Genomic DNA, 49,612 nt, shown 5'->3' with positions numbered 1-49,612 from the left:
CAGAACCGCACCCGCACATCCCGCCCCAACGGCACACGACCCGCCACCACAACCTCCGACCACAATCGGTGTTGCAACGACCCCGTGAACCCAAGGTCCCCATAGGACACTTTTCGTCCTATGGGGACCCCTCATGACATTCCCGCGCTCCCAGGTCAGCGACGGGCACCGAAGGCCGCGTAGGTCCCGAAGCCGGCCACGGCCAACACCACGGCGGCCCAGGTGGCCGCGGCCACGTCGGCGGGCTGGAAGAGCCAAGTCACCACCAGGCCCACGGTGTCCGTATCCGACGACGCGACCTTGACCACGAAGGCGACCACGAGCGCGACCAGCGGCAACGTCCACCCGAAAGCCCCGCCGAACAACACCGCGGCGATCCCGGCGAGACCGGCCAATCCGGCCGTGTTCCGCACGATGATCTCCACCGGAACCCGCTGTTCCTCCCATAGCCGCGGCAGGAGCACGGCACCGACGCCGAGGCCGCCGATCAGCAGCAAATGCAGGCCACGACGGGGCAGCCACCGGATCGCGGCGGACCGGTCGAGGTCGGCGTCCTGCCCGCTCAGGCCGATGGCCAGCACCGCGACCGCCACCGTGAGCGTCAAGGTGACCGGGACCTGCGACCAGCGGTCCCGCGCCAGGAACCACAGCGCGGCCATGCTCACCACCAGCGCCGCGAACGACGCGGGCATGGCGCGTGAGCGCGCGTACAGCACCGCCCACCTCATCGGGCGCCGCCGAGCAGGATGTCGAGCTGGTTGCCATGGCAGGTCAGGCCCGCCTGCCGCAGCGCGATGATCCGCGAGCGCTGCACGTCGGGCGGTAGTGCCCGGAAGGTCTCCCACTTCTGGACGACCCCGGCCTTCTTCTCCGCGCTCAGCAGACCCCCCTCCGGCATCTTCCACTCACCGAGGAACCAGCTCGCCGTGATCGACCGCGCGGCGAGGTCGTCCAAGTAGTCCACGTTGCCGCTATGGAGGGTGAAACAGCTCGGCGTGCCGGCCCCGGCGAGCAGTGCCCACGTCGCGTCGTTCGTTTTGATGGTCGAGCGGAGCGACCAATCCAGCAGGTCGACGAAGACGGTGTCGGCGGCACGCGGCGGCACCTCGTCATAGGACACCCGCCGATCCATCACCGCGACCTTGACCGGCGCGTCCGGCAGTGTTCCCAAGAGCCGCAACGCTTTCTTGCCGGGCGCGGCGACACGGGCGAGTTCGGACTCCAGCATGCGGGGGACGCAGACCGGGCCGTCACAGACCATCTCCGTCGCGCGCGGGTCGACGGCCTTGGCCTCGGCGAAGGTCGCGGGCAGGATCGGCACCGCGATCGCGGTCGCCACCAGCACGGGGACGACGGCGAGTGCCTTCGCTCGCAGGGAGCGGGCCGCCAGCAAGAGGAATCCGGTCGCGGCCAGCCCGGCGAGCCAGACCCCCTGCCCGAGATCCATCCGGCCCGCGGTGGTTTTGAACGGATCGTTCATCACGTCCATCGCGGGAGAGAGCAAAGAAACCCGGGAGGGGAGCGCGGCGATAAGCACGCTGCCCTCCGACCCGGCGATCTGGAACACGAGCACGGTCACGAGAGCGACGACGGCCACCGCGGGAGCGGTCAGCGGATGCGGAAGCAACCGGCCGATCCCCAGCCCGATCCAGGCACCCGCGAGCATCGCGAGCGCGCCGACCACGACGATCGGCAGCCAGCTGAAGGTGAAGAACGGGCCGTTGAAGAGCACTTGTATCGCACCGACGGCGAAGATCAGCAGATAGCCCAGCACCAGCAGGCCACCCAGCGCACCGGCGAGTTTCGCGGCCCGGTGCCTGCCGGGCCGCGGCATCGTGGTCAGGAGTTCGACCATGCCGGACCGGCTGTCCCGCATGCCTTGGATGGCACCGGCGCCGATCGCGATCGGCCACAGGAACACCAGCAGGAACCGGCTCCACTCCGCGGCGAGCACCCAGTTCTCGTCCCAGGCGAGTGGTTCCCTCGACCACGGCCCGCTGAACGAAAACAGGAACCCGAACGCGACGACGAGGATCGCGAGCGTGGCCCAAGGGGCGATGGAACGGCGGAGTTCGGTCCGCAGGACACGCGTGTTCACCAGTTCCCCCTTCCCGGCTCGTGCCCCAGCAGCGCCGAGTAGCCGCGCTCGATCGGGCTGTCGCCGACGTACTCCTCGCTCCCGGCCGCGGCCAGTTCGTCCGGCGCGCCCTGGAAGACGAGCTTCCCGTTCTCGAACAGGATGACGTCGGTGCAGGCTGTCGCGACGTCCTCGACGAGATGCGTCGAGACGACGACGCAGGCCTCCCGGCCCAGTTCCTGCATGAGGTCACGGAACCGTACGCGCTGCGCGGGGTCGAGTCCGGCGGTCGGCTCGTCCAGCAGGAGGACGTCCGGATCGTTCACGATCGCCTGCGCGATCCCGACCCGTCGCACCATTCCGCCCGACAACGTCTTCATCTTGTCGTCGGCGCGGTCGGCGAGGCCGACCCGCTCGATCGACCGCTGCACGGCGCCTGGAATGTCCTCTCTGGACATCTCCTTGAGCCAGGCGATGTATTCGACGAATTCGCGGACGGTGAACCGCTTGTAGAAACCGAAATTCTGCGGCAGATAGCCGATCCGGCGGCGCAGGCGGCGCTGATCGGTGAACCCCCCGACGGATTCACCGAGCAGCGCCAGCCCTCCTTCCGCCGGCCGGAGCACTGTCGCCAGTGCCCGGATCAGCGTGGTCTTCCCCGCCCCGTTCGGGCCGAGCAGACCGTGCACCCCCGCGCCCAGTTCCAGGTCGAGCCCGTTCACGGCGAACTTGCGTTTGCCGACCCGGACCTTCAGCCCCTCCGCCTTGATCTGCCACGCGTAGGTCGTCGGTGCGACCTCCGCGGCCCCGACAGCACGCATCATGTTCTCCCCTTCGTTTTATCGTTCGGATCCGGTGAACAGGCCGAAGACACTCCGCCGGAGCACCACAACGACCGTGGTGAGCGCGAAAATCGCGCCCCACACCGGAAGCAGCCGGGGTTCGAGCGCGGTGGCATGCCCTTCCGCGGCCACCGCGGGTGCCAAGATCACCGCCACCCAGACCCCGGTGAGGACGTAGGCCGCCCGCACCACCCCGATCAGCCCGCCGAGCGCGAGCGTCCCGGTGGTGAAGGCCAGGCTCGGCAGGAGACCGAGCCCGAATCCGTCACCGCCGAGCCAGCTTGAGAGGGCCTGTATCGGCAAGACGACGGCGAGGACCGCCGTCGTCCGGCGCAGCAGCAGGTAGAGCCCGGCCCTCGGCGTGGAAGTGACGAGTTCGTACGCGGGATCGAGACCCTTGGCCCACGACACCGCGACCCCGAGGACCGGCAGCACCGGTGAGAAGAGCTGGACGAACGAGTAGTCCTCGCTGCTGGTGAACCCGTACCAGTCCAGCAGCAAGCCGACTGCCGGGATCAGGACGATCATCACCAGCCACGGCAGCATCACCGGCGTCACCCAGGTGTGCAGCCGTCCCGCCCACCGGCTCCGCATCGGCCCCTGCCCCGCTTCGGCCAGTTTCGGGCCCAGTCCGGCCCAGACGTCGTCCACCAGCGTCGTCACCGAAGGCGCGCTGAGCACGGCCAGCCTCCCCCGGCATTCCGCGCACGACTCCAGGTGGGCTTCGACCGCCCAAATCGCGTCGCCCGCCAGTCCGTCATCACCGCGGACGTAGCCGGCGAGGAGCGGTTCGGACACGTGTTCCTTGTTCACGACAGCGCCTCCCGCATCGCGATCCGAGCCCGCCTGGCGCGGGTCTTGACGGTTCCTTCCGGCAGGCCGAGCAGGACCGCGGTCTCGCGGACGGTCAGCCCGTCGAGGACCATGGCCCGCAGGACCTGCTGTAGTTCGGGAGCGAGACGGCGCAGCGCGTCACCGACGTGGTCGCCGACGGTTCCAGCCAGCGCCTCCTCCTCGGCCGCCGGCACGACGACGGCTTCCGCGACCGGCAGCGGCCGCGCGTGGTGAGCCCGGCGGCGGAACGCGTCGACCAGCCGCCGCGCGGCGATCGTCCACAGCCAGCCCACCGCGCTGCCGCCGACGGCCGCACCGGCGAACGCGCCGGCCGCGCGCCATACCGCGAGATAGGTCTCCTGCATCACCTCGGCGATGATCTGCTCGTCGGCGCAGCGACGTCGCAGGCGTACGGCCAGCCACGGCGACGTGCGGCGATAGAGCTCCTCGAACGCCGCGCGGTCGCCTTTGGCCGTGCGGCGGACGAGCTGCTCTTCGTCCGGTTCCGTTCCCTTCACAACCGGCAAGACGCCCGGATCGTGCAAACGGTTCTCACCCGGCTGTGTGCCGCGTCACAGCTGCTTCGTCGTTTCGATGGCTTTCTCGTCGTAGGCGTCGCGCGCGGCGAAGATCTGGTCGACGTTCTCGACCGCCCATTCGGCTACCGCGTTCGTCAGCCACCCGACGTCGACGCCGAGCGGAGTGAGGCCGTACTCGACCTTCGGCGGAACGGTCGGGTAGACGTCCCGCCGGATCAGCCCGTCCCGTTCCAGTGAGCGCAACGTCTGTGTGAACATCTTCTGCGTGATTCCGTCGAGCAATCGGCGAAGTTCGCTGAACCGCATCGGCCGCTCATACCGCCGGATCGCGCCGAGGACATACAGCGCCCATTTGTTCGCAAGGACTTCGATGACCGTGCGAGACGGGCAGTCGCGCCCGTGCACAGCGACCCATTCTTCGAAATTCGCCGCTCAGCGAAGGTACCCATAAGGTACCTAGATACCATTCAAGTGCCTACTTCCCAACCGGTACCGCAGGTCAACATGCTCATTTCATGCGAATGATCAAGCAGTTCACCTTCGGCGGACCCGACGTTCTCGGCATCGTCGAAGCCGAGAAGCCCGTTCCCGGCCGGGTCAGGTCCTCGTGCGTGTCCACGCCGCGGGGGTGAACGTCCACGCGGCGACCCTCCCGATCGCGGCGCTGACCGCTTGGCAGCCCCTGACCCGGCTCTTCCCGGTCGGTCCAGGACACCGGGTGCTCGTTCACGCCGCGGCGGGCGGGGTCGGCCATCTCGCCGTCCAGATCCCGAAGGCACGCGGTGCGTACGTCATCGCGACCGCCCGCGAAGCGAAGCACGAGTTCCTGCGCGACCTCGGCGCGGACGGACTGATCGACTACACGACCAGCGATTTCGCGAAATCGCGGAACGTCGATCTCGTGCTGGATCCGATCTCGGGCGACTACGGCCCCCGGTCTCTGAACACGCTCAAACCGAGCGGTTCCCTGGTGGACATCGTCGGGCACGGTCCGGATCGGACGGAGGTCCGCCCGGAAAGCGGACGAACTCGGCCTGCGTTTCACCGAGTTCTACGTCACCGCGTCCGGAGCGGATCTGGCGGAAATCGCGAAATCGGCCGACGCGGGTTCACCGCGGGTTGCGGTCGCCGGCGTCCTGCCACTCGAAGAGGCGGCGACGGCCCACGAACTCAGCGAGTCCGGACGCGTTCGCGGCAAACTCGTACTGACGATTTAGCTGGGCCAGAGCTTGCGCCAGCCGTCGGCCTCGAGCGTCGTCGGTTCGAGTCCGGCGTCGCGGGCGGCCTGTTCGGCTTCGCGAATGTCGCGAGCGAACTGCTTCGCGACGGCGCGAAGCGCGTCTTCGGGATCGAGTCCGGCCCGGCGGGCGGTGGCGGCGACCCGGAACAGCTGGGCCGCCGCGTCGGAACCTTCGGGGAACAAGTCGAGCGGGATCCCGGCGCGGCCGCTGCGCTGCCCGAGTTTCCCGGCCAGCGCCACCGCGGGCTGACCGAGCGCGACGCCGTCCACAAGGGACTGACGGCGTTTCTCCGCCTGCTTCAGCTCTTCCCACTTGAGGTTCTGATGGTCGACGCTCTCCACACGTGGGGCGTCGGTGAATACGTGTGGGTGACGTCCGACGAGTTTCGCGACCAGTTCGGACGCGACCTCGTCGATCCCGAACGGGTCGGCCGGATCCTCGGCGGCGACGCGAGCGTGGAAAAGGACCTGTAGCAGGACGTCGCCGAGTTCCTCGCGCAGTGCGGCGCGGTCGTTCTCTTCGATCGCGTCGAGAAGTTCGTAGGTCTCCTCGACGAGGTACTGGCGCAGCGACTCGTGTGTCTGGACGGCGTCCCACGGGCATCCGCCCGGCGAGCGGAGCCGATCCATCACCTCGACGGCCTCCACCAGCGGCGGGACCGATGCTTCGAGCACCCGGGCGCCCGCCCTGATCAACGACGCGGCCTTCGGCTCATTCCGCGAACCCGCGATGAGCACGACGTCACGCACCTGCTCGTCACCGAACGCGGGCACGCCGAAAACGACGGGATCGATATCCGAAGCCGCGTAGACGGCTTCGCGGGCGCGCAAGATCGGGAGCGCCGCGGCGGGCAGTGTCGCCCCACGGGCGATCACGACGACGGCAGCGGTCACCTCTGCTGCGGGGTGGCACCGTGCACAGGCAGCACGATGCCCTTCTTCGAGGATTCGTTGGGCGCGAGGTCCATGCCCACAACATCCCACACGCCGTAGCGCGGATTCACCGTGAGGTCGATCTGGTCGAGGTACGGCTGCAGGAACCGGATACCGACCTTGCCCAGCTGCTGAGCAGTGGGCGGTGCCTCCTGGTCGACGGAGACCGGCTTCTCGGCTGCCCGCTCGCGCACGGCGACCACGAGCCACTCCGGCCGTTCCGGCGTCGGCTGGAAGGCCGTGACGGTGTTGACCGGGCTGCCGAACATGACGGTCGACGCGAACGCGGGCGACTGCGCGGCGGCCGCCTTGTCCCCGAGACCCGCCCGCTGGGAGTCGCCCTGCGCCTCCTGGGCCACGGCCTTCGCGGCGGCGTCCGGCGACGCGGCGATCTGACGGGCCTTCTCGAACGCCTGCTCACGCAGGTCCGCCGGGTTGGGCGTGGCGCCCTCGGGTGCGGACACCGCCAGGTGATCGACGGTGACGACGAGCTTGCCGATGTACTTCATCGCGAGCTGGGTCTGCACCGCGGCGTCGACGAGGGAGTCGCGGTGATCCCGCACGCGCGCCACCAGCTGCTGGACGTTGGCCCCGAGGTCTCCCTGCTGCACGGCCCCCATCGGCGCCGCCAGCGGATCCTTCTGCAACGCGGCCACGACGAGGGACTCGTCGACCTGGACACCCTCACGCTGGGCGGCGCGCTCCGTGAGCTCGTGGAGGACCTCCTGGCGCACGATCTCGCGGCCGACCAAGTCGAGCTTGTGTTCCTTGGCGAGCTGTTGCCCGTACGGATGCTCACGGACCGCCTTGTCGATCAGCTGCTGCACGCGATCCACCGAAACGGACTTGCCGTCGATGAGCACCGCCGCACCGACCTGCCCGGGTCCGGCGTTGCAGCCGGCGAGGAGGAGAGAACCGGCAAGAACCCCGACCAGCGCACGACGGCGCCCCATGATCCGCATCACAGCGCCTACCCTCTCATACCGGCTCCGGCGAGAGAACACATCGCCGCCTTGTCGCCGGGACAAACCCCGTGTCAACGAAGTGAAAGCCACCGGCTTGCCGTAGCGGCGCCGTCGCCGATATCCGGCAATCAGCGGTGCCCGGTCAGGAAACGCCGACGTGTCCCTGGCTCCAGGCCGGACAGAGACGCATTCGGAAAGCCCGTTCCAGCAGCGATTTCGTCTCGGTGAGACCGGTAGCCGCCCTTCGAGCTCCCGGGGTTGTCGGAGATCACCGAGTGGACGACGGCGACCAGCTCGGTGATCCCCCTGACTTCACGCGACGGGGGCCGGCGACTTCATCAGGTTCGTCAGCAGTTTCGCGCACCAGTCCAGCAGTTCCTCGTCCCGCAGCATCGGCGCGCCGATGCGGCCACCGGCCGCGCCCTCGGTCGGCTTCGGCACGGAAACCGTGTTCGTCACGGCCTTGTAGAGAGCTTTGGGGTACAGGCGCTTCAGCCGCACCATCTGCGAATCCGCCAGCGGCAACGGCGCGAACCGGATCGAGCTGCCCTGGACGGCGACCTCGGTGACGCCTGCCGCGCGGCAGGTGTGCCGGAAGGCGGCGACCGCGAGCAGACGCCGCACGGCCGCGGGCGGCTGGCCGTAGCGGTCGACGAGTTCTTCGCGCACCGCGTCGAGCCCGGCCTGGTCCGGCGCGGCCGCGATCTTGCGGTACGCCTCCAGCCGCAGCCGCTCGCCCGGGACATAGTCGTGCGGGATATGCGCGTCGACCGGGAGGTCGACCCGGACGTCGGCGAGTTCTTCGTCCTCCGCCGTGTCCGCGCCCGCGTGCCGCCGGAACGCGTCGACGGCCTCGCCGACGAGCCGCACGTACAAATCGAAACCGACACCCGCGATATGCCCGGACTGTTCCGCGCCGAGGATGTTGCCCGCGCCGCGGATCTCCAGGTCCTTCATCGCGACGGCCATTCCCGCGCCGAGTTCGGTGTTCTGCGCGATGGTCGCGAGCCGGTCGTGCGCGGTCTCGGTGAGCGGCGACTCCGGCGGATACAGGAAGTACGCGTACCCGCGCTCGCGACCACGCCCGACCCGGCCGCGCAACTGGTGCAGCTGCGCGAGCCCGAGCAGGTCACCACGTTCCACCAGCAGCGTGTTGGCGTTCGAGATGTCCAGCCCGGTCTCGACGATCGTGGTGCAGACGAGCACGTCGTACTCGTTCTCCCAGAAACCCTGGATGATCTTCTCGAGTTTGTCCTCGTTCATCTGCCCGTGCGCGGTGACGACACGTGCCTCCGGCACCAGCTCGCGAATGCGTTTCGCGGCCTTCTCGATCGAGGAAACCCTGTTGTGCACGTAAAAGACCTGGCCGTCGCGCAGCAGTTCGCGCCGGATGGCGGCGCCGACCTGTTTGTCGTCGTAGCCGCCGACGTAGGTCAGGATCGGATGCCTGTCCTCGGGCGGGGTCAGGATCGTGGACATCTCGCGGATCCCGGCGAGCGACATCTCCAGCGTCCGCGGGATCGGCGTCGCCGACATCGTCAGCACGTCGACGTGCGTCCGGAGCGCCTTGATGTGCTCCTTGTGCTCGACGCCGAACCGCTGCTCCTCGTCGACGATCACCAGGCCGAGGTCCTTGTACCGGATCCCGGTCTGCAACAGCCGGTGTGTGCCGATCACGATGTCGACGTCGCCGGAGGACAGCTGCTCCAGTACCGCGTCGGACTCGTTCTTGTTCGTGAACCGCGAAAGACCCCTGATCTTCACCGGGAACGAGCTCATCCGTTCGGTGAAGGTGTTGAGGTGCTGCTGCGCCAGCAGCGTCGTCGGCACCAGCACCGCGACCTGCTTGCCGTCCTGCACCGCCTTGAACGCCGCGCGCACCGCGATCTCGGTCTTGCCGTAACCGACGTCGCCGCAGATGACGCGGTCCATCGGGACGCCGCGTTCCATATCCGCCTTGACCTCGTCGATCGCGGCGAGCTGGTCGTTGGTCTCGGTGAACGGGAAGGCGTCTTCGAGTTCGCTCTGCCACGGGGTGTCCTGGCCGAACGCGTGCCCGGGGGCCGCCTGCCGCGCGGCGTAGAGCTGCACCAGCTCCGCGGCGATCTCCTTGACCGCCTTCTTCGCCTTGGCCTTGGTGTTCTTCCAGTCGGATCCGCCGAGTTTGTTCAGTGTCGGCAGCTCGCCGCCGACGTACCGGGAGACCTCGTCGAGCTGGTCGGTCGGCACGAACAGCCTGTCCCCCGGATGCCCGCGTTTGGAGGAGGCGTACTCCAGCAACAGGTACTCGCGGGTGGCACCGGCGACGGTGCGCTGCACCATCTCGACGAACCGCCCGATGCCGTGCTGGTCGTGCACCACGTAGTCACCCGTCTTCAGTGCGAGCGGGTCGACGGCGTTGCGGCGCCTCGACGGCATCTTGGTACTGAAGTCCTTTGTGGACGTTCCGGCGCCGGAGCCCCTGCCGGTCAGATCCGACTCGGACAGCACCACCAGCGCGCGTTCCGGCGAGACGAACCCGTCCGAAAGACCACCGCAGGTCACCGTCACCACGCCTGCCGTGAGCGGGACGGTCAGCCCTTCCGCCAGCGACGCGGGCACGTCGCCCGCCGACAGCTGCTCGACCGCGCGGGCCGCGGTCCCGTGCCCGGCGACGACGAGCACGGCCGTCCCGCCCGCGGCGGTGTGCGCGCGCAGGTCGGTCGTCGCGCGCTCCACTTCGCCCCGGTACGCCGGCGCGGCCTCGACCGAGACCCGGTAGACGTCGGGATCGTCGCTGGCCAGCTGCGTCAGTGTCCACCAGGAACGCTTCGTCTCCTGAGCGTGCTTCGCGATCTCCGCGAGGTCCCGGTAGGCCGACGCGCCGAGATCGATCGGTGCCTGACCACCTGCCGCGGCCGTGGTCCAGGACGCTTCGAGGAACTCCTGCCCGGTGCGGACCAGATCGGCCGCGCGGGCGCGGATCTTCTCCGGATCGGCGACCAGCACGTGCGTGCCTTCGGGCATCGCGTCGGTGAGCAGCTCCAGCTCGTCCTCGCACAGCACGGGGATGAGCGCTTCCATCCCTTCGACGGGGATCCCGCCGGACAGCTTGGTGAGCATCTCGGTGAGCTGCGCGTCGGCCTCGTACGTCGTCGCCAGCTCGGCGGCCTTCGCGCGGACCGCCTCGGTGAGCAGCAGCTCACGGCACGGCGGCGCGCTGACGTGCTGAATTTCCCCCGGCAGCGACCGCTGGTCCGACACCGCGAACGCGCGGATCTCGCTGACCTCGTCACCCCAGAACTCGACCCGCACCGGATGCTGCGCCGTCGGGCCGAACAGGTCGAGGATGCCGCCACGCACGGCGAACTCGCCGCGCTTCTCGACCATGTCCACCCGTGTGTAGGCCAGCTCGACCAGCTGCTCGAGCAGCCCTTCGAAGCTCTGCTCCTCGCCGACGACCAGGTCGATCGGCGCGAGCGAACCGAGCCCTGGCGCCATCGGCTGGATGAGGCTGCGTACGGTCGCGACGACGACGCGCAGGTCGTCGGCACCCGTCTTGAGCCGGTGCAGCACCTCCAGCCGCCGCCCGACGGTGTCCGCGCGCGGGGACAGCCGCTCGTGCGGCAGCGTCTCCCACGACGGGAAGTCGGCGACGGCGCCTTCGCCGAGGAACGACTTGAGCGACGCCGTCAGCTCGTCGGCCTCGCGGCCGGTGGCGGTCACCGCGAGCACGGGGCGGCCGGCGCCCTCGTCCGCGGCGAGGGCGCCCGCGACCAGCTGCCGGGTCGCGATCGCGCCCTGCAGTTCGAGCAAGGGGGCGCCGGCCCGCTCGACGACCCCGCGAAGGGCCGGATCGGGAAGGATGGAATGAAGGAGTCCGGACAATGGAGCGTTTGTCACCGTCCCAGCCTACGTGGGGACACCGACAGTTCGCCGCGCCATTACCTCGGCAGGGCCTCGACCACCTTCGGAAGCTGCTCGTCGAACTCGGCCGGTTCCTGCGTGGCAACGCGGATCAGGATGTGTTCGGCACCCGCGTCCGTGTATTCGCGAAGTCTCGCGGCGACCTCCTCGCGGCTGCCCGCGATCTGCACTTGGATCTTCTCGACGAAGTCCAGCGGGACACCGTAGTTCCGCTGTGCGTAGTCCTCCAGCCGCGCACGCGCGCGAACCGGGTCGTCCTCGATGAGCACCGTCGCGAACAACGCGGGTGTCACCGGGCGTACGGCGGTTTCGCGGATCTTCGCGAGGCCGTCGACGTAGTCGGTGACGTCGGGCGGGTACGGCAGCCAGCCGTCGTAAAGCCGTCCCGCTCGCTCCAGCGCGCCTGGCGTGAACGCGGCGAGCCAGACCGGCGGGCCGCCGGGACGGTGCGGCTCCGGGTACTCCGGAAGAGTGTCGTAGTGCAGGACCTCGCCGTGGAACGGGCCGCTCTTGCCGCTCCACACGTGGCGCCACAACGCGACGATGTCGTCGAGCCGGGCGCGACGGCGCTCCCACGGGACGCGGGTGAAGGCGAACTCCGGTTCGCTGCGGCCCGCGAAGCCCGCCCCGACACCGAGCGTGATCCGGCCTTGGCTGATCAGATCGAGTGAAAGAATCGCGTTCGCGGAAAGGACCGGATCCCGTAGTGACGGAAGCAGTGCGGCGGTACCGAGGGTGACCCGTTCGGTTCTGGCGGCGAACGCGCCGAGCAACGTCAGTGGATCGATGGGTGCCTTCGCCAGGGTGTCGCCGACCCAGACCGAGTCGAGGCCGAGGCGTTCGGCTTCGACCGCGACGGCGACCATTTCCGGGGCGGTCCGCCCGGCGTCGAGGATGGACCGATAGGTGGGGACGACCAGACCGAATTTCATGCCACGAGCATCTCCGCACCGGGGAATCACCTCAATTCCTTCGAGGGAATAGCGGCGCCACCGGCGTCTCGGCCAAGATGGCGACCATGGTTTCCGGATTCGGCCCCGCGCTCAAGGGCTGGCGCGAGCGGCGGCGGTTGTCCCAGCTGGAACTGGCGTTACGGGCCGGAACCACCCAACGGCATGTGAGTTTCCTGGAAGGCGGCCGGTCGATCCCCGGCCGCGGCCTGGTGCTGCGCGTCGCCGAATCGCTCGAACTGCCGCTCCGCGAACGCAACGGTTTGCTGCTCGCGGCCGGTTTCGCCGCCAGTTTCCCGGAAACCTCACTGGACGACCCCAGCCTGCGACCGGTCCTCGAAGGGATGCGGCGGCTGCTCGAAGGGCACCGGCCGTATCCGGCGATCGTGGTGGACCGCTACGGCGTTCTCGTCGCCCACAACGAGGCACTCGACCTGCTCTTCGAGGACGTCGCGCCGGAACTGCTCGAAGAGCCGGTCAACACCCTGCGGCTCGCCCTCCATCCGGAGGGGATGGCGCCACGCATACGCAACCTCGCCGATTGGGCGCGGCACATCCTCGAACGGCTGACGCAGGAGATCGCGCACGCACCCGACGAGCGACTGACCGCGTTGCTGGCCGAACTCGAAGGTTACGTTCCGCCACTCGGCCCGCCCGGCCCGGACCACCTCGGGTTCGCCGTCCCGATGCGTCTGGCCACTTCGGCCGGTGAGCTGCGGCTGATCACGGCCATCACGACGTTCGCGACGGCCGCCGACGTCACGGTGTCCGAGCTGAAGCTGGAGACGTTCCTTCCCGCCGACGCCGCGACAGCGGAGATCCTGACGCGCTGACCGGCAGTGCCGCGCGATGCACGAACGCGGGCGGCAGGTTCGGCCAGATCAGCGGCGTCCGTCCCGTCACCGAAAACCTCTCCCGCAGTGCCGCCGCGAACCGCCGGGCCGGCGGTGTCCACGCGGCGTGCGCGTAGGCGAACGTCGTGAACCGCCCGTTCGGGGTCAGGATTTCCGTGACCTGGTCGAGGATCCGCTCCTGACGGTCGGCTGGCATGACCGTCCACGGCAGACCGGAGACCACGACGTCGGCCGCCTCGCGCACGTATTCGTCAAGGTTCTCGGCGGAACCTTCGACGATCTCGACGTCCGGATGCCGTGCCCGCAGTTCGCGGGCGAGCCGGGGATTGATCTCGACGGCGACCAGCCGCGCGTCCGGCGGCAGCCTCCTGGCGACGGCGTCGGTGAAGACACCGGTGCCGGGGCCCAGTTCGACGGCGAGTCCGGCGCTCTCCAGGCCGAGGCCCGCCGTCATGGCCTCGGCGAGTTTCGGCGAACTGGCCGCGACGGCCCCGGTCAGCATCGGATGGCGGAGGAATTCCCTGGTGATCGACATGTTCTCGACGTTAGGAACGGCTTTTGTGGCTCCGCGTCGGCTCCGGTGGCCGGATCAGTACTCCTGTGGGAGGACCACGGGAGTACTCCAGGACGACGCGCTCCGCGCCGGGGCGGGGTTACGTTCGGTTCGTGCGCAAGCTGCTGGACCGGCTCCAAACCCACCAATGGGTGACCGACCTTCCCCTGTACGCGTGGTTCGTCTTCCTCGCGCCGTCAGGGTCGTCGTCGGTTCCTCAGGTGATCCTGCTCGTGCCGTACCTCTTCCTCCTCCCGCTTGCCTGGCGGCGGCGTCATCCCGAGATCGTCGCGGTGCTGATCGTCGCCGGGGTGACCGCGGTGTATCTCGTGGAGTTCTGGGCCTACGACCGAGGCCGCGGCGAGCTGGCGATGGCCGTCGCGCTCTACACACTGGTTCGGGCGGGAAACCGGCGGTTCGCCACGCTGATCGCCGTCGCGATCGTCGCACTCGACGTCATATGGGGGCTCACCTGGGGACTGACCACCAAACAGGGTCCGGAGATGGCGATTTTCGCGTCGATCCCGCTGCATGTCGCCGCCTGGGCGCTCGGCGAGTTCTTCCGTGCGCGGCAACGGCTTTCGAAAGAGGAAGAGGCGAGAGCGGAACTGGCCGTGTCCGAACAGGACGCCCGCGCCAGGGCGGCCGTCGCCGAGGAACGCACCCGCATCGCACGGGAACTGCACGACGTCCTCGCGCACAGCGTGAGTGTCATCGTGATCAACGCGGAGGGCGCGAAACTCATCCGCCACCAGGATCCCGAAGCCGTCGACCGCACCCTCGACACGATCGGCAAGGCGGGCCGCGACGCCCTCGCCGAGCTTCGGCGTCTGCTGGAAGTCCTCCACGCCGACGAAGCGACCCGAAGCCCGCAACCGACCGTCGCGGAGCTTCGCGACCTGGTGACGCAGGTGAGCGCGAACGGCCTCGAAGTCGGCCTTCAAGTCACGGGTGACGCCGAGGGCCTGCCGCCCAGCGCCGCACTCCAGGCGTACCGGATCGTCCAGGAAGCACTGACGAACATGATCAAACACGCGCCCGGCGACGCGAGCGGAACCGTCGAAATCGATTTCGGCCGGGAAGGCCACCGCCGGGACGTCCGGATCGAGGTGACGAACACCGGCGGTTCCGGCCCGGCCGCGCCGCCCCTTCCATCGTCGGGCCGGGGACTGGCGGGGATGGCCCAGCGCGTCGAGATGTTCCACGGCACCCTCGACACCGGGCCGACCCGCGACGGCGGCTACCGGGTCGCCGCGAGCCTCGTGGTGGAGGCGGGATGAGCACGACGGTGCTGATCTGCGACGACCAGGAACTGATCCGTGTCGGGATGGGCATGATCGTCACGAGTCAGGAGGACCTGACCGTCGCGGGCGAAGCCACCAACGGCGCCGAAGCGATCGAAGCGGCCAGGAGACTGCGGCCGGATCTGGTCCTGATGGACGTCCGGATGCCCGTTCTCGACGGCGTCGCGGCGACCGAACGGATCTGCGGGGCACTACCGCACACCCGGGTCCTGATGATCACCACCTTCGACCTCGACGAGTACGCGTACGCCGCGTTGCGTGCGGGCGCCAGCGGGTTCCTCGTCAAGGACGCCCCCGCCGACGAGATCCTGGTCGCGATCCGGGGTGTGCTTCGCGGCGATTCGATGGTTTCGCCTTCGGTCACGAAACGCCTGCTGGACCGCTATCTGGCCGATGACAGGGACTCCGGGAAAAGCGCGCGGCTGGAGAAACTCACCGAACGCGAGAAGGACGTCCTCACGCTCATCGCGCGTGGCCTGGCGAACGCCGAAATCGCCGCGAAGCTCTACATCGGGGAGACGACGGTGAAGACCCACGTCGGCCGCATCCTCGCGAAACTGTCTTTGCGCGACAGAGTCCACGCCGTGGTGTTCGCCTACGAAAGCGGTTTGGTGCGCGCGGGTGGTTGAGCGCACTGGCATGCTGATGCCATGCGCACTACCGCCGTCGTCGCGATCGCGTCCCTGTCCTTGCTGGTCACGGCCTGTTCCGGGGCGGCGAGCGAAACGGTGCGGAGCGCGCCGCCGGTCACCTCGAAACCCGCCGTGACGAAGTTCAAGGTCGAGCAGGTGACCGCCGGCCTCGAACACGGCTGGGACGTCGGTTTCCTGCCGGACGGGAAGATCCTCGTCACCCAGCGCCCTGGCAAGCTGACCCTGCTCGACAACGGCGTGAAACACGACGTCACCGCCGACTTCTCCGACGTCCACGTGCGCGGCGAGGGCGGCCTGATGGGGATGGTGATCAGCAAGGACTTCGCGACTTCGCGCGAGTTCATCACGTGCCAGACCCACAAGGAGGGTGACAACGCCGTCGACATCCGGCTGGTCACCTGGCGGCTTTCGGAGGACGGCGCGAGCGCCACGAAGGTCAAGGATCTGCTGACCGGGCTGCCGGTGAACCCGAGCGGCAGGCATTCGGGCTGCCGTCCGACGCTGGCCGCGGACGACGCGCTGCTCGTCGGCACCGGCGACACGGCGCGCCCGGCCTTCCCGCAGGACCGCACGAGTCTCGGCGGCAAGGTGCTTCGCGTCGACGCGAAGACCGGGAACCCGTTGCCGGACAACCCCTTCATCTCCTCGGCGAACCCGAACGAACAACGTGTGTTCACCTACGGGCATCGCAACGTCCAGGGCGTCACGGTCCGGCCGGGTTCCGGGCAGGTGTTCACCGCCGAGCACGGGCCGGCCATCGACGACGAGGTCAACCTGGAACGCGCGGGCGCGAACTACGGCTGGGACCCGTCCAAGGGCGGTACCGAAACCAGTTACGACGAAGGCGTTCCGATGACCGACACGCGGCGATTCCCGGACGCCGTCAGTCCTCTGTGGACCACCGGCGAGATCACCGAGGCGATCTGCGGCGCCGAATTCCTCACCGGATCGCAGTGGGGCACGCTCGAAGGCTCACTCGCCGTGACGGCGTTGAAAGGGCAGAAGCTGTTGCTGTTCCGCCTCGACGACACGGGCAAGGTCACCGAAGTGACGCTGCCCCCGGAGTTCGACGACAAGTTCGGCAGGCTGCGCGCCGTCCGAAGCGCACCGGACGGCTCTCTTTACATCACGACCTCGGAAGGCAAGGACGACAAACTGCTGCGCGTCACGCCTGGTGTCTAACGCCCGAAGTACGCGCCGCCGTTGACGTGGACGACCTGGCCGGTGACGTGCCGCGCACCAGGGCACGCCAGGAAGGCCACCACTTCGGCGACGTCCTCGGGCTCACCGGCGCGTTTGGTCAGTGTGGTGCCGACGAGCCAGTCCCGGCGCTCGTCGCTGAGCTTGCCGTGGAAGAACTCGGTGTCCCCGACCAGACCGGGCGCGATGATGTTCGCGGTGATCCCACGCGGCCCGAACTCCCTTGCCACGTCGACGTTCCACGCCTCCAGCGCGGCCTTGGCCGCCCCGTAGGAACCGGCTCCCGTATGGGCGGCGATCGAGCCGATGGTGACGATCCGCGCGCCGTCGGCGAGCCGGTCCCGCAGGGCACGGGTGACCAGCACGGCACTGAACACGTTCGCGTCAAGGTTGGCCTGCCAGTTCGCGGCGAACGACTTCAGGTCCCGGCCGGGTCCGGCCTGGAAATCCGTGTTCCCGCCCGCGTTGTTGACCAAGACGTCGACGCGGTCCGGCAACTCCGCGAGCGCGTGCTCCACCGCGTCCGGATCGGCCGCGTCGAACGGCACCGATTCGCGCCGAGCAACGTGGCCGACTCGATGAGGACCTGTTCGCGGCGGCCGGTGATCGTCACCCGCTCACCCTGCGCGGCGAACGCCGCCGCGACCGCGTAGCCGATGCCCGTCCCGCCGCCGGTGATCACCACTTCCCTGTGCTGCCCCATGCTTTGCAGCATAGGGACACTAGGCTCGCTCGCATGACGAAGATCGACCCGGCGACGACCGCGCTCGTCCTGATCGACCTGCAGACGCGGATCGTCGCGCTGGAGACTGTCCCCCTCGAAGGCACTGAAGTCGTCTCGAACGCCGTCTTGCTGCGAGACGCGTTCAGCGCGGCCGGTTCGCCGATCGTCCACGTGCGGGCGCATCGGCCGGACGTCGACGAGCAGCCACCCGGCAGCGAACTGGTCGCCGAACTCACCCCTCGCGACGGTGAACACCTGATCACCAAGCATACGATGGGCGCGTTCTACCGCACCGATCTCGACGGACTCCTGCGCGGCTTCGGCGTGAAGACGCTGGTGCTCGGCGGGATCGCCACGGAGTACGGCGTCGAATCGACCCTGCGTGCCGCGATCGACCACGGCTACGAGACCGTCGCGGTGTCGGACGCGATGGCCGGGATCGCCGCGATCTCCCACGAATCGGCGATCACGAAGGTGTTCCCGCGGCTGGGCGAAGTGCTCACGACCGCCGAGACCGCCGCCGCGCTGAGCTGAACCATGATCGACAAAATCGCGTGGCTTCACCTACGGGACGGCCAGGTCCTGACCGCCCGCTCGCGCGGCAAAACGGCGTTCTACCTGCCCGGCGGCAAGCGTGAACCCGGCGAAACCGATACGGAAACGCTCGTCCGCGAGATCCGCGAGGAACTGACCGTCGAGATCGACCCGACGAGCATCGCGCCCGCCGGGGTCTTCGAGGCACAGGCGGACGGGCACGCGTCGGGGACCGTGGTCCGGACGACCTGCTACACCGCCGAGTACACGGGAACGCTCGCGGCCAGCAGTGAAATCGACGAGATCGCCTGGCTCGGGCACGCCGAGGAAGACCGGCTCTCCGCGATGGGCAAGATCATCTTCGACCACCTGCGAGAGACCGGCCTCCTGCGCTGACGGTCAGGACTTGAGCTTGTCCAGGCACAGCACCCTCGACTGAGGGAGCCCGCCACCGGACCGCTGCCACGCGATCTTCTCGTCGGTCGACGGCACCTGGGTGCACACCGTGCTGTCATCGACGAGGTACGCCGTGCTCTTCTCGATGGCGAGGACCTTGTAGTCGGCGTTGGCGCAGTCCACCTTCGTGAGCTTCTTCGCCTTGACCACGTCAGCGGGAAGGCAGTCACCGACGACCGGCGGCCGCTCGCCCGGGTTCTTCAAATCTTCCAGGCAAAGCAGGGTGCCGTCGCTGGCTCCCTTCTTCCCCTGGAAGAAGTACGCGTCGGTGGTCGGATAGTCGTCGCATTCCGAACCGCCCGAGAGCTTGAGCCCGATTTCCGACTTCCCGTCCTGTTTGCCGACCACCTTGAAATTCACGTCAGGCTGACCGCATTCGGCCTTTTCGACACTGCCCGCGTTGTCGACGTCACCCTTGAGACAGGCGCCGACTTCGGTACTCGACGCCGTGAACGGATTCGCGACGAGAACCGCGACCAGGACGATGACGCCGAGAATGCCCAAGCGGATGACGGGCTTCAACCACGTCTTTTTCTGCGGCACCCTTTGTGCCACGGCGGGTGCGGGATAGTTTTCCACGATGTTCCCCCAGCTTGCTGATCTCTGTGGGGGACCTACCGCTCGCCGACCGGGAAACGTTACCTCCGGGCGACCGAGATCTCAGTGCAGCCGCAGCTTTGGCTTGTGCTCCAAATTGGACAGACCGTTCCAGGCGAGGTTGACCAGATGTGCGGCGACCTCGTCGCGTTTCGGTTTCCGGGCGTCGAGCCACCACTGCCCGGTCAGCGCGACCATCCCGACGAGTGCCTGCGCGTACAGCGCGGCCAGCTTCTCGTCGTAGCCCCTCGCGGCGAACTGCTGCGCGAGGATGTGCTCGACCTGGCTGGCGATGTCGTTCAGCACCGTGGAGAACGTGCCCGTCGAACTCGCGACCGGCGAATCCCGGACCAGGATGCGGAAGCCGTCGTGCGAATCCTCGACGTAGGAGAGCAACGCGATCGCCGCCTGCTCCAGCATCACCCTCGGATGTCCACCGTGGAGGGTGGAGACCATGCGCTCCAGGAGCAACTGCGTCTCGCGGTCGACGACGACGGCGTAGATGCCCTCCTTGCCGCCGAAGTGCTCGTACACCACCGGCTTGGAAACGTTCGCCCGATGCGCGATCTCCTCGACGGAAGTGCCCTCGAAACCCTTCTCCGCGAAAAGGGCTCTGGCGACGTTGAGAAGTTGTTGCCTGCGCTCGGTCCCCGTCATCCGCACCCGGGCCACCGGGGCGACAGGACGTGCCCCGGTGACCGCTTCACGTTTGGTTCGCCGTCTCCCCGCCATCGCAGAAGACTAACGTGACCTCGCTATTTGCTTTCGGCGGCGATGCGCGCGAGGCGCTGCGGTGTCGGCCAGCGCACGTCATAGGCCCAGCCGAACTTCTCGAAGATCCAAATCAGCCGGGCGGAAAGATCGATCTGGCCGCGCTGCACACCGTGCCGGGCCGAGGTCGGGTCGGCGTGGTGCAGGTTGTGCCACGACTCGCCGAACGAGAAGATCGCCAGCGGCCAGAAGTTGGCCGACTTGTCGCGGGCGGCGAACGGGCGCTCACCGATCAGGTGGCAGACCGAGTTCACCGACCAGGTCACGTGGTGCAGCACGCAGACACGTACCAGCCCGGCCCAGAAGAAGGCCGTCACGGCGCCCCAGAACGACCAGGTGATCAGGCCGCCGAGCAGCGCGGGCAGCGTCAGGGTGAGCAGGCTCCACAGCCAGAACAGTTCGTCGACCTTCTTGATGGCCTGGTCCTTCACCAGATCCGGCGCGAAACGCTCCGCGTTGGTCTGGTCGCGTTCGAACAGCCAGCCCATATGCGCGTGCCAGAACCCCTTGGCGATGGCGAGCGGCGAGGTCCCGAACAGCCACGGCGAATGCGGGTCGCCGTCGCGGTCGGAGAAGGCGTGGTGGCGCCGGTGGTCGGCGACCCAGGTGATCACGGGTCCCTGGACGGCCATGCTGCCGGCGATCGCCATCACGACACGCAGCCACGGCTTGGCCTTGAACGAACCGTGCGTGAAGTAACGGTGGTAGGACACGGTGATACCGAGCCCGCTGATCGCGTAGAAGACGACGAACAGACCGACGTCGACCCAGGTCAGTCCCCAGCCCCAGGCGAACGGGACGGCCGCGAGCAGCGCGGCGAGCGGGAAGATGACCCCGAGGTACACCGAGAGCTGCACGCCGCTCGATCGCTGTCCGTCGATTACCGGCTTGGAGCCCTTCGCGGGCTTCTGGGAACGGTCGAGGGTAGCCGTCATGCAGTCACTTCTTTTCTACGCGCGACCCTTGAGGGTTTCCCTAAGGGTGACCTTACCTACGATGCCGTAAGTTACGGTACAGGAGGTTTCGTCCCCTGTGGAGTACTCGCGGCTGTGAGGCAACCCCCGGGCGCGCGTGGGCGTCTCCGGCATGGCTATCCTGACCAGGATCGATCCGCCGTAGTGTAATCGGCAGCACTTCAGATTTTGGTTCTGACAGTTCAGGTTCGAATCCTGGCGGCGGAGCAGACGAACAGATGACCAGCGGCGTTTTCAACGGTGGGGGTGTGTGCGGCTGACCGAGGACGCGATCGACCCGACGACCAGCAGCAGGCGGCCGGCGCTTGCGGAGATGTCCGACGCCTGGCTGTACGGTCGCGCGCGCGAACTCGGTGCGGCCATCCAGCGCGTCGGCTTCACCGAACAGCTGGACATCATCACCAGCCTCGACGAACTCCTCGACGAGACGCAGCGTCGCGGTGAACCACTGCTGGTCGCGCAGCTGCTGCGCTACTCCGCGGTGGCGCGGCTGATCACCCGTGGCCTTGCCGCCGAAGCCGAACCCAGGCTCGACGAGATGCTCGCGCACACCAGGCGGCACGGCCTCGCGCTGATGCGGGCCGACGCGCACGCGTTGCGCGGGCGCCGCCTGGTGATCGCCAAACAGGAGGACGCCGCCCTCACCGAAATCGCCAGGGCGCTCGCCATTCTCGACGACTCGGCGGTCCCGGACCGTCAGGTCGGCAGGCGCAGCTGGGACCGGATGCTGTCCACGACCCTGGTCGACTGCTGGCTGGTGCTGAACCAGCTGGGCGTCTACGAGGCGGCCGAGGAGGCCATCGCCCGCGCCGCGCAGGCGATCCGCGACAGCGCGAGCCCGCACGAGATCGCGCTCCAGCTGATCAACCGCGTCAAGATGATGCTCGGCTGGGGTCTGCGGCTCGAACGCATCGAGCGCTACGACGAGGGCGCGGACAAGTTCCGCACCGCGGCGTCGATGGCGCAGGCCGCCGAAGGCCCGTTCACCGAGTCGCTGTTCCCGCGCAAGAAGGACCTGCCCGCGATCGACCAGGTCGGCGTGCTCGCCGCCGCCGCCGCGCTGGCCTCGCCCGATTCGTCGCATATCGAGCGGCTGGCCTCCCTGCTCAACCCGGAACTGATGTTCCCGCACGAACGCGAAATCATCGCCATCTCGCTGGCTCGTTGCCTGGACAACGCCGGCCGCCGCGAAGACGCGCTGCAGGTGCTCAAAGAGGTCCGCGAGGACAACGAGGACGGCTCGCTGCCGTCGATGCGGTTGAATCTCGCCCGTGAGCTGGCCAGGCTCGACACCGCCCCGGACTACGCGTCCGGGGCGAGCCGCTCGCTGATCGACTACGCGACGATCCTGGAAGCGGAGATGTGGTCGCTGCGGGAATCGCAGATCGCCACACTCAACGCGCGCCGCGAACACGAACGCCTGTCCGCCGAGCACGGCGCGATCACCCAGCAGGCCCTGCAGGATCCGCTCACCGGACTGCCGAACCGGCGCGCGCTCGACGAAAAGCTGCGTTCGCTGGCGTCGTCCGCGGACGCCCAGCCGCTCGCCGTCGCGCTGGTCGACCTCGACGGTTTCAAGGACGTCAACGACAAGCAGTCCCACGCCGAGGGTGACAACGTGCTGCGTGTCATCGCGAGCACGCTGCGCGACGCCCTGCGTGGCGACGACGTCGTCGCGCGATACGGCGGCGACGAGTTCATCGTGCTTCTACCTGGGGCTCCGGCCTCCGCGGCGAAGCAGGCGCTCGGTCGCTCTGTGAATGCCGTCGCATCTTTGCCGCACCATCTTTCGCACGGCGTCACCCTCTCGGTAGGGCTTGTTTCGCTTCGGCCGCAGGAGCGGGCCGAACAGGTCCTCGCACGCGCCGATGCGGCCATGTACCAGGCGAAACGCGGTGGCGGGAACCAGGTTTCGTCGGTCAACTCGATGGCCATCGATCCGGTGACCGGATGGCCCGGCGAGGATACTCCGACCGACCCCGCGTGGGACTCCGAGCAGCCCACGTAGGATCAATGCCCGACAACCACCGTTGGTGAAATGTTGGGAGCGCCGTGACCGGCCCGCTGAGCACGTTGATCCTCGCCGCGGGTGAGGGCACCCGTATGCGTTCGTCCACTCCGAAGGTGCTGCATCCGATCGCCGGCCGCTCGCTGGTCGAGCACGCGGTCCGGGCGGCCGCGGGGCTGAGCCCGGAACACCTCGTCGTGGTCATCGGCCACGGCCGCGACACGGTCGGCGCGCGGCTGGACCGGGTCGGCGAGGCGCTCGGGCGCGAGGTCGTCACCGCCGTCCAGGAAGAGCAGAAGGGCACCGGGCACGCCGTCTCATGCGCGCTCGCGGCACTGCCGGGCGGACTGACCGGCACCGTCATCGTCAGCTACGGCGACGTCCCGCTGCTCGACACCGAAACGCTCGCTTCCCTGGTCACCGAGCACACCTCCACCGGAAACGCGGTCACCGTGCTGACCGCGGTCGTCGCGGACCCGACCGGCTACGGCCGGATCGTGCGCGACGGGAACGGCGTCGTCACCTCGATCATCGAGCAGAAGGACGCCACCCCCGAAGAGCGCGAAATCGCCGAAATCAACTCCGGTGTCTACGCGTTCGACGCTTCGGTGCTGGTCGACGGGCTTTCGAAGCTTTCGACGGACAACGCGCAGGGCGAGCTCTACCTCACCGACGTCCTCGGCATCGCCCGCGGCGACGGCAAGGGCGTCGGCGCGCTGGTCATCGACGACCCGTGGGTGACCGAAGGAGTCAACGACCGTGTCCAGCTCTCCGTGCTCGGCGCGGAGCTGAACCGCCGGATCGTCCGCGGCTGGCAGCGGGCGGGCGTCACCGTCGTCGACCCGTCGAGCACCTGGATCGACGCGGGCGTGACCCTTTCGCGTGACGTCGTCATCGAGCCCGGTGTGCAGCTGAAGGGTTCGACTTCGGTCGGCGAAGGCGCGCAGATCGGCCCGGACAGCACCCTGGAGAACGTCTCGGTCGGCGCGGGCGCGTCGGTGGTACGGACGCACGGTTCCGATTCGGAACTCGGCGACGGCGTCAAGGTCGGCCCGTTCACCTACCTGCGGCCCGGCACCAAACTGGGGACCAAGGCCAAACTCGGCGCGTTCGTCGAAACGAAGAAGGCGGACATCGGCGCCGGGACGAAGGTGCCGCACCTGACCTACGTCGGTGACGCGACCATCGGCGAAAACAGCAATATCGGTTGTTCCAGCGTCTTCGTCAACTACGACGGCGTGAACAAGCACCACACCACGATCGGCTCCCAGGTACGGCTCGGCGCGGACAACACGTTCGTCGCCCCGGTGACCATCGGCGATGGCGCTTACAGTGGGGCGGGCACCGTGATCAGGCAGGACGTGCCGCCGGGCGCGCTCGCCGTGTCGACCGGGCCGCAGCGCAACATCGAAGACTGGGTGACCCGGCGCAGGCCGGGCACACCCGCGGCGGAAGCAGCTTCCGCCGCGAAGCAGGACACCACCGCCGTGTCCGATTCAAATAAGGGAAACGACGGGGAGTCGCCAGCATGAGTTCGAAGTCCGGCACACCGAAGAAGAACCTGATGCTCTTCTCCGGGCGCGCACACCCGGAGCTCGCGAACGAGGTGGCCGAGCACCTCAACGTGACGGTCGTCCCGCAGACCGCGCACAACTTCGCCAACGGGGAGATCTTCGTCCGGTTCAACGAATCGGTGCGCGGGACCGACGCGTTCGTGATCCAGAGCCACCCGGCGCCCATCAACGAGTGGGTGATGGAGCAGCTGATCATGGTGGACGCCCTCAAGCGGGCGAGCGCCAAGCGGATCACCGTGATCATGCCGTTCTACCCGTACGCGCGGCAGGACAAGAAGCACAAGGGCCGCGAGCCGATCTCCGCGCGCCTGATCGCCGACCTGTTCAAGACCGCGGGCGCCGACCGGATCATGACGGTCGACCTGCACACCGCGCAGATCCAGGGCTTCTTCGACGGCCCTGTCGACCACCTTCTCGCGCAGAACGTGCTGGCCGCACACATCAACAAGACCTACCAGGGCGAGAACATCACCGTCGTTTCGCCGGACTCGGGCCGCGTGCGGCTGGCCGAGAAGTGGGCGGCCCAGCTGGGTGACCGGCCGATCGCCTTCATCCACAAGACCCGCGACCCGGACAAGCCGAACCAGGCCGTCGCCAACCGCGTCGTCGGCAAGGTCCGCGGTCAGCTGTGCGTGCTGATCGACGACATGATCGACACCGGCGGCACGATCGTGAAGGCCACCGAGGCCCTGCTCGACGAAGGCGCGTCCGACGTCGTCATCGCCTCGACCCACGGCATCCTGTCCGACCCCGCCACCGAGCGGCTTTCGCAGTGCAAGGCACGCGAGGTGATCGTCACCAACACGCTGCCGATCCCGGAAGAGAAGCGCTTCCCGGGCCTGACCGTGCTGTCCATCGCGCCGCTGCTGGCGCAGGCCATCCAGCAGGTCTTCGAAGACGGGTCAGTCACGTCCCTCTTCGACGGAAACGCCTGATCCACGGAGCAAGGACCTTTGCTGCTACTTTCTTTTGGAAAGTAGCAGCAAAGGTCCCTTGCTCCGTTTTTGGCTCCTCGCGAAACAGGGCGCGCGGTCCTGTCCGGCGTGGCTAGGTTGCCGTTCATGGGGAAATTCAAGTTCGGCGTGAACCTGTGGGGCGCCGAGAACCGTGCGGACTGGACCGCGAAGTGCCTCCGCGTCGAGGCGCTTGGATACGACGTCATTTCCGTGCCCGACCACCTCGGCCCGGGACGGAACGCGCCGTTTCCGGCCTTGACCATGGCCGCGGCGGTGACCCAGCGGCCGCGCGTAGGCACTCTCGTCTCCAACGTGCCCTTCTACAACTTCGCGCTCTTCGCCCGCGAAGTCTCGACGACGGTGAAGATGACCGGCGACCGCCTGGACCTCGGTCTCGGCTCCGGCCACATGAAGTCGGAATTCGACGGCGCCGGCCTGCCCTGGATTCCGGCCAAGGAACGCATCGATTACCTCACCGAGAGCCTTGCCTACCTGCGCGAACACTTTACCGAGGAAAAGGTCACGCCTCCGCCACTGCTCCTCGCGGGCAACAGCGACGGCGTGCTCTCCCTCGCCGCCCGGCACGCCGACATCGCCGGTTTCGCGGGCCTCCGCCAGGCCCCCGGGAAATCGCCGGGCACCTTCCGCCTCGACGACGCCGAGCGGATGGACGAACGCGTCGCCTTCTTCCGTTCGCGAACGAACGGCCGGGACCCCGAACTGAACATGCTCGTCCAGCGGGTTGTCGTCACCAACGACCGGCGCTCGGCCGCCGAGACCTGGCACGAAGAGGATCCGGATGGCCTCGACGTGGACACCCTGCTCGAAACGCCGCAATTGCTGTTCGGGACCGTCGACGAAATCGTCCGACAACTACAGGAGCGTCGCGAGCGGTACGGCTTCTCCTACATCACGGTGTTCGAACCGATGCTGGAAACGTTCGCGCCGATCGTGAAGACGCTGTCCGGTCAGTAAGCGACGCAGAAGCGCTGACGACGGCGCGTCGGCTTGTCGATCTCGTCGACGAACGCGATCGCGTAGTCTGCGCCGCTGATCTTCGACGCGCCGTTCTCGTCGGTCAGCAGCACGTCGCTCCCGAGCCGGAAGTCCCCGGTCCGCTCCCCCTCGGCCCACGCGCCGAACTCGGCGGCCGGGCTGAGGTAGAACCAGTCGATGTCCTCGGGAAGCGCACGGAACGCTTCCAGCACCTTCGCGTGGGATCCGGCCTCGCCCTTGTACTCGTCCGGGAACTCGGGGGTATCGATCAGCCGCGGCCCACCCTCGGCCACGTGCAGGCTTCCTGCGCCACCGACCACGCCGATCCGCACACCGTTGTCCTTCGCGACCTGGGCGATCGAGGGCACCGCGTCGAGCAGTCCGCTCTGCCCGTGTACCGCGATGACCAGGACATCGGCACCTTTGGCGACCTCGGCGAGGAAGTCCTCGTCGTACAGCGATCCCGCCCGGGTCCCCTCGCCTTCGGCGTTCCTCGACACCGCCAGGACCTCATGGCCACGGCCACGTGCCTCGGCGGTGATCTTCCCGCCCGCGTACCCGGTTCCTCCGAACACAACCAGCTTCGCCATCGTGTTTTCTCCTCATCATCGGCTAGAACACCGATGGTAAGAACGCAAGATCGGCTACTTCAACGTATGCAACGCACCCCGAGGTGAGTATGCAGGTCAGCCACCCAACGTGGCGAACTCGGATTTGAGCTTTTCGCGGACACCGTTGACGTCGACCGGAGCCCGAACCTCGCCGCGAGCGGATGGCTTCGCCTGAACCTGGTAGCTGGCGTTCCGATTCGGAAGTTTGAACTTGACCTCACAGGTCATGCTCGTCGTGGTGTCCGGAGCCGCGTTGGCGTCCGCCGCACAGCTTTGGGCACCGAGGGACTGAGCGGTGAACTCGACGGTCAGCATCAAGCGCACAGGCGTCCCTTTCACGCCTCCGATGACCGTGTTGGCGACATCGATGGTTGCCCGGCAGGTCCCGACGAAATCCGTGCAGTCCATTTTGTCGTTGACCACGCTGACGCTGACCTGGGTGAGCGCGTCGAACGGCTGCCCGATTCCACCGATCGCGCCATCCAGGTCGGTCTGCAGCTTCTTGAGCGCGTCGCCGGCCAGCGGCTCGACCCGCATTTCGGCGCCAAGCGTCTTCCCGGCCGCCGCGTCGACGAGGGAAGGCGCGAAACTGATCACGCGGTGCGGCGCCGCAGTGGTCACCCGCAGCGTCCCGAGCCCGCTCCCGACGTCGTAGACCTCGGTCCCGTCCGACAGCTTCGACCGGACCGGATCGGTCAGCCGGTTCATCGCGGACACCGCGGTCCGGAGCGTCGACGCCGCTTTACGCGGGTTGAGGACCTCGACGACGTTCACCGGCAGGTCCGTGCTGTCGGTGCGAACCCAGTTGGTGCCGTACTGGTCGCTGTTGCCGAGCCCGTGCGCTTTCCAGTACTCCGGTGTTGCCGAGAGGTACAGCTGGTTGTCGGCGGCCACGACCTGGATGGTCTGGCCGTCGACCGGCAGCGCACCCTGCGCGCTGCCGTTGCGAGTGATCCGGAACAGCAGTTCGGTGGGTTTGCCCGCGGCGTCCTTGATGGTCGCCTTGTAGACAACGGCCGGCGCCTGTTCAAGCGCTTTCAACGCGCTCTCGACGGCGCCACGCTGCTCCGCGCGACGATCCACCCGTTGTTGCTCGGCGGGCGAGATCCCGGCAGCGCCGTCGATCGCGACGTCGCAGCCGGCCACGAGACAGCACAAGGCCACGACCGCGCCGATCGTCAACCGTCGTGCCGGCATTCCGCCCCCTGAGTCTCGTTTGCTGGAGATCACACCTTAGAAAAGGGGTCACGCACCACCGCATCCGAGGGTTCCCGAAGCAGCTGTCACCGACTTGTCACCTGAACGAGCCACCCGGCGGGACCCCGGCACGACCGGTTGGTCTACACTTTCCCGGTCTCGGCGAGGCGGGTTCCGTGAGCACCTGGTGCCCGACGTGATCGACGCGGCGGCTTGAGTGGCCACACGCGGTCGAGCACGCCTGTGGAATTCGCCGCCGAACACCAGAACCGCCCCGAACCATCCCCACCTCAGCATGCTTTCGCTGAACATGTTGGTGAATTGAAGGAGTGCTACACCGTGTCCGAGGTACGTCTGTCCGTCGAGCCCCGCACCGAATTCGGCAAGGGTGCCGCGCGCCGCACGCGTCGCGCCGGCAAGATCCCCGCGGTGCTGTACGGGCACGGCTCGGACCCCCGCCACTACGCCCTGCCCGCCATCGAGTTCGCCCGCGTCGTGCGTGAGAACGGCAGCAACGCCGTCATCACCCTCGACCTCGAGGGCAAGAGCGAGCTGGCGCTGACGAAGACCATCGTCGTCCACCCGCTGAAGAACTACATCGAGCACGTCGACCTGCTGGTCGTCATTCGCGGTGAGAAGGTCACCGTCGACATCCCGGTCGTCGTCACCGGCACCGCGGGCCCGGGCACCCTGGTCACCACCGACCTCGACTCCCTCCAGATCGAGGTCGAGGCGCTGCACATCCCCGAGCAGGTCGAGCTCTCGGTCGAGGGTGTCCCCGCCGGCACCCAGATCCTCGCCTCGCAGGTCACCCTGCCGCAGGGCGCAACCCTGGTCACCGACGCCGACGCGCTTGTCGTCGCCGTCAACGAGTCGCCGTCCGAAGCCGCGCTCGAGGGCGAAGAGGCCGGTGCCGAGGCGGAGGAGACCCCCGCCGAGAACGCCGAATAAAGTCACTCGTGTGACCGAAGCAGTACTTCCCGGGGCCGGCGAGCAGATTCTGCTCGTCGGCCTCGGCAATCCCGGGCCCCCATACGCAGGCAACCGGCACAACGTCGGCTTCATGGTGCTCGACGAGCTCGCCGGCCGCGTCGGTGGCAAGTTCAAAGCCCACAAGAGCGGCGCCGAGGTCCTCGAAGGCAGGCTCGCCGGGCAGCGAGTGGTCCTGGCCAAGCCGCGCTCGTACATGAACCTCTCGGGCGGTCCGGTCGTCGGCGCCGCCCGTTTCTACAAGATCCCGCCTGCCGGTGTCGTGGTCGTCCACGATGAGCTCGACGTCGATTTCGGCGCGCTCAAGATGAAACTGGGCGGTGGTGACAACGGCCATAACGGCCTCCGCTCGATCACCAAATCGCTCGGCACCAAGGACTACTACCGCGTCCGTTTTGGCGTCGGCCGTCCTCCTGGACGGCAGGATCCGGCGGATTTCGTGCTGAAAGACTTCTCGACAGTCGAACGCAAAGAACTCGCTTTCGAGATCGATCGTTGCGCCGACGCGGTTGAAGCGCTCATCAGCACCGGACTCGTGGCGGCTCAGAACACCTTCCACGCAAGGTGAAACTGCTCACATAGCGCTGCGTTACATCTCGTCACTCGAAGGCGTTTCACCACGCCCCTGATCGAGTCGTGGAATAGCGGCAACCCTTCCGGGGAACTCTCAAACCAGTTAGGACGGAATGCGGAGATCGCATTTCCCACGAAACCGGAGAGAGTTTCATGTCGTTTACGGCCGAAGACATCACCGGCGCCACCTTTCCGAACGCCCCGATCGGGCGGCGCGGATACGCCAAGCACGAGGTCGACGCATTCCTGGAGCGGATCGCGGACACGATCTCGGACCGGGACGATCTGACGGCGGCCGAAGTTCACCACGTCATGTTCTCCCGGCCGTTGATCGGGAAACGCGGCTACGACGAACGCGAAGTCGACGACTTCCTCGACAAGATTGAAGAACAACTCGCCCACCGGTCCGGTCAGCAGGTGCTCGCTGTCCCCGGTGCGCGTGAAGCGGACGACGCGACCACCAACCGGGCTGTTCCGGACCGCGGTCCCATCGATTTCCTGCAGGAACGCTAGTGCCCGTCACCGCGTTCGAGGTGAGAACCCGGCAGTTCGACCGGGCGCCGATCGGCGCCCGGGGCTACTACGAACCCGCGGTCGACGCCTTCCTCGAACGGGTCGCGGCGACGCTTGACGGCGACGACGACCTCTCGGTTGCGGATGTCCACAACGTGGCGTTCGCCAAAGCACCACTCTCGAAACGCGGCTATGACCCATCGGACGTCGACGCTTTCCTTCGTGACGTCGAGAGCACATTGGCCGGCATCTCGCAATCCGCGAGCTATTACATCGCACCGGCCCTGGAACACACCCACACCCGTAAGCCGCTCTGGCGGCGCCGCTGACCCTCGGGAAGTGCTGCGAGAAGGCCAGGGCCCGCGACTTTCGCGAACCCCTGGCCATCTCGTGTCAGGCAGTCGTCGCGTTCTTGGCGATCTTGTCCGCGAACTGGGTGGCGGTGGCGGCTCGCTTCACCTTGCCCGACGGTGTCTTGGGAAGGCTTCCGGCCGGGAGCACGACGACCGCGAACGGACGCATGTCGACCGCGTCGCGAACCTTGGCCGCAACCTCCTTCGCCAGCGCCTTCTCGGTGTCGGGGTGCCCGGCCAGTTTCGATTCGAGGACCACGGCGAACCGCTCCCGTCGGCTGCCCGCGTCGATCCGCACAGCCACGGCGTTCCCCGCCCGGACACCTTCGACCGACGTCGCCGCCCGTTCGATGTCGGTCGGGTACAGATTCCTGCCACCCATGATGATGACGTCCTTGCGACGGCCGCAAATCACGATCATGCCGTCGACCAGGTAGCCGAGGTCGCCAGTGAGCAGCCAACCGTTCTCGTCCTGTGTCGCGAGCGGACCATCCATGGTCAGATATCCGGGCGTCACGGCCTCGCCACGCAGGCGGATCTCCCCGACCTGGCGATCTCCGAGCACCGTGTCCTTGTCGTCGACGATCTCGGCCTCGAGCCCGTCGAGCGGCGGCCCGAGAATCGCGAACGAGCGGACATCATCGGTCCCACGCCTCGGATCGCCCTCGGGCACCGGTACGGCACGATTGTCCGTCTCGAGCGCATCGGCTTCGACGATGTCCAAGGTCAGCCCGGTGAACAACGGCGCGAACGAAACCGCGAGAGTCGCTTCCGCCATGCCGTACGCCGGAAAGACGCATTCCGCGGGCATCTTGAACCGTTCCCCAGCGTCGACGAAGGTCTGCACAGCGGTTTCGTCGATCGGCTCAGCGCCGTTCAGCGCGATCCGAAGTTTCGAGAGGTCGTAGGCGTTGTCGTCCTCGACACGCGCCATCCGCCTGCCCACGATCGCGTAGGCGAAGTTCGGTGCGGCCGTGGTCGTCCCGCTGTACTTGCTGATCAGCTGCGGCCAGATCAACGGCCCCGACAGGAACTCGAGTGGCGTGATCTTGACCAGCTCGACGCCGAACGTCATCGGGACCGTCAGGAACCCGACCATCCCCATGTCGTGGAAGGTGGGCAGCCACGAAACCATCACATCGACGTCGAAATCGAACTCGGCGCGGTCGACCATCGCCTTGACGTTCGAGTACAAATTCCCGTACGTGATCCGAACGGCCTTCGGATCTGCCGTGGACCCACTGGTCAGCTGCAGGAGCGCGGTGTCGGATTCAGCCGTGGGCACGGCTTCCGCCAGCGGTTCGGCCTTGAGCAGTTCAGTGATCACCTGGAAGGCGATGCCGTGCTCGGTGAGCACCGGCCCCAGCTGATCGAACGGCTCACCGAGCAGAACCAGACCGGACCCGATCATCCGCAGCACTCGGACGGTGTCCTCGGCCCATTCCGCGAGGTCGGTGCGCTGGGTGGGCTGGTGCAGCATCGTCACGCTGCCACCGGCGAGCCACACGGCCTGCACCGTCGGCGCGATCAAGGACGGCGCCGCCGCCAGTACCGCCACCGCCTTGCCCGGCTCCAGCCCTTCGGCCACCAGGCCTCCGGCGACCCTCTTGGCCTGCTCGTGAATCTCGGCCCAGGTACGCCGAACCGGCTCCTTGGGCTCCCCCGTGACCATTCCTCGCTGCTGACCTCGCCCCGCCGCAGTGGCGACGAGCGTGTCCACGAACCGACTCATGCGCGTCACAGTACTGTCCACCCTCGAACAGCCGCTCGCCGTCGAGTGAACTCACTCAGCCGCTTCGGAGGTCTCGAGCCATTGAGCCTCGACCTCATCCTTCTCCGTTTCGACGGCCTTCAGTTCGGTGTGGAGCTCGATGAGCTTCGTCGGATCAGTCGCCGCAGCGAGCAACGCCGCGTGCAGTTTCTCTTCCTTGGCGTGCAACTGGTCGAGCTTGCGCTCGAGCCGGGACAGTTCCTTTCGCGCCGCTCGCTGCTCCGCTGCGCTCTTCTTGGTCTCGCCTGCCTGTCCGTTGGTCGGCTTCCGATCGCTGCCGACCTTCTCCAGGCTCTTGGCCCGCCGTTCCAGGTACTCCTCGATGCCGCCCGGCAGGTGAGTCACCCGCCCATCACCGAACAGGGCGACGATCGTGTCGCAAACGCGTTCCACCAGGTACCGGTCGTGCGAAACGACGACCAGACTGCCCGGCCACGAATCGAGCAGATCCTCCAACTGCTGCAAGGTATCGATGTCCAGGTCGTTCGTCGGCTCGTCGAGCAGCAGCACGTTGGGCTCGGCCATCAGGAGCCGGCACAGCTGCAGGCGACGCCGTTCACCACCGGAAAGGTCTTCGACCGGCGTCCACTGCCGGGACGCGGGAAACCCCAGTTTTTCTGCCAGCTGCGACGCGGAAAGCTCCTGCTTGCCGAATACGACCCGTCCGGAGATCTCCTCGATCGCCTGCAGAACGCGCAGGTCGCCCGGTAGATCGTCGAGTTCCTGCCTCAGGTGCGCAAGACTGACCGTCTTGCCCTCGATACGACGGCCCGTCTCCGGCTGCTTGTCACCGCCGAGGAGCTTGAGCAACGTCGTCTTGCCCGACCCGTTGACGCCGACCAGCCCGATCCGATCGCCGGGCCCGATCCGCCATGTGGCGTGATCGAGCAAGGTGCGGTCGCCGACGGTCAAGGTCGCGTCCTCGACTTCCAGCACGGTCTTCCCCAGCCGTCGCCGGGCGAACGCCTGCAGCTCGACTGAGTCACGCGGCTCCGGTACGTCGGAGATCAGAGCTTCAGCCGCCTCGACGCGGTAGCGCGGCTTCGAAGTCCTGGCCTGCGGACCGCGACGCAGCCACGCGAGCTCCTTGCGCGCCAGGTTCTGGCGCTTCTCTTCGGCTGTCGCCGCCAACCTCGCCCGTTCGGCTCGCGCGAAGATCCAGTCGGCGTAACCACCTTCGTACTGCTCGACGCTACCGTTGGTGACCTCCCAGGTCACACTCGCGACCGTATCGAGGAACCACCGGTCGTGGGTGACGACCACGACCGCGATCCTGCGGTTGAGCAGGTGATCCGCGAGCCAGCGCACACCTTCGACGTCAAGGTGGTTGGTCGGTTCGTCGAGGACCACGAGGTCGAGTTCACCAGTGAGGGCAGCCGCCAATGCGACACGGCGGCGTTCGCCACCGGACAGGTTCGCCGTCGATGTCTCGACTCCGAGGGCGGTTATCCCCAGACCGTCCATAATGGACCTGACTCGGGCGTCAGCGGCCCACTCGTGCTCCGCACCATAACGCTCCAGCACGACGTCGCCGATGGTGCTGCCGCCAGGAAGTTCGGTCCGTTGCGTGACGACTGCCATCCGCAAGCCGCGGACTTGGCTCACACGTCCCGTATCCGGCTCACTGATCCCCGCGAGGACCTCCAGCAGCGTCGTCTTCCCACCCCCGTTGAGACCGACGACACCGATGCGCTGTCCCTCGGCCACACCGAGCGAAACACTGTCGAGCAGCGGGCGCACCCCGTAGGACTTGCTCACCGACTCCAGGTTGACCAAGTTGGCCATGCCTCAGCCGATCCTTTCCAAAAAGCTTGCACCACAACGAATTGGTCGATGTCCATTCCGGACATCCTCATGCGTGCACTCGCGGCGGCGCCGGCCGCGGCGCGTCATCCCCGCCAACCAGGCGAGCGCCGGGAACCGGCCCATGCGCGACCCGCACCGTGCGACACACACCCGCACCGGACAACTCGGCCGCGACCTCGACCGCGGACTGCGCGTCAGCGCACAGAAATGCGCAGGTCGGGCCAGACCCGGACACGGTGCCCGCGAGCGCGCCCGCGTTCACCCCCGCCCTCAACGTGCGACGCAGCCCGGGACGCAATGAGACAGCGGCCGCCTGAAGGTCGTTGCCCAGGAGCAACGCCAGCTGCCGCGGGTCACCGGACGCCAGTGCTTCGACTACCGGAGCGTGCGAACCGATCCGCGGCGGGCTGCCCTCTTCACGCAACCTGTCCAGTTCTCCGAACACCCGAGGAGTCGAAAGACCACGCTGGTCGAACGCCAGAACCCAATGGAACGTATGCCTCGACAAGACCGGTACCAGCTGCTCACCGCGGCCGGTACCCAACGCGGTCCCGCCATAGAGCGCGAAAGGAACATCGCTGCCGAGCTTGGCCGCGATGCCGGCTAGTTCGTCACGGGCGATATCAAGCTTCCAGAGCGACGCGAGCCCCACCAAGGTCGCTGCCGCGTCGGCGCTGCCCCCGGCCATCCCCCCTGCCACCGGGATGCCTTTGCGAAGCACCACCCGGACCTTGGATTCACCGTCCGACTTGCCGACGTGGGCGGCCAGCGCCTGCGCCGCCTTCCATGCGAGGTTGTTGGCCCCGGTCGGTACGGAACCTTCACCCTCGCCATAGACCTCGACGCCGGGCTCCTCGGTGACCGCGACGGTCACCTCGTCGGTCAGCGAAAGCGCCTGGAACACGGTCACCAGCTCGTGGTAGCCATCCGGGCGTACGTCACCGACCGCCAGGTGGAGGTTGACCTTGGCGGGAACCCTGACGGTGACTGGGGGCGGTACGACGGCGAGCACGGCTCAAGCCTACGTGGCCGCTCCACTTGTGCCGCCATCAGGAGAAAGCTGAACAGGACGAGTCAGATGCGAACGAGCCGCCCGAGACGGTTTCGTCCTGGGCGACCCGTTCACGAGAAAATCAGGCAGCGACACCCTGCGGTCCGCGGACCGGGTGGGTCACGTGGCCGCCGCGTTCGGCGATCCACGCGAGCGCGGCATCAGCGTGCTCACCGCGCACGCCGAGCCGGAAACGGCCGACCGGGGTGTCGCCGATCCGAGTCAAGCCGCCGCCGATGGTGGCGAGTTCGACGTCAAAGCGACCGGCGGCCTCAGGCAGCAGTGCTCCGACCGACGCGAAACCGACCAGCACGACGTCCACGGCTCGGTCGTATTTCGAGACCTGCGCCCTGCTGGTCTCGATCGTCGGCAGCAGGGCCTGCGCGGTCCGGCTGTTCGGGTCGGAGACCAGGTCGAGCACGGTTCCACGTTCGATGACCGCGCCAGCCTCCAACACTGCCACGTCATCGCAGACACGGCGAACCACACTCGCGTCGGGAGTAGTGAGCAACACGGTGACGCCGAGCTCGGCACGCGCGCGGTCGAGCACGGTCAGGACCGCTCCGGACTCTTCGGGCCGAATACCCGCGGTCGGGTCGTCGGCAAGGAGCACGGAAGGACCGGCGGCCAGAGCCTTGGCGATGGCCACCCGGCGCAGCTGCCCCTCGGACAGTTCTCCCGGCCGCTGACCCGCGCGCTGGGTGAGTCCGACCAGGTCGAGCAGGTTGCCGACCCGATTCCGACGCTGTGGCCCATCCAGCCCGAGCTGCTCCAGCGGCGACGCGATGTTCCCGGCGATGGTGCGCTCGGTGAGCAGTTCCGGTTTGGTGCTCACGACGCCGACCTGCCGACGTATCTCTCGCAGGCGGCGGCCGTCAAGGGTTCCCGTGTTGAGGCCGTCGAGACGGACTACGCCTCGGTCAGGACGCTCCTGAAGGCCGATGCAACGAGCGAGGGTCGACTTGCCGGAGCCGGCCGGACCGACGACTCCGAACAGCGAGCCGGCCTGGATGTCCACGCTGACGTCGCGCAGTGCGACGACGGGATTTCCATTGAGGGGGAAGGACTTGGACAAGTTTTCGACAGTGATCACGAAGGGCTCCATGCACATGGGGCGCTGCTTCTTTCGAGCGCGCCAACCGTCACCGAGTAACCGTCCAGAACGGACGGTTTTCAGAAGAAAAGAGGAAGAACTCAGGCAGTAACGGTGGAGCGTCGACACGCACTTACCGAGCGGCGACCTTCGTCTACGACACGTCGCCTGGTCAGCAGGAGTGGGTGGGTGACCCTGTTCATTAGGCACAGCCTCCATCGGTCCTGGCTGTAGCACCTGCCCTGTGGAGGGTGGTTGCTGCGACTTCGGCGAGCCAGGTCTCTCAGTCGCTCGGGATGGTTCACTGAGTAAAACCGATCCCACTGGATGAAAGCAAGCGTGTAGGCGCAGATCACACGTCTGGTCGCGTCCATAATACAGGATCCAGTGCCCATATTATGGGAACCGGCGGCCATTTCGAATTCACACCGAGGCCGCTGCCTGCACAGACAGGTCGGGAAGACGCTCATCGATAAGAGGACTTATGCCGTCGTGCTGACCTCGGTCAACGCTCGCATCAGCGCGGCGCCGACCACAATCACCACGTTATGGAACAAGGTTCCCTCGGCGTCACGACACGGCTGCCTCAACGCGGCCTGTCATGACTCACGGCGGTCAGTCGGTCGCGGCGGCGATACGAGCGAACTGATGAACGTCCAATTGCTCCCCGCGGGTCTTGGGGTCGATGCCCGCTTTCGCGAGCAACTCGCCCGCGCGTTCAGCCGAGCCAGCCCAGGTGGCCAACGCTGCCCGCAACGTCTTTCGCCGCTGCGAGAATGCCGCGTCGACGACCGCGAACAGCCGCTTACGGCTCACGGCTGTCACGACTGCGTCACCACGTTCGAAGGCGACCAGCGCGGAGTCCACGTTCGGCACAGGCCAGAACACTGATCGGGGCACCGCGGCGACCTTGCGTGCCTTCCCGTACCACGCGAGCTTGACGCTCGGCACGCCGTAAGTCCTGCTTCCCGGCCCGGCCGCCATCCGGTCAGCCACCTCGGTCTGGACCATCACGAGCCCGCTGGTCAGCGAAGGCAGCTCAGCGAGCAGATGAAGCACGACGGGAACAGCGACGTTGTAAGGCAGATTCGCGACAAGCGCCGACGGTTGTTCGGGCAAATCCCCCGCCGTCACCCGCAGAGCATCCGCCCCGACGACCGTCAGCCTTTCGGCTCCGCCGCGCTCGGCCACCGTGTCCGGCAGTCGGCCTGCCAGCACGGGGTCGATCTCGACCGCGACTACCTTGGCACCGGTCGCGAGCAGCCCGAGTGTCAGCGAGCCAAGCCCTGGCCCGACCTCAAGTACGACGTCGCCTTCGCCGACTCCTGAGAGGTCGACAATGCGGCGCACAGTGTTGGGGTCGTGCACGAAGTTCTGGCCGAGCTTCTTGGTCGGACGTACGTCCAGCTCGGCCGCCAGCGCCCTGATCTCCGCAGGCCCGAGCAGTTCAGTCACCCGACGATCGTAGCCAGCCCCGGTAAGCCACCCTTGGCCGGTGGACGAACGGGTCGCAGATAGCCGACATCGTCGAGCGGGGAAGGCTCAGTGTTCAGAGGCCGCCACCGCCCACGGGTCAATCGTCGACAGAGTCGACTTGCCGCTCCGGGATCCTCGTTCCTTCGACGCGCTCGGGGAGCCGGGCCAGGCGACTCCGACCATCCTGACTTAACCGCAACATCCCTACGGCGTATCCGTTCTGGCGCACGTACTACTGCGGAGTGATGAGAGCAAGTTGGCAGCGCCACAGCGTGATTATGATTCACCCGATCGATACCGTGCATAAGTTCGATTCCGCCCCGACAATCGAGGGGTGACCAGCAAAAACGCATCCAAGGCCTTCCCGCTGAACCTGCCGGAAGGTGACCCCGATCTGCTTCTCCACGAGTTGCAGACTCGGCTACGCGAAGGGCGACGTCTGTTCGCCGAAGTCGGCCAAATCCTGGCCGAGATCGAGTCACGTGGTGTCCGCGACCTCTTCGGATACAACTCGATCGCCGTCTTCTACGAGCACGCAGCCCGGGTTTCTCGGGCCGAAGCGAGAAAGGTGACCGCTCGAGCGGTGGCGCTCAACTCGAGACACGCGCGCGACGGCACCTCGATTCCACCCGTCGCGCCTTTGACCGGAGCCGCAGCCGCCAAAGGCCTGCTGGCCGATGGCGGCATCGACCGAATCGTCACAGTCATGAGGAGGCTGCCAGAACACATCGCCGCGAGCGCACGGGTCGACGCCGAGCGGACTCTGGTCGATCTCGCCGGCGTCGCGAGGCCTCGCGACGTCACGATCGCCGGCAACGACGAGATCGGACGACACGACCCTGATTCGAAGAACGCCGATGACTCCAAGTCGAAAGGCCCTCGACGCGAGTTCTGGTTACGCCGGAAACGTACCGGCCGCTGGGACATGCGCGGCGACCTCGATTCAGAGACAGGCGCTCGCCTGAACGCGCTTCTGGTACCGCTCGCACATCAAGCCCCGAACGGGGAAGCCGATCAGTGCACACCGGCGGAGAGACGCGGCGATGCCTTCGCGGAGATCGTCGACCTTGCGGACAGTAGCCCGGACATACCCATGCCTCGGCAGAACTCGGAACGGGTCGCTGAGCCGTCTCAATCGGCAAAGTCGGCCGAGAAACCGCTCCACCGCACAAAGGACGATCAAACAGGGCAGCAAGACCGCCGGAGCCAGCGCCACGGCACCGTCAGCGGACAAGCGGACAACAACGCCACCGAACGATCTCGGGACGTGGCGCACATACGTCCTCCGCGGTGGTGGTCACGACTGTCGAGACCAAGATCCAACACACAAACCCCGTCAACGAAGGGCAACGACCTCGCCCAATCCTCAGACGAGAACGTCACAGACCCTCAACTGCCCAAAACGGCCTGAAGGCCACCTTGCGGACTCAACCCACACGATGACCTTCAGGAAGGAGACTGATCTGACGTCAGGCCTTCTTGCCGCAGTGCGGCCAAGCGCCGTAGCCACCGCGGTCGTCGCGGAGCTTCTCGGCGACGGCGATCTGCTGGGCCTTGCTGGCCTGGTGCGGGTAGGCCGCGTACTGCGAGCCGCCGTAGGCGTCCCAGGTGCTCTTGTTGAACTGCAGGCCACCGTAATAGCCGTTGCCGGTGTTGGCGGCCCAGTTACCAGTCGACTCGCACTGCGCGATGCGGTCCCAGGCCCCGGCGTCACCGATGGGCGGGTCAACCGGCTTCTTCGTGCCGACCTTGACGATCTTGGGCTTGGCCTCGGTGGTGACTTCTTCGGAGACCTTCTCGCGGCCGACCTCTTTGCCATTGCGCTGGGTGACCTTGTAGGTCACCGTCTTCTGGCCGGGCGTGCCCGGGTCTTCGACCTTGGTCTTGCCCTTCTCGAGCTCCGGGTCATCGACCTTCTGCTCGGGCGGAGCGATTTCCTCGTTCTGCTTGACCATGGTGACGCCGGTCCGGCTGATGTGGACCTCGGCGCCGTCGACCAGCTTGACGTCGAGGCCACCGACGGCTTCGTCGTCCGGGCCGAGAGTCATTCGCAACTCACCAAGGAACTCCTTGGTGGTGACCGAATTGGTCTGCACCTTGCGCGGCTCGTTCGCGCCGTCATAGACGGTGAGGTTCTTGAGGGTCTTGACCTCGACAGTGGCGCCCTCGAGCGGAAGCTCACCGGTCTGCGGCATCGAGGTCCAGGTGCCGGACTTCGCGAGATCGGAGCGGCCGAGCTGGTTCAGGGCCTCGCTGAGATTGGTCGCGCGAACCCAAGACTCCTGCGCTACGCCGTCGACGACCAGATTCAGCTTGCGGCCACGCTCCAGCTTGATGACGCCGCCATCGCCGACTTCGGCCTGGGGCGAGGGAGAGAGCGAGTCGTGCGCACCGATCGAAAGGCCGGCGTCTTCGAGGACCTCGCCGACCGTGTCGCCGAAGCTGTGAACGGTTCGCTGCTGGCCGTCGACGTCGAGCGTGACGCTCTTGTTCATCGCCATCGCGGCCGCGCCGCCACCACCGAGGGTGAGCAGCACTGCCATGACGGTGCCCTTGAGGAACCGCTTCTTCCAAACGCGGGTCGCGCTGGAGATGACCTCGTCCTTGGTCGCGACCTTCATAGGCGCACCCGCGGTGCGGTCCTCGGCCATCTCGTCCGGAATGACGATCGGCGGGAGCATGGTGGTCTCGGCGCTGATGAGCCGGATCAGCTCGTCGACATCGACGTCGATCTCGGCCATCAAGGTGTCGGCGTCCGGGCCGAGCGCGGCCAAGATGTCCTGGTGCGTGATGCGCGGGTCGTCGGAGTAGCCCAGCTCGCCGTAGTGAGTGTCTCGGTCGAGCACGGCCACCGAACCGTTGGAAGCGAAGGTGTTCGTCTCAACGCCGAGGCGCGAGGCATCCTGCCTACTGCTACCAGTCACTGGGTCGTTCCCTTTCCCAAGACGTCAGAGAGCTCGACAACCGCTCCACAACGTCCTTCGTCTCGATGCGCTCTTCGGCGCACCTCTAGAAGTCCGACACCCGCAGCCAGCGCCATCGTCACGGTTCCAGGCCGTACCGCTCCCGGTTCCGCTTCCCCGACGTGCACTGACGTGACTGTGGGCGTAACAGCCGACAACCGCATTTGCGGGTACCGACCGGCACGATCACGGGACAGTAACGAACCTCGGCGGGTTGCGCAAACACCGCCCGGAGTGTCGTGACGTTGGTCACTCATCAGAGTGGACCATTGCTGATCACTAATGTCGCAGTCCGTTCAACTGGAGGTAACTGTCGGCAAGCGGAAGACCCGCTCAGCGGTCATACGGACTGATTCGGCCACCTCGTGCACTGCCTCGCCCCTGAATGACGCGAGATGGCGAACGGTGTAGGCGGCGCAGTAGGGCTCGTTCGGTCGCCCACGGAACGGATGAGGGGTCAGAAACGGCGCGTCCGTTTCGACGAGGTACTGGCCGGCCGGAACGATCCGTGCCGCCTCATGGAGCCCGCGGGCGTTACGGAAGCTGACCGTACCGGCGAACGAAAGCACGTATCCCGCGTCGATACAGCGGCGAGCGATGTGCTCGTCTCCCGAGAAACAGTGGAAGACGACCTGCTCGGGCGCACCCTCCTCATCGAGGATGCGGAGGACGTCTTCGTGGGCGTCTCGATCATGGATCATCAGCGGCTTGCCGATCCGCTTGGCGAGATCGATGTGCCACCGGAAGGCATCCTGCTGAGCGTCGTGGGGCGAGTAGTCCCAGTAATAGTCGAGGCCGGTCTCGCCGACTGCGACCACTCTGGACTCTTTCGCGAGACGCTCCACTTCGGACCTCTCGGCTTCACCGAAATCCTTGGTGCGCGTGGGATGGATCGCGACGGCGGCCCAAACCCTGGCGTCCCAAGTAGAGGCTTGCGCCGCCCATCGAGCGGCCGCGAGATCGTCCGCGACGGTGATCACCCGTGAGACACCGGCACGTTCGGCGCGGTCGACCATGGCAGTCACATCTGCCGCGGTGACCGCGCCGCACGCGTCGAGGTGGGTGTGCGCGTCCACCACCGAAACCGGGAGCCTGTCCGGAATCGGCGGCAGCCCCTTCTTCTCCGCACCCATCAGCTGATCATTTCGAGATCGGCGCCCATTCGGGACCGGTCTCGCCCAGCTCCGGGTCCAGCTTGGCGAACAACGGAGTCGGCTTCTCGAGCGGCTTGCCGACCTCGATCGGCACGGACTTCCAGCGCGCCAGCTCGGCCTTGTAATCCCCGGTGATGATGGGGTTGATCCGGCCGGGGATGTCGAGGTCCTCGACTTCCTGCAGTTCGGGCTGGGCCGCCCAGATCCCGGAGCCGCCGAGTGCCTCGTGCACCTTTTGGGCCGAGTGGGGCAGGAAGGGGGTCAGCAGCGTGTTGGCGTCCGAAACGACCTGCAGTGCGGTGTGCAGGACGCTGTCGCGGCGAGCGGGGTCGTCCTTGAGCTTCCAGGGCTCCTGGTCCGAGAGGTACCGGTTCGCGGCGGTGACGACGCGCATCGCTTCACCCGCCGCCGCTTTGAACCGAGACCGTTGGAGGTGGGCACCGGCGGTGTCGAAGGCCTTACGCGAGAGCGCCTTGAGCTCCTCGTCGGCCGCCGTCGGGGCGTCCGGGCGCGGGATGGCGCCGACGTTCTTGTGGGCCATCGCAATGGACCGGTTGACGAGGTTGCCCCATTCGTTGGCCAGCTCGAAGTTGGTCCGGCGGACGAACTCGTCCCAGGTGAAGTCGGTGTCCTGGGTCTCAGGACCCGCGACCGAGATGAAGTAGCGCAGGGTATCCGGGCCGAAGTCGCGCAGGAAGTCATGGACGTAGATGACGGTGCCGCGTGAGGTCGAGAACTTCGAGCCGCTCATCGTGAGGAACTCGCTGGAGACGATCTCGTCGGGCAGGTGCAGCTTGCCGTACTTGCCCGGCTCGCCGCCGCGGTCGCCCTCGCCGTTGTGGCCGAACAGCAGGGCGGGCCAGATCTGGGCGTGGAAGGTGATGTTGTCCTTGCCCATGAAGTAATAGGACCGGGCGTCCGGGTTGTTCCACCACTCCTGCCAGGCGTCCGGGTTGCCGGAGCGGCGTGCCCATTCGACGCTCGCCGAGAAGTAGCCGATGACCGCGTCGAACCAGACGTAGAAGCGCTTCATCGGTTGGTCTCGCCAGTCGTCCAGCGGGATCTTCACGCCCCAGTCGAGGTCACGGGTGATCGGCCGCGGCCGCATGTCGTCGATCAGGTTCTTGGTGAAATTGAGGACGTTCGGGCGCCAGTCGGTCTTGCTGGACAGCCACTTGCCCAGGGTGTCGACGAACGCGGTCAGGTCGAGAAAGTAGTGCTCGGTCTCGACGAACTTCGGCGTTTCACCGTTGATCCGCGACTTCGGGTTGATCAGCTCGGCGGCATCGAGCTGGTTGCCGCAGTTGTCGCACTGGTCGCCGCGCGCGCCGTCGTAGCCGCAGATCGGGCAGGTGCCCTCGATGTAGCGGTCGGGCAGGGTGCGGCCGGTCGAGGGGCTGATCGCGCCCCGCGTGGTCTTGGGCACCACATAGCCGTTGCGGTGCAGTGCGAGGAAAATCTGTTGCGTGACGTCGGCGTGGTTACCCGTGGTGGTGCGGGTGAACAGGTCGTAGGTGAGACCGAGTCCCTGCAGGTCCTGGCCGATCTGGCGGGTGTACTTGTCGGCCGTCTGCTGGGAGGTGAGGCCTTCGTTGTCGGCCTGGACGGTGATCGGTGTGCCGTGTTCGTCGGTGCCGGACACCATGAGCACCCGGTTGCCGGCCATTCGCTGGTAGCGGGAGAAGACGTCGGACGGGACGCCGAATCCGGACACGTGGCCGATGTGGCGGGGGCCGTTGGCGTAGGGCCAGGCCACCGCAGTCAACACTGGGGTGCTCATGCTTGTTTAGCCTACGGACGTCGTCCAAGGCATTGTTGTCCGGGAGAGGATCGGAGGCCTCGGTGTCCGCCACGCGTCTGCTGGTACTGGGTGTCGTGCGCATGTACGGGAAGGCACACGGCTACCAGGTCCGGCGCGAGCTCCTCTCCTGGGCGGCCGACAAATGGGGCAACGTCCAGCCGGGGTCGATCTATCACGCGTTGAAGAAGATGACCGCCGAAGGACTACTGGAGCAGGTCGAAGACACCGAGGCCGGCGGTGGCCCCGACCGTGTCGCGTACACGCTGACCGAAGACGGGGAGACCGAGTTCCTCGTCCAACTCGGTCGGGCACTGTCGAGCGACGACGCGACCGGATACACGTTGTCGGCAGCTGTCACGTTCATGCCGAGCCTGCCCCGCCCCCAGGTCCTCGCCCTGCTGAAACAGCAGCTGGCGAATATGGAAGCGCACGCTCAATCGACCCACTACGCACGCGAGCACTCGATCGACCTCGGGAAGCCGCCGCATGTGAGCGAGCTGTACCGCCTGTGGAGCTCCCATGCCGAGGCGAACGTCTCCTGGATGCGAGATCTGATCGGCCGTCTTGAAGCGGGCGAGTACGTGATGTCCGGCGAAGGGGAAGACGAAGCCGCGTTCGGCGAACCTCCCAAGTAATCAAACTTGACCACGGAACGACTTTTAAGGCACAGTGCATCATCCGACTAGTCAAGTTTGACTAGTCGGATCTCAGAAAGGAGTATTCATGATCAAGGCACGCGGCCTTGAGCGGCGGTTCCGTCGCAAGGGCCGCAATGGGGGCGAGGTCCACGCCGTCAAGGGCGTCGATTTCGACGTGTCGGCCGGAGAACTGGTCGGTTTCCTCGGACCGAACGGGGCAGGCAAGACCACGACCCTGCGCATGCTGACCACGCTGCTCAAGCCCACCGCGGGCGAAGCGACGGTCGGCGGCTGCGACCTGCTCGCCGACCCACTGGGGGTGCGCCGGCGAATCGGCTATGTCGCACAGGGTGGTGGCACGGCACCGGAAAGCAAGGTCGTCGAAGAGATCGAATTCCAGGGACGGCTGTACCGGATGAGCAAGGCGGACGCGCTCGCCCGCGGGGCCACCCTCGCCGAGCAGCTGGACCTCGCCGGGCTCGATCAGCGGACGACCAAGACCCTTTCGGGCGGGCAGCGCCGTCGTCTCGACATCGCGCTCGGACTGATCCACTCACCTGGGCTCGTCTTCCTCGACGAGCCGTCGACCGGGCTCGACCCGCAAAGCCGCGCGAACCTGTGGGACCACATCCGCAGGCTCCGCGACGAGCAAGGCGTCACGGTCTTCCTGACCACGCATTACCTGGACGAGGCCGACGCGCTTTCCGACCGGCTGATCGTCATCGACGACGGGCGAATCGTCGCCGAAGGCACGCCGGATTCGCTGAAGGCGAGGGTTTCGGGTGACAGCGTCGTCATCGGGGTTTCACCGGAGTCGGCGGCGGAGACCGGGGAGGTCGCGGGCAGGCTCGAAGGGGTGCACGAAATGACCGTCACCGAGGGCACGGTTCGGTTCCGGGTGCCGCGTGGGGACACCGCGATGCCCGAGTTACTGCGCGCACTGGACGCGCGGGGCATCACGATGACGTCCATGCAGGTGCATCGCCCGACGCTCGACGACGTCTTCCTGACGCTGACGGGCCGCAGCCTGCGTGACGCCGAAGAGGGCGCACCGCTCGACGACGCTCCTGAGAAGGAGGCGACGCATGTTGCATGACACTTGGTTGATCTTCCGCCGGGACATGCTCGCGGCGTTGCGCAACCCGACGTGGATCATGATCGGGATCATGCAGCCGTTGCTGTATTTGTTCTTTTTCGGACCGCTTCTGGTGAAGTCACTCAACGCGCAGGGGCTGTCCGATGTGGACGGCTGGATGATCTTCACTCCGGCGATCATCGCGCAGCTCGCGCTGTTCGGCAGTTCCTTCGTCGGGTTCGGCCTCCTCGCGGAGTTCCGTTCCGGCGTGGTCGAACGAATGCGGGTCACCCCGGTGAGCCGGGTGGCACTGTTGCTGGGCAAGGTGCTCGCCAACGCGTTGCAGACGGTTGTGCAGGCGTTGATCATCATCGCGTTGGCGTACCTGGTCTTCGACCTGAACGCGCCGTTCGGCGGCGTCGTGCTCAGCCTGGTGATCGTCTTCCTCCTGTCGGTCACCCTGGCGTCGTGCTCCTACGCGCTGGCGCTGACCCTCAAGAGCGAAGACACGTTTCCGGCTCTGCTCAACGCGGTTCTCATACCGCTTCTGCTGCTCTCCGGAATCCTCATCCCGATCACCTCGGGATCGGCGCCGGATTGGCTGTACACGATTTCCCGCATCAATCCCTTCCGGCACGTGGTGGATGTCGAGCGGAACAGTTTCCGCGGTGACTTCTCGATGGACGCGCTGTTCACCGGGAGCGTCGTGGTGCTGGTGATGGCGGTGCTGGCCATCTGGTGGGGCTCGCGAACGTTCCAACGCGAAAACGCCTGAGACACGCTGAACCGAAAGGTCACCTTGCGGCCGCTTCGCGGACGTAGGGTGACCTTTCGGGCGTATTGGGGCGAAATTCGAAGGCGAGTGACTTTGATCGATCCGGAAGGTGAGCACGGCGTCACCCTGTCCCACCGCGAGACGGTGACGGACTGGGCTGCGGTGCGTGGCGCCGACATCCGGTTCGCCTCGGTCACCGTCAGCGAGAACACCAACTGGCGGGACGTCGTCGCGGAACGCAATCTGGCCGGCGCCCAGCGTGCCGGCATCCACACGGGTGCCCGGCACTACGCGCGCCCTGGCGCCGTCCACGACCAGGCGGACCATTTCGTGCGGACGGCGAGTGCGCTTGGCGCCTTCGCGCCCGGCTCGCTCGCGCCGGCGCTCGAAGTGGAGGCGCCCAGCGTCGACGACCGGTTCATCAAGGCGTGGATCAAGCACGTCAGGCAAGCGGCACGCGTCGAACGCGTCCTGGTGTACGCCGGGCTCGAGTGCTGGACGAACCGGCTGCACCCGGACAAGTGGGCGGACAGCGAAGTGGTGTTGTGGCTGGTCAGGCACAACGAGATCCCCGGAAGACCGGGGTGGTTCCACTCCCGGCTCGGGCTGCACCAGCACGGCTTCGGCACCGGGTTGCCCGGGGTGGAGGGGCCGATCGCCCAGGACGCCGTGGTCTATCCCTTCACGCTCTCGGACGTACTTCTGTAGGGTTTCACTCGTGACGACGGGTGTGCACAACGTCACCGATACTCGCGTGTGTGGTCGCGGATGTCACTTTCCAGTCGGCGCGGGTTGCCTTTTCGCCCGGCCGGGCAGCGACAATGTCGCGTGCGGTTGATGTGCCGGAAGCTGCGGACGGACGTCACGCCCGAGCGGGCGCTGGCGGCACTCGGCGTTCGCGCCCGGGCACTCAGGCTCGCGCCGCCAGCGGCGCTTTGCGGAGATTGGTTCTCCTCGCGCGCGGTCATCGCTTTGAGTGCTTCGTTGACGCCCGTTCGAGACGTGGCCGAGGCGTTCGCCGTTCCCACTCGTCTTCCGCGGGTTCGCGACGCGGTTCCCGGTGCTGTCGGGGGCGGCTGGTTCGGTTACCTGGGTTATGACCTGACCGACCCGTCTGGCCGTTCGGGCAGCCTTCCTCCGGCGGCTTGGGGCTGGGTCGACCGGGTACTCCGGCTGGACGCGGACGGTTCGTGGTGGTTCGAGGCGTTACTTCCCGACGACGACCCGGATCCGGCGGACGAGGTGTCCGAACTGGAAACGACACTGGCCGACCCGCCCGAAACGGCTCCATGGAGTTCCGGTCCGCTGTCGCGTCCGCTGCCGTCGGAGCACTACGACGTGGTCAAGGCGTGTGTGCACGCGATCGAGGCAGGCGAGTTGTTCCAGGCGAACATCTGCGCCCGTTTCACCGGGGAATTCGACGGCGATCCGCTCTCGTTGTTCGCCGAAGGTGTGCACCGGCTGCGCGCCCGGCGGTCGGCGTTCCTCGCCGGGGACTGGGGCTCGGTCGTCTCCTTCTCCCCCGAACTTTTCCTTGCCAGGCACGGACAGCGTGTCCGGTCGACCCCGATCAAGGGCACCCTGCCGCGAAGGAACGCCTCAGACGAGCACCTGGCGCGGCGCCTGCGGGAATCCACCAAGGATGTCGCCGAGAACGTGATGATCACCGATCTCGTCCGCAACGACCTCGGCCGCGTGTGCGCCACCGGCAGTGTTCGCGTTCCCGAACTGCTCAAGGTCCGCCCGGCGCCGGGAGTCTGGCATCTTGAGTCCACTGTGGAGGGGCTGCTCGCCGAGGGGATCGACGACGCGGAACTGCTCGCGGCCACGTTCCCGCCGGGTTCGGTGACCGGCGCGCCGAAGATTCGGGCGCTGGACCTGATCGCCGAGCTGGAACCGACGGGACGCGGCGTCTACACGGGCGCGATCGGACTTGCTTCGCCGATCGCCGGGCTGGAACTGAACGTCGCGATCAGAACCTTCGAAATCCACGAAGGCACGATCGCGCTGGGAGTCGGCGGCGGGATCACCGCCGACTCCGACAGCGAAGCGGAATGGCAGGAATGCCTGCACAAATCCGCTCCGCTGGAGCGACTGCTCGGCTGAGCTACTTGGCGGGGTCCAGGAGGAGCTTGCCCGTCGTGCCACGCGACCGCAGGGCCTCGTGGGCGGCGCGCGCGTCGGACAGGGCGTACTCGCCGCCGTCGACGGCGCGGACCTGACCGGCGAGCGCCAGCGAGAACAGTTCGTCGAGTGCGCGGCCGAACACGTTCCCGGGGAGTTTGAACACGTGCGGCAGCCACATTCCGGACACGGTGGTGCTGTGCTCGAGGAGGTTGCGGGCTTCGATCGGTTTCGGCTGCTTGCGGCTGGCCATGCCGTAGAACGCGAGCCGCCCGAACGGCGCGAGTGCGGCGATGCTCTGGTCCGTGACCGTTCCGCCGGTCATGTCCAGGACGATGTCGACGCGCTTGCCGCCGTTCGCTTCGCGAAGCGCTTCGGTCATGTCCTCGGCGCGGGAATCGATGGCGACGTCGGCGCCGAGTTCGAGGGCGAGTGCGCGTTTCTCGTCGCTGCTGGCGGTCGCGATGACCCGGCCCGCACCCCACGCCTTCGCGAGTTGGACGGCGATGGAACCGACCCCGCCCGCCGCCGCGTGCACGACGACGGTTTCGCCTGACTCGAGGTGAACGTTCTTGCGCAGCAAAAGGTAGGCGGTGGTGCCCTGGACGATGAAGGACAGTGCGGTCAGGTCGTCGATTCCGTCGGGTACGTCGAAGGTGGTGACCGCCTCCGCCACCGCGCGCTCGGCGTAACCGCCACCGCCGTTGAGCAGCGCGACGACCCGCTTGCCCGCTGCGGTGCGGCCGACGACCTCACCGCCGGGCACCAGCGGAAGTTCGCTGGGCGCGAGGTAGGAGTTCTCGGCCTGATGCGTGTCGGCGTAGTTGACGCCGACCCGGTCGACCTCGATGAGCAGCTGACCGGGGCCGGGTACGGGATCCGGCAGGTCGACGAGGTTGAGCACCTCGGGTCCGCCGAATTCGGTCACCTGTACTGCACGCATTCGCATCCTCCTCGTCGAGATGAGACAGTCTTGCATATGTCTCATCAGTGAGACATCGCGTGATATGTTTCACTGATAGAAACCGCACTCGAACGCCAGCTGACTTCGCCGCGCCCGGACGCCCTGCGCGCGTTCTCGATCGCGCGTGCCTGGTTCCTCGACGGACGCCGGGTGGACATGCGTGATCTCGCCGGCGAGCTGGGGATCAGCCGCGCCACGCTGCACCGCTGGGTCGGCGGCCGGGACCAGCTGCTCGGCGAGATCC

The 49,612-nt window shown here is 67.1% G+C and carries 46 protein-coding genes, 1 tRNA gene, 2 pseudogenes and 1 riboswitch (1 of these 50 cut by a window edge); of the genes and pseudogenes, 23 read left to right on the top strand and 26 right to left on the bottom strand.

The genetic code is table 11. The features are described 5' to 3' along the window. Positions 1-155: 155 nt before the first annotated feature. Genes AB0M65_RS05815 through AB0M65_RS05790 form a run of 6 tightly spaced genes read right to left on the bottom strand, consistent with a single transcriptional unit; the run spans position 156 to position 4,697 of the window. A complete protein-coding gene (locus AB0M65_RS05815) occupies positions 156-716 on the bottom strand; it encodes a hypothetical protein (protein WP_364021998.1) in 561 nt (186 codons plus the stop codon). Between the two features lie 8 nt (positions 717-724). Further along, on the bottom strand, positions 725-2,098 hold the full coding sequence (locus AB0M65_RS05810; RefSeq protein WP_364021995.1) for a hypothetical protein: 1,374 nt from the start codon (positions 2,096-2,098) through the stop codon (positions 725-727). Then, on the bottom strand, positions 2,095-2,898 hold the full coding sequence (locus tag AB0M65_RS05805) for an ABC transporter ATP-binding protein (RefSeq protein ID WP_364022016.1): 804 nt from the start codon (positions 2,896-2,898) through the stop codon (positions 2,095-2,097). Before AB0M65_RS05805 ends, AB0M65_RS05810 begins: the two co-directional genes overlap by 4 nt. An 18-nt stretch (positions 2,899-2,916) precedes the next feature. Next, complete coding sequence (locus tag AB0M65_RS05800) at positions 2,917-3,732, bottom strand: zf-HC2 domain-containing protein (protein WP_364021992.1); 816 nt, start codon at positions 3,730-3,732, stop codon at positions 2,917-2,919. Next, positions 3,729-4,271, bottom strand: coding sequence for an RNA polymerase sigma factor (locus AB0M65_RS05795; protein WP_364021989.1), 543 nt, complete (start codon positions 4,269-4,271; stop codon positions 3,729-3,731). Before AB0M65_RS05795 ends, AB0M65_RS05800 begins: the two co-directional genes overlap by 4 nt. Positions 4,272-4,325: 54 nt before the next feature. After that, positions 4,326-4,697, bottom strand: coding sequence for a helix-turn-helix domain-containing protein (locus AB0M65_RS05790; protein WP_364021987.1), 372 nt, complete (start codon positions 4,695-4,697; stop codon positions 4,326-4,328). A gap of 202 nt (positions 4,698-4,899) precedes the next feature. Here AB0M65_RS05790 and AB0M65_RS05785 point away from each other — a divergent pair. Beyond that, positions 4,900-5,509: pseudogene (locus tag AB0M65_RS05785) on the top strand (NADP-dependent oxidoreductase). On the opposite strand, the gene AB0M65_RS05780 reads toward AB0M65_RS05785, so the two are convergent. From AB0M65_RS05780 to AB0M65_RS05765, 4 genes are all read right to left on the bottom strand, one after another. Then, positions 5,506-6,426 carry a MazG family protein gene (locus tag AB0M65_RS05780; RefSeq protein ID WP_364021984.1) on the bottom strand — a complete coding sequence of 307 codons (921 nt, stop codon included), beginning with the start codon at positions 6,424-6,426 and terminating at the stop codon, positions 5,506-5,508. The pseudogene AB0M65_RS05785 and the gene AB0M65_RS05780 sit on opposite strands and share 4 nt — an antisense overlap. Next, a complete protein-coding gene (locus AB0M65_RS05775; protein ID WP_364021981.1) occupies positions 6,423-7,427 on the bottom strand; it encodes a hypothetical protein in 1,005 nt (334 codons plus the stop codon). Before AB0M65_RS05775 ends, AB0M65_RS05780 begins: the two co-directional genes overlap by 4 nt. Positions 7,428-7,742: 315 nt before the next feature. Beyond that, the gene (gene mfd / locus AB0M65_RS05770; protein ID WP_364022013.1) at positions 7,743-11,297 is read right to left on the bottom strand and encodes a transcription-repair coupling factor; all 3,555 of its coding nucleotides are present in this window, start codon (positions 11,295-11,297) and stop codon (positions 7,743-7,745) included. Between the two features lie 56 nt (positions 11,298-11,353). After that, a complete protein-coding gene (locus AB0M65_RS05765; RefSeq protein WP_364021978.1) occupies positions 11,354-12,268 on the bottom strand; it encodes an LLM class flavin-dependent oxidoreductase in 915 nt (304 codons plus the stop codon). 86 nt (positions 12,269-12,354) lie between these two features. On the opposite strand from AB0M65_RS05765, the gene AB0M65_RS05760 reads away from it, so the two are divergent. Beyond that, complete coding sequence (locus AB0M65_RS05760) at positions 12,355-13,119, top strand: helix-turn-helix transcriptional regulator (RefSeq protein WP_364021975.1); 765 nt, start codon at positions 12,355-12,357, stop codon at positions 13,117-13,119. Here AB0M65_RS05760 and AB0M65_RS05755 read toward each other — a convergent pair. Continuing rightward, positions 13,046-13,675 (bottom strand): methyltransferase domain-containing protein, encoded by a 630-nt coding sequence (locus AB0M65_RS05755; protein WP_364021972.1) that lies wholly within the window; start codon positions 13,673-13,675, stop codon positions 13,046-13,048. The genes AB0M65_RS05760 and AB0M65_RS05755 overlap by 74 nt on opposite strands. Before the next feature lie 131 nt (positions 13,676-13,806). On the opposite strand from AB0M65_RS05755, the gene AB0M65_RS05750 reads away from it, so the two are divergent. Genes AB0M65_RS05750 through AB0M65_RS05740 form a run of 3 tightly spaced genes read left to right on the top strand, consistent with a single transcriptional unit; the run spans position 13,807 to position 16,832 of the window. Further along, complete coding sequence (locus tag AB0M65_RS05750; protein ID WP_364021969.1) at positions 13,807-14,973, top strand: histidine kinase; 1,167 nt, start codon at positions 13,807-13,809, stop codon at positions 14,971-14,973. Beyond that, positions 14,970-15,626 carry a response regulator transcription factor gene (locus tag AB0M65_RS05745; protein ID WP_364021966.1) on the top strand — a complete coding sequence of 219 codons (657 nt, stop codon included), beginning with the start codon at positions 14,970-14,972 and terminating at the stop codon, positions 15,624-15,626. The genes AB0M65_RS05750 and AB0M65_RS05745 overlap by 4 nt, the downstream gene beginning before the upstream one ends. A 21-nt stretch (positions 15,627-15,647) precedes the next feature. Continuing rightward, the gene (locus AB0M65_RS05740; protein WP_364021963.1) at positions 15,648-16,832 is read left to right on the top strand and encodes a PQQ-dependent sugar dehydrogenase; all 1,185 of its coding nucleotides are present in this window, start codon (positions 15,648-15,650) and stop codon (positions 16,830-16,832) included. On the opposite strand, the pseudogene AB0M65_RS05735 reads toward AB0M65_RS05740, so the two are convergent. Next, a pseudogene (locus AB0M65_RS05735) lies at positions 16,829-17,553 on the bottom strand (SDR family oxidoreductase). The gene AB0M65_RS05740 and the pseudogene AB0M65_RS05735 sit on opposite strands and share 4 nt — an antisense overlap. 33 nt (positions 17,554-17,586) lie before the next feature. On the opposite strand from AB0M65_RS05735, the gene AB0M65_RS05730 reads away from it, so the two are divergent. Beyond that, positions 17,587-18,108: an isochorismatase family protein gene (locus AB0M65_RS05730; RefSeq protein WP_364021960.1), complete on the top strand. Its 522-nt coding sequence runs from the start codon at positions 17,587-17,589 to the stop codon at positions 18,106-18,108. Between the two features lie 3 nt (positions 18,109-18,111). Further along, the gene (locus tag AB0M65_RS05725) at positions 18,112-18,504 is read left to right on the top strand and encodes an NUDIX domain-containing protein (RefSeq protein ID WP_364021957.1); all 393 of its coding nucleotides are present in this window, start codon (positions 18,112-18,114) and stop codon (positions 18,502-18,504) included. Positions 18,505-18,507: 3 nt separating this feature from the next. On the opposite strand, the gene AB0M65_RS05720 is transcribed toward AB0M65_RS05725, so the two are convergent. The 3 genes from AB0M65_RS05720 to AB0M65_RS05710 form a co-directional block, all read right to left on the bottom strand. Continuing rightward, positions 18,508-19,086: a hypothetical protein gene (locus tag AB0M65_RS05720; RefSeq protein WP_364021954.1), complete on the bottom strand. Its 579-nt coding sequence runs from the start codon at positions 19,084-19,086 to the stop codon at positions 18,508-18,510. Positions 19,087-19,224: 138 nt separating this feature from the next. Next, on the bottom strand, positions 19,225-19,818 hold the full coding sequence (locus AB0M65_RS05715) for a TetR/AcrR family transcriptional regulator (RefSeq protein ID WP_364022010.1): 594 nt from the start codon (positions 19,816-19,818) through the stop codon (positions 19,225-19,227). A gap of 98 nt (positions 19,819-19,916) precedes the next feature. Beyond that, entirely contained in the window at positions 19,917-20,867 is a 951-nt protein-coding gene (locus AB0M65_RS05710; RefSeq protein WP_364021951.1) for an acyl-CoA desaturase, read from the bottom strand. A 174-nt stretch (positions 20,868-21,041) separates the two neighbouring features. On the opposite strand from AB0M65_RS05710, the gene AB0M65_RS05705 reads away from it, so the two are divergent. The 5 genes from AB0M65_RS05705 (at position 21,042) to AB0M65_RS05685 (ending at position 26,419) form a co-directional block, all read left to right on the top strand. Continuing rightward, positions 21,042-21,113 (top strand) — tRNA-Gln (locus tag AB0M65_RS05705). Between the two features lie 43 nt (positions 21,114-21,156). Next, a complete protein-coding gene (locus AB0M65_RS05700; protein WP_364021948.1) occupies positions 21,157-22,914 on the top strand; it encodes a GGDEF domain-containing protein in 1,758 nt (585 codons plus the stop codon). A 44-nt stretch (positions 22,915-22,958) separates the two neighbouring features. Beyond that, the gene (glmU, locus tag AB0M65_RS05695) at positions 22,959-24,446 is read left to right on the top strand and encodes a bifunctional UDP-N-acetylglucosamine diphosphorylase/glucosamine-1-phosphate N-acetyltransferase GlmU (RefSeq protein ID WP_364021945.1); all 1,488 of its coding nucleotides are present in this window, start codon (positions 22,959-22,961) and stop codon (positions 24,444-24,446) included. Beyond that, complete coding sequence (locus AB0M65_RS05690; protein WP_364021942.1) at positions 24,443-25,423, top strand: ribose-phosphate diphosphokinase; 981 nt, start codon at positions 24,443-24,445, stop codon at positions 25,421-25,423. The genes glmU and AB0M65_RS05690 overlap by 4 nt, the downstream gene beginning before the upstream one ends. Positions 25,424-25,549: 126 nt before the next feature. Beyond that, positions 25,550-26,419 (top strand): TIGR03621 family F420-dependent LLM class oxidoreductase, encoded by an 870-nt coding sequence (locus AB0M65_RS05685; RefSeq protein ID WP_364021939.1) that lies wholly within the window; start codon positions 25,550-25,552, stop codon positions 26,417-26,419. Here the strand turns inward: AB0M65_RS05685 and AB0M65_RS05680 are convergent. After that, positions 26,413-27,030 carry an NAD(P)H-binding protein gene (locus AB0M65_RS05680; protein ID WP_364021936.1) on the bottom strand — a complete coding sequence of 206 codons (618 nt, stop codon included), beginning with the start codon at positions 27,028-27,030 and terminating at the stop codon, positions 26,413-26,415. The two genes, AB0M65_RS05685 and AB0M65_RS05680, sit on opposite strands and share 7 nt — an antisense overlap. A 96-nt stretch (positions 27,031-27,126) precedes the next feature. Beyond that, the gene (locus AB0M65_RS05675; RefSeq protein ID WP_364021933.1) at positions 27,127-28,248 is read right to left on the bottom strand and encodes a hypothetical protein; all 1,122 of its coding nucleotides are present in this window, start codon (positions 28,246-28,248) and stop codon (positions 27,127-27,129) included. A gap of 339 nt (positions 28,249-28,587) precedes the next feature. On the opposite strand from AB0M65_RS05675, the gene AB0M65_RS05670 reads away from it, so the two are divergent. From AB0M65_RS05670 to AB0M65_RS05655, 4 genes are all read left to right on the top strand, one after another. Beyond that, on the top strand, positions 28,588-29,199 hold the full coding sequence (locus AB0M65_RS05670) for a 50S ribosomal protein L25/general stress protein Ctc (protein ID WP_364021930.1): 612 nt from the start codon (positions 28,588-28,590) through the stop codon (positions 29,197-29,199). Between the two features lie 10 nt (positions 29,200-29,209). Beyond that, positions 29,210-29,806 (top strand): aminoacyl-tRNA hydrolase, encoded by a 597-nt coding sequence (gene pth / locus AB0M65_RS05665; protein ID WP_364021927.1) that lies wholly within the window; start codon positions 29,210-29,212, stop codon positions 29,804-29,806. A gap of 158 nt (positions 29,807-29,964) precedes the next feature. Beyond that, the gene (locus tag AB0M65_RS05660; RefSeq protein ID WP_364021924.1) at positions 29,965-30,324 is read left to right on the top strand and encodes a DivIVA domain-containing protein; all 360 of its coding nucleotides are present in this window, start codon (positions 29,965-29,967) and stop codon (positions 30,322-30,324) included. After that, positions 30,324-30,653, top strand: coding sequence for a DivIVA domain-containing protein (locus tag AB0M65_RS05655; RefSeq protein ID WP_364021921.1), 330 nt, complete (start codon positions 30,324-30,326; stop codon positions 30,651-30,653). Before AB0M65_RS05660 ends, AB0M65_RS05655 begins: the two co-directional genes overlap by 1 nt. Positions 30,654-30,717: 64 nt before the next feature. Here the strand turns inward: AB0M65_RS05655 and AB0M65_RS05650 are convergent, their stop codons facing one another. From AB0M65_RS05650 to rsmA, 5 genes are all read right to left on the bottom strand, one after another. Beyond that, positions 30,718-32,409, bottom strand: coding sequence for a fatty acyl-AMP ligase (locus tag AB0M65_RS05650; RefSeq protein ID WP_364021918.1), 1,692 nt, complete (start codon positions 32,407-32,409; stop codon positions 30,718-30,720). Between the two features lie 51 nt (positions 32,410-32,460). Next, positions 32,461-34,233, bottom strand: coding sequence for an ABC-F family ATP-binding cassette domain-containing protein (locus tag AB0M65_RS05645; protein ID WP_364021915.1), 1,773 nt, complete (start codon positions 34,231-34,233; stop codon positions 32,461-32,463). Between the two features lie 67 nt (positions 34,234-34,300). Then, positions 34,301-35,266, bottom strand: a complete 966-nt coding sequence (locus AB0M65_RS05640; protein WP_364021912.1) for a 4-(cytidine 5'-diphospho)-2-C-methyl-D-erythritol kinase — start codon at positions 35,264-35,266, stop codon at positions 34,301-34,303. A gap of 121 nt (positions 35,267-35,387) precedes the next feature. Then, complete coding sequence (locus AB0M65_RS05635; protein WP_364021909.1) at positions 35,388-36,398, bottom strand: ATP-binding cassette domain-containing protein; 1,011 nt, start codon at positions 36,396-36,398, stop codon at positions 35,388-35,390. 212 nt (positions 36,399-36,610) lie between these two features. Further along, positions 36,611-36,701: riboswitch (SAM riboswitch) on the bottom strand. A 312-nt stretch (positions 36,702-37,013) separates the two neighbouring features. After that, positions 37,014-37,853, bottom strand: coding sequence for a 16S rRNA (adenine(1518)-N(6)/adenine(1519)-N(6))-dimethyltransferase RsmA (gene rsmA / locus AB0M65_RS05630; RefSeq protein ID WP_364021906.1), 840 nt, complete (start codon positions 37,851-37,853; stop codon positions 37,014-37,016). A gap of 355 nt (positions 37,854-38,208) precedes the next feature. Between rsmA and AB0M65_RS05625 the strand changes: the two genes are divergently transcribed. Beyond that, positions 38,209-39,285, top strand: a complete 1,077-nt coding sequence (locus AB0M65_RS05625) for a DUF222 domain-containing protein (protein ID WP_364021903.1) — start codon at positions 38,209-38,211, stop codon at positions 39,283-39,285. A gap of 58 nt (positions 39,286-39,343) precedes the next feature. On the opposite strand, the gene AB0M65_RS05620 is transcribed toward AB0M65_RS05625, so the two are convergent. The 3 genes from AB0M65_RS05620 to metG form a co-directional block, all read right to left on the bottom strand. Then, complete coding sequence (locus AB0M65_RS05620) at positions 39,344-40,720, bottom strand: transglycosylase family protein (protein WP_364022007.1); 1,377 nt, start codon at positions 40,718-40,720, stop codon at positions 39,344-39,346. A gap of 413 nt (positions 40,721-41,133) precedes the next feature. Beyond that, positions 41,134-41,970, bottom strand: a complete 837-nt coding sequence (locus AB0M65_RS05615) for a TatD family hydrolase (protein WP_364021900.1) — start codon at positions 41,968-41,970, stop codon at positions 41,134-41,136. Between the two features lie 7 nt (positions 41,971-41,977). Then, entirely contained in the window at positions 41,978-43,771 is a 1,794-nt protein-coding gene (metG, locus tag AB0M65_RS05610) for a methionine--tRNA ligase (protein WP_364021897.1), read from the bottom strand. A 62-nt stretch (positions 43,772-43,833) separates the two neighbouring features. Between metG and AB0M65_RS05605 the strand changes: the two genes are divergently transcribed. The 5 genes from AB0M65_RS05605 to AB0M65_RS05585 all read left to right on the top strand — a co-directional run bounded on the left by AB0M65_RS05605 (position 43,834) and on the right by AB0M65_RS05585 (position 48,386). Continuing rightward, positions 43,834-44,427, top strand: coding sequence for a PadR family transcriptional regulator (locus AB0M65_RS05605; RefSeq protein WP_364021894.1), 594 nt, complete (start codon positions 43,834-43,836; stop codon positions 44,425-44,427). An 88-nt stretch (positions 44,428-44,515) separates the two neighbouring features. Next, on the top strand, positions 44,516-45,526 hold the full coding sequence (locus AB0M65_RS05600) for an ATP-binding cassette domain-containing protein (RefSeq protein WP_364021891.1): 1,011 nt from the start codon (positions 44,516-44,518) through the stop codon (positions 45,524-45,526). Next, entirely contained in the window at positions 45,516-46,280 is a 765-nt protein-coding gene (locus AB0M65_RS05595; RefSeq protein WP_364021888.1) for an ABC transporter permease, read from the top strand. The genes AB0M65_RS05600 and AB0M65_RS05595 overlap by 11 nt, the downstream gene beginning before the upstream one ends. Positions 46,281-46,373: 93 nt before the next feature. Further along, the gene (locus AB0M65_RS05590; protein ID WP_364021885.1) at positions 46,374-46,988 is read left to right on the top strand and encodes a GH25 family lysozyme; all 615 of its coding nucleotides are present in this window, start codon (positions 46,374-46,376) and stop codon (positions 46,986-46,988) included. 120 nt (positions 46,989-47,108) lie between these two features. After that, positions 47,109-48,386 (top strand): aminodeoxychorismate synthase component I, encoded by a 1,278-nt coding sequence (locus AB0M65_RS05585; protein WP_364021882.1) that lies wholly within the window; start codon positions 47,109-47,111, stop codon positions 48,384-48,386. Position 48,387: 1 nt separating this feature from the next. On the opposite strand, the gene AB0M65_RS05580 is transcribed toward AB0M65_RS05585, so the two are convergent. Beyond that, a complete protein-coding gene (locus tag AB0M65_RS05580) occupies positions 48,388-49,347 on the bottom strand; it encodes an NADPH:quinone oxidoreductase family protein (RefSeq protein WP_364021880.1) in 960 nt (319 codons plus the stop codon). Between the two features lie 177 nt (positions 49,348-49,524). On the opposite strand from AB0M65_RS05580, the gene AB0M65_RS05575 reads away from it, so the two are divergent. Continuing rightward, positions 49,525-49,612, top strand: the beginning of a protein-coding gene (locus AB0M65_RS05575) for a QsdR family transcriptional regulator (RefSeq protein WP_364021877.1). Its footprint extends 389 nt past the window's final position; only the first 88 of its 477 coding nucleotides appear in the window; its start codon is at positions 49,525-49,527; its stop codon lies off the right edge, out of view.

It is taken from the genome of Amycolatopsis sp. NPDC051071 (genome assembly GCF_040682875.1).
Taxonomy (GTDB): Bacteria; Actinomycetota; Actinomycetes; order Mycobacteriales; family Pseudonocardiaceae; genus Amycolatopsis.
The sequence above is the reverse complement of the archived record's forward strand: the minus strand, read 5'-3'. Positions and strand labels throughout refer to the sequence as shown.

Coding starts and splice junctions, on each gene's coding strand:
- AB0M65_RS05805 (WP_364022016.1), bottom strand. CDS start 2,898: ATGCGTGCTGTCGGGGCCGCGGAGGTCGCACCGACGACCTACGCGTGG.
- AB0M65_RS05775 (WP_364021981.1), bottom strand. CDS start 7,427: ATGCGGATCATGGGGCGCCGTCGTGCGCTGGTCGGGGTTCTTGCCGGT.
- AB0M65_RS05765 (WP_364021978.1), bottom strand. CDS start 12,268: ATGAAATTCGGTCTGGTCGTCCCCACCTATCGGTCCATCCTCGACGCC.
- AB0M65_RS05760 (WP_364021975.1), top strand. CDS start 12,355: ATGGTTTCCGGATTCGGCCCCGCGCTCAAGGGCTGGCGCGAGCGGCGG.
- AB0M65_RS05755 (WP_364021972.1), bottom strand. CDS start 13,675: ATGTCGATCACCAGGGAATTCCTCCGCCATCCGATGCTGACCGGGGCC.
- AB0M65_RS05745 (WP_364021966.1), top strand. CDS start 14,970: ATGAGCACGACGGTGCTGATCTGCGACGACCAGGAACTGATCCGTGTC.
- AB0M65_RS05740 (WP_364021963.1), top strand. CDS start 15,648: ATGCGCACTACCGCCGTCGTCGCGATCGCGTCCCTGTCCTTGCTGGTC.
- AB0M65_RS05730 (WP_364021960.1), top strand. CDS start 17,587: ATGACGAAGATCGACCCGGCGACGACCGCGCTCGTCCTGATCGACCTG.
- AB0M65_RS05725 (WP_364021957.1), top strand. CDS start 18,112: ATGATCGACAAAATCGCGTGGCTTCACCTACGGGACGGCCAGGTCCTG.
- AB0M65_RS05715 (WP_364022010.1), bottom strand. CDS start 19,818: ATGACGGGGACCGAGCGCAGGCAACAACTTCTCAACGTCGCCAGAGCC.
- AB0M65_RS05710 (WP_364021951.1), bottom strand. CDS start 20,867: ATGACGGCTACCCTCGACCGTTCCCAGAAGCCCGCGAAGGGCTCCAAG.
- AB0M65_RS05690 (WP_364021942.1), top strand. CDS start 24,443: ATGAGTTCGAAGTCCGGCACACCGAAGAAGAACCTGATGCTCTTCTCC.
- AB0M65_RS05685 (WP_364021939.1), top strand. CDS start 25,550: ATGGGGAAATTCAAGTTCGGCGTGAACCTGTGGGGCGCCGAGAACCGT.
- AB0M65_RS05680 (WP_364021936.1), bottom strand. CDS start 27,030: ATGGCGAAGCTGGTTGTGTTCGGAGGAACCGGGTACGCGGGCGGGAAG.
- AB0M65_RS05675 (WP_364021933.1), bottom strand. CDS start 28,248: ATGCCGGCACGACGGTTGACGATCGGCGCGGTCGTGGCCTTGTGCTGT.
- AB0M65_RS05660 (WP_364021924.1), top strand. CDS start 29,965: ATGTCGTTTACGGCCGAAGACATCACCGGCGCCACCTTTCCGAACGCC.
- AB0M65_RS05650 (WP_364021918.1), bottom strand. CDS start 32,409: ATGAGTCGGTTCGTGGACACGCTCGTCGCCACTGCGGCGGGGCGAGGT.
- AB0M65_RS05645 (WP_364021915.1), bottom strand. CDS start 34,233: ATGGCCAACTTGGTCAACCTGGAGTCGGTGAGCAAGTCCTACGGGGTG.
- AB0M65_RS05615 (WP_364021900.1), bottom strand. CDS start 41,970: ATGGGTGCGGAGAAGAAGGGGCTGCCGCCGATTCCGGACAGGCTCCCG.
- metG (WP_364021897.1), bottom strand. CDS start 43,771: ATGAGCACCCCAGTGTTGACTGCGGTGGCCTGGCCCTACGCCAACGGC.
- AB0M65_RS05600 (WP_364021891.1), top strand. CDS start 44,516: ATGATCAAGGCACGCGGCCTTGAGCGGCGGTTCCGTCGCAAGGGCCGC.
- AB0M65_RS05595 (WP_364021888.1), top strand. CDS start 45,516: ATGTTGCATGACACTTGGTTGATCTTCCGCCGGGACATGCTCGCGGCG.
- AB0M65_RS05580 (WP_364021880.1), bottom strand. CDS start 49,347: ATGCGTGCAGTACAGGTGACCGAATTCGGCGGACCCGAGGTGCTCAAC.